This is a genomic window from Acinetobacter sp. V102_4 (assembly GCF_031799005.1).
In the GTDB taxonomy this organism is placed as follows: Bacteria; Pseudomonadota; Gammaproteobacteria; order Pseudomonadales; family Moraxellaceae; genus Acinetobacter; species Acinetobacter calcoaceticus.
The window spans coordinates 57,672-115,342 of sequence record NZ_JAVQNR010000051.1 but is presented as its reverse complement, the minus strand read 5'-3'; the positions used below and the strand labels follow the sequence as shown (position 1 = coordinate 115,342).

Genomic DNA, 57,671 nt, shown 5'->3' with positions numbered 1-57,671 from the left:
GCTCAGAAAGCACAAGAAAATGTGGAAAAAATCACTCGATCAACCATTGGTGTCGCGGAATGCCCGATCAGCAATTTACCGCATGATGGTTTAGAAAAAGAAGCATCTTAGTTAGTTTAGTGCAGGAGGTACTCGACATGACATTTGCCAGTGATCGCATCAGTGCCAATCAGGAAACCTTAGCTAAGCAACGCTATGATATGCAAAGCAAAGAACGTATTGCTCGTACTTCTCGTTTTAGTTTTAATCCTGATTTGGTCATGCAACATGTCCGTGACAGAATTATTGGCCAAGCTGAAGCATTGGAAGAAATCGAAAATATGTTGGTGACGATCAAAGCTGACTTCAACTCACCTAATCGTCCACTCTCAGTCACCTTAATGCTAGGACCAACTGGAGTTGGTAAAACAGAAACTGTCCGCTTGATTGCAGAAGCCATTCATGGCAAACCTGATGCATTTTGTCGAATTGATATGAATACTTTGGCACAAGAACACTATGCCGCGGCTTTAACTGGCGCCCCCCCAGGTTACGTGGGTTCCAAAGAAGGCAACACCTTATTTGACGAAGCACAAATTCAAGGTAGTTTTTCAAAACCAGGCATTGTGCTGTTTGATGAAATTGAAAAAGCGAGTACTGAAGTGATTCGCGGACTTTTAAATGTTTTAGAAACAGGCATCTTAAAACTCACTGCGGGCACCAAGGTTTTAGACTTTAAAAACTGTATGATTTTTATGACCAGTAATGTCGGTGCTAAAGATGCACAGACACGCCTACAACAGCTATCAAAACTACCTAAAGCTATTCAAAAACTAGCACGCTTCAGTAAACTCGATGACAGTGAAATTATCAACAAAGCCTTACATAAAAAGTTTGATCCTGAGTTTTTAAACCGAATTGAACGTATCTTACATTACCAAGCTGTAGAGGCATATTTTGCGAGCACATTGGTTAATTTAGAAGTCGACAAACTCAATCAACGTTTGCGTAAGCAAAGCCGTACAGTTGAGTTGACTGCATCTGCTAATACTTTTTTATCGACTGGCCATGATGTTCGTTTTGGCGCACGCGGCTTAGGTCATCGTTTCCGTATACTCGTCGAGCCAAAACTCGCAAAGTTTTTGATTCAAAATCCTGAAACCAGTCACATCATTATTGATTACAACAATCAAAGTCTAAATATCCGTTCCATGCTGTCTGAAACTAAGATCGAAGATCCAAAATCTCATTAATGAGTTTTGGATCTTCCGATTAGAAACTAGCTTTATTTGACCTCACATAGGGGATAAAACATGCAACATATCAAAATTAAACCTGGCGTTCCTTTAGCAGAACAATCTGAGATTGGACACAATCGCTGGCATCCAGACCTACCATTTTTAACATCTGTGAAGCCTGGGGAAGAAATATTAATTGAAAGTTTAGATTTTTTGGATGCCCAAATTAAGGATACTGATGATATTTCGGATGTTAAAAATGTCGATTTAACCCGTGCCCATCCTCTTACTGGCCCATTTTATGTTGAAGGCGCTGAACCAGGCGACTTGCTAGTGATTGATCTGCTTGATATTCAGCCAATTTCAGATGTCGGGTTCTCTGGAGTGTTTGCTAAAGAAAATGGCGGTGGTTTTCTTGCTGATTACTTCCCTGAAGCCGACAAAGCCATTTGGGACTTAAAAGGTTTATTTGCAACCTCTCGTCATATTCCAGGTGTACGTATCGCGGGCTTAAAGCACCCAGGTTTGATGGGTACGCTACCATCCCATGACTTACTTAAAGAATGGAATCGCCGTGAAGCATTGCTTGTACCTAAGGGACAAGCTAACCCACCTGATCCACGTACTGCTGTACTTCGTGGTGTAAGTGGGACTGAGTTTGACCGTATGGCAGCTGAAGCGGCACGTACTGTGCCACCGCGAGAGCATGGCGGTAATACAGATATTAAGGACCTCGCAGCAGGTAGTCGTATCTACTTCCCTGTTTATCAAAAAGGTGCGGGTTTCTCAATGGGTGACCTCCATTTCTCTCAAGGAGATGGTGAAATCGGTTTCTGCGGTGCGATTGAGATGGATGGGGTTACTCGTGTTGGCTTCGACCTCATTAAAGGTGGTATGGCTAAATATAATATTGACTCGCCAATCTTTGTTCCAAGTAATGTTAAACCAAACTATGATCAATGGTTAACTTTCGAAGGTATTAGCGTTGAAAATGATGTGAACTATTACCTTGATGCCACTGTGGCATATCGCCAAGCATGTTTAAAGGCGATTAAATACTTGGAAAACTTTGGTTTTACTGGTTCACAGGCTTATATGTTATTGACAGCGGCTCCTGTTGAAGGTCGCATCGGTGGTATTGTGGATATCCCAAATTGTGCATGTACTGTGTCATTACCAACCGCTATTTTTGAGCAGGATATATTGCCAAAAGGTGCACTCAACGATGATAAATTTTGGGGGAGAAAGCGTTAATTCCTAAGATTTAAGGATAAAGGAGTACAAAAATGCCATTATATGATTTTCGCTGTGAACATTGTGAGGGAATTTTTGAGCAGCGCGTACCCATTGCTCGTATTTCAACAGACACTATTGAATGCGATTATTGCCATCAACAGACCTCTGCAAAACCAATGATTACGGGTCATCAACAAATTAATATGAAAACCAAATGGCGCCCCAGCTCAGGCGCCGAGCAACTTGCAGGTCCCTTAGTCGAAGGACCTGGAACTAATAAAAATAGCGCACGCAGTTCAGTTTTACATAATTGCCGCGGCGTGAATTGTTCTTTATGCGATGTCTAATGAAATAGTAATTACGAAGTTCACCGCTAATTATTTTTCTAAATATAAATAAAAACCGTCTGCACGAGCAGGCGGTTTTTAAAATTTTTATAATTTATCTAATTAAAAAATCTAATATTATTTAAACAATAATATTGCATCACCATCTTCACGTTCACCAGTTTTATCAGAAGGCAGATTTTGAGGGATACCATTAATTGTCATCATTGTTGACCCACCACCATCTAACTTCATTGCGTCCACTGCACCAAGGTATTTCATTAATTGCGCAGTCTCTGGTACAGAAAGCCCCGCACTGTAGCGTGGAGCACGCCCATCGACAGTAACAAAGAGTAATGTGCCATCTTGTGTTTTTCCAACAATAGCGTGTGGATTTCTTCTTAAATACCAGTCATTAATGAAGTAGGAACGGTTTGCATTGTTATAGTTAGATGGAACTCCGATAAGACTCTCATAGCCCCACCCTTCACGTATGATTTGCTTACCATCAGGGTAAGTACCATTTATGAGTAGTGTCGGGCCACCATTTACTGCATATGTAGTTTCAGTAATAGGAATATCTTTTTGAGTATCTTGATTAATTAAACGAGAATCAAATTTTAAAACTTGCCCTATCTGAATATTTTTTAATACCCAATCTACACTTGCTCCAGTTGCCTGTAGTGTTATATTCCCTTGAGCTAGGTTCATACCACGTGTTTGATTGATTCGTTGAACAATACCTTTATCAGTGAGTAATACTTCAACACCAGCACCCGAATCTGTTTTAGTACCAAAATCCTCAGTAAAAATAATCATTTCATTTGGATCTGTACAAACAACATCATGAAGAGCAAATGATGTTTCAATATCAAAGGGGTTACCGCAGTTAAAGTTCTTGCCAGGCGTACGGTTTAGACCATCAATACGACGACTCTGTCCTTGAGCGGTTGTAATGGTTAATAGTGTAGAAATATTTGTTTCCAAATGTGATGCACGTTTGCCATTTTCTGTCTCAAAAAACATTGCTGGACGGCCTTCAACACCTTCACTAACAATTTTACCTTTCACAACTGCTAAACCAGCTAAGTCACCTGGTGTGCCCATTGTTTCATTAACAACAAAAAAACCAGCATTGATTGCTGCAAAAGCCCCTAAACGTTTGGATAAGGATGTAGTGGTTTCCTTACCTGGAATAATATCAGTTGCTAAGGCACTTTTAAGTTGACCGGTAAAACTGGGTCTAACAGCAAGAATATTGATAACCCAAGGGCCTGACGTATTTAAACCATCCTCCGCCGTATAACGTGTCTTTGCCTGTACAAATCCTTCTTTCTTGAATAAATTAACAATATCATCAGCTTGGTTTGCTGAAGAAAATCTTGAGTCTACACGTATCCAATAACCCATATTTTTTCCAGCTTGTGAGTTATTAGGTGGTATCACTTTCTTAGCTGAATAACCTAATTTTTGAATAGCGGCTTCAAATTTTAAAAATTCTTGTTCATCTTTAGCAAAACCTATTTCAGCTTCAAAACCGTCTTGTAAAGAGGCATAACCCCGAATAATACGGTATTGTTCAACGCCTTGGACCAAATCTATTTTTTGGCGATTCTCATATAAATTTTTTTTACCTATAGGCAATTGTGTTTGTGGTAATTGCCAATCATGTATTGTAGATAAATTAGATTCAGATTTTTCATCATTATTACAACCATTTAAAAACAGTACAGCCATACATGTACCGAGAAGAATATATTTATTCATAGTTAATATTTCTAAATAATTTAATTTAATAATTATTTATTTCAACATCATTAAAGTAGAATCTAACTCCAGTCACCCTATAAAAAAACTTAACAAAATTAGAGATAGGTAAATTCAATATCTCCAATTTAATCAAATAACTAGTTTTTTAAATAAAATATATGATGAGTAGTTAAAAAATATTCAAGTGATCTCTTCTGCTTATCTGGCTTGTTTAGGTCTAAAAACTGAAATCAGCCAGTTTCGATAATCAATTACAACCTAATACGCTTCGGGATGTGTTTCCACAATCCCTCTCATTTTCCAACTAGCTCAGGTTATAATAATGGACTCCCAAAATATTGTTGATCTATTATGAACGCCTCCAATGACCCTTTACACGGTAAAAAACTTGCTGACATTTTGGATGAATTATTGGATTACTACGGTGGATTTGAAGGCTTAAGTCGTAAAATTGAAATTAGATGTTTTTGCATAGATCCAAGTGTTAAATCATCATTACGTTTCTTACGTACTACACCATGGGCACGTGAAAAAGTAGAAAGCTTATATTTGTATGTCTTACGCCAAAAAGCCAAACAGAAATCATAGCGATCAAAATCCTAGCCTCAGCATTTTAATTAGTGGTGGACTACCACCACTCTCCTAGACAAATTTAGTCTATTCTTAAGACCTTTTTAGTAAGAAAAACTGGTTAACCCTATTTCTAGTCTTAGCCAGAATGATTCTCTAGACAGCGTTCTAACAATTAAGCCCTATAAGTTGAACATTTAAACTATTTACTTAAGAAACATATACATCCTTTTCATAAATTTTATTTTACCTTACTATAAATCCCGAAATTCAAGTGATCACACATGACCAAAAGAACAATAAATATCTATGGAGCCAGACAAAATAATCTTAAAAATATTTCGTTGAAGATCCCTAAACATGAAATCGTTGTTTTTACTGGAGTCTCTGGTTCAGGTAAATCTTCTTTAGTTTTTGAGACTATTGGCGCAGAGGCTCAAAGACAAATTAATGAAACTCAAGATAGCTTTGTTCGCAATCGTTTACAGCATTTTGGGGTCGCTGATGTTGATAAAATTGAGAATTTAAATGTACCTGTCATTATTAATCAAAAGCCTTTAACGGGTAACATTCGCTCAACCGTTGCAACTATTACTGATATTTATGCAAATCTTCGCTTATTATTTTCACGTATGGGTGAACCATTTGTTGGCTATTCGAATGTTTTTTCTTTTAATCATCCCAATGGCATGTGTCCACAATGCGAAGGTATTGGTTTAGAGCAAACAATTGATATTTATAAAATATTAGACTTAGATAAATCCTTAAATGAAGAAGGTGCTATCAATTTCCCTACCTATCAACCTACTGCATGGCGTTGGACGCGATATGCAGATTCAGGTTATTTCGATTTAGATAAAAAATTAAAAGATTATAGTGAAAAAGAATGGGACTTGTTTTTGCATGCCCCTCAGCACAAGCCTTTAAATCCAACAAGTAAATGGAGAAAAACGGCACTTTATGAAGGACTGATTACTCGATTTGAACGCAACTTTTTAAAAGGTGAAGCGCAGGAAAGAAATCGTTATCGAAATAAACTTGAGGAGATTATTACAACCAAGGAATGTTCTTTATGTAAGGGGCAACGACTTAATCAAAAATCTTTATCTTGTAAGATTAACGGTAAAAATATTGCTGAATGTACAGCCCTATCTGTATCAATGCTTTTAGAGTTTATAGAATCGATAAAAAGTGAAAAATTTGAAACTGTTCTGCATGAAATCATTAATAAGTTGAGCAACTTAAACTTGGTTGGTCTCAGTTATTTAAATCTTAATCGTGTGAGCAATACATTATCGGGTGGTGAGTCACAACGAATCAAGATGGTTAAACATTTGGGTAATAGTTTAGTTGATCTGCTTTACATCTTTGACGAGCCAAGTATTGGTCTTCACCCAAAAGATTTAGATAATATTATTAAAATCATTCAAAAGATTAGAGATAAAGGAAATAGTGTTTTACTGGTTGAACATGACCCTGATCTTATTAGAACAGCTGACCATGTCATTGATATGGGCCCTCTGTCTGGTATCCACGGCGGTCAAATTATTTACCAAGGGACCTTCGAAGAGTTAAAGAACTCATCAGGTTTAACAGGCCAGTTTTTTAGAAGACCAAACGTATATAAGAAAACACCACGCATTCGTTGTGAATGGATTTCAATTAAAAATGCCCATTTATTTAATCTAAAAAATATTGATGTCGATATTCCTAAAAATTGTCTAAGCGTTATTACAGGTGTCGCGGGCTCCGGAAAAAGTACGTTAATCAGTAAAGTCTTACCGCAACAATATCCTGAAACAAAAGTGATTGATCAATCTGCAATTACTGCAAGCATTCGGTCAAATTTACTGACCTATCTAGACCTTCTTGATCCGATTCGCCAACTATTTGCAAAAGCAAATAAAGTGAGTGCTAAGCTCTTTAGTTTTAACAGCGAAGGTGCTTGTCCTCAATGTAAAGGATCAGGTATAGAGAAAATTGAACTCGCATTTTTAGATGATGTCGAAATGACATGTGACCTTTGTCACGGCTCAGGATACGCCCCAGAAGTGCTGAAATATCACTATAAAGGTAAAAACATTGCTGAAATTCTAAAAATGACTGTTACAGAAGCCAGCCACTTTTTTGAAGATCGTAATTTACAACAGCAATTTAATTCATTGGTAAGCTTGGGCTTAGACTATATTGCAATCGGCCAACGCTTAAATACTTTTTCTGGTGGCGAGCGCCAAAGATTAAAACTCTCAAAAGAGCTCAATGAAACAGATAATATTTTTGTATTAGATGAGCCGAGTACAGGCTTACACCCTTCTGATACTGAAAAATTGATTAGTTTATTAAATAGCTTGGTTGAAAAAGGCAATACGATCATCGTTATTGAACATAATCTAGACATTATTAGCCAAGCAGATTGGATTATTGATATCGGTCCATTAGCTGGTGACAAAGGTGGTGAATTGGTGTTTACTGGAACTGTTACTAGTTTGCTCTCAGCAGAAAAATCATTCACAGGTCACTATTTGAAAAAATATCTAGAGCTGTAAAGATTTGATCGACTAGCTTGGCACAACAATGAATCAGATTTTGCTTGAAGCAGAGCGGCATGTATCAAGGAATAAATGGAGTAATTAAAATCAACTACTCCATTTAAATTTAAAACCGATATCCAAATTTTAGACCATAGGCGATTGCATGATTGTCTTTAAAATCTGCCTGTTCTGCGAATGGTTTAATTCCTTCTATTGGCAAGTAATAAGTTCCATCTTCGGTTTTTGTATCACCTAACCAATAATATTTTATGCCACCAGCTATAAAGTAGTTTTTAGCGGGGTTAAATTGGACACCTAAACCAAGCGACCATGAACCTTTGATTGGTCCCATTGTTGATGCAGGATCACCCGTACCAGAATCCCAACTTACATCTGTTGAAGCAGCCCATTTTTCTGTAAATTGATGTGCGAGACCGACAGTCGCACTATATTGATCGTTCTGATAAGAATCGAGCTTAAAGCCTTGGGTATAAGCTCCACCAGTTGCCTCTTTCATAATAATTTCAGATAGAGCGCCATATTGCGGAGGGCGTGTTTCAAACTCTTTCCAATTCACCCATCTTAAATTCATATAAATAAGTGATTGTTCAGAAATGCCTGTCTGAAAATCAATATTTAATGATGCTGGAGTCTCTAATTTGGTTTTCTCATTTTCAACGAGTTTTAGTGGTTCACCATAAATATCTTCATCTACTTGAAATTTATATTTGATTTTAGACCGATAGGTTATCGCTGCTTTTAATGCAAGATCGGGTAATTGATAACTTCCTCCTAACAACCAGCCGACTTCGCCTTCTTCCTTAAACTTAGCATTATAGCCATTAAAAGCCTGAGTATAGGCATTGCCCCGAAGACCTAGGTTTGCTTTTACGGTTTGATAAACTGGTCCACCGTAAATCTGAAAATGCTCAACTGGTGAATAACCCACAATCATACTTAAATTTTGAGTATCGGCTTTTACGAATGTACCTTGATGGCTAACGTCATTATCAAAATAACTATTATTAGAACGTGCCGGATATTTAATGTCAGCACTAAAGGGCTGATCGTATAGCACACCAAAACTTAAACGATCTGTAAGTTGTAACTTTAGAGCAGCTGTATAGAACTGCGTACTTTCTGCAATATCGCCTGTATCACGACTTTGGTGATCTCGTACAAGATCGGCTCTATCGTTGACTATGCCAGAAACAGATGAATCGACTGCAAATAAATTCGCTTCTGCATAATTACCCTTTTCTAGAAATGGCAAGATAGATTGGCCTGATTGTTCCAAGGCTGAAGCGTGACTAATGTTACTCACAAATACGCCAAGCATTCCTATTAAAATCGGATTTGTCCTATTAGTTGGCATTCCATTCATACCTATATCCTTTTTCGTTGTTATTTCCCAAAATCCTTAGGATAGTTTTTTATTTTTAGAGCCATATTTCACAACATGGCTCTAAAATTCTTTACATCTATTTTCGTAATAAACCCAAACCGAAAAGGCTTAGCCACACGACCTGTACTGGTAATAAGAACAGTTCAAGGAATAAGGCCGCTTTAGGAAAGCCTGAGAAAAGAAGTGCAGCAAACCCAACATATCCCAACCCAACCAAAACCAATGGGAAACCTAATGCAGATTTGTTTTTTCTCAGAAGTAGTCCGTTAACTATTGCCCAGAAACCGATTGTCGGTCCTTCCATTGGCCATAAGCCATTTTGTGAGCCTTGAGAAATGGTGGCCCACACAGTGCCCGCTGCCTGTTTAGCCATTTCATTTCCAGACATATATGTTTCAGCAAGTGGTCCTAACACAGCGGCCTGTAAAACAGCCCCTGCTATACCTAACATGGTTGAAATCACAAGGAATAAAATAGCGATATCGGACAACAACCCTCCCGAAGAGCGCAACTTTCTCCACAGATATACGCCCACAGCCAAAAAAGGAAGATAAAACCCAAAACAATCAGAAATCATTGAAGTTCTGAAAAGTGCTTGGTCTTTTGCCGACAAAGTTAATGCAAATTCAGGTTTAAATATTTGATGCAAATCAAAACCTGTAACTGCAAGAAAACAAAGTAAGCAAGTTGCAGCCATTACCGTACCGATTAGTGCAACCCACGCTGTAAATACGAGTCCATCATCATATTGTTTAATCGAGTCCAAGACGTCTTCTCCTAGAAAGTGCTGATACTCGTTCGTATTCGAAATAAGTACGTAGCGCAGCGATAAGACCCGGAATTAATGGGAAACGTTTAAATTTAGCGTGTCCTTTTTCTCCATTGGCAACAAACCAATGCTCGGTAAGCTCCGTTTTACGTTGCAATGCAAGATCAGCTAAAATTCGGCCATAATTTTGTGACATCATTACGCCCGCACCACTGTATCCATAGGCATAAGAAATACGACCATTATGAAGTGTGCCCACTTGAGACCTTACGTCAAAAGGAATAGAACAAGCGCCACTCCAACGTTGAGCAATTTTTAATTTCTGAAATGTAGGAAATACCTTTTTATACATTCGCTCAGCGGCATCATAAAACTGCACTTTCTGAGCTTCATCCATAGAGCGCCCTTCACCCACGTAGATATCACATAGGTTAAATTGCAATCTTCCATCTACAGTCGTTCTACAGGTTGGAGGACAATAGGTTGTTTTGTCATAAAACTGACCACGATGTTTCCAACCAAGCGCTTTCCAATCTTCATCAGTTAAAGGTTCAGTAATTAACTGATATACAAACATTGGAAGTTGTGCGCGTTTAAGCCCCAATTCTGGTTGCAATAAATGGGTAAAACCATTTGTTCCCAATACAATATGTTTAGCTCTAACCTCACCTTCTGGGGTTTTGAGAATAAAGAACTTTTCCTTATCTTCTATATCCAGTACTGGCGTTTGCTCAAAAATTTGTGCGCCCGCAGCTTCAGCTATTCGCTTGAGTTCTCGAGAATGCTTTACAGGGTTGACTTGTCCAGAATGTGGCATTCGGCAACCACCAGAAAATGCATCACTATTTAGAGCTTGGCTGACTGTAGCTCGATCCATATAGACACTGTCTTTTGAGCGAGGTTGATCGTGCCAATATTGAGTAAAATGCTCTAATCTTTTTTCATGGCCGCGAAGTGTCGTAAATGTCACACCGGGCATTTCAAAATCGCTATCCATATTTTCGCGTTTGATTAGGTCCTGCACATAGTCCAGACCATTCCATGCGAAATTTTGAAGCTCAGTTAATCTTTCTTTTCCATAAAGTACTTTTGCAGTGGTAGGGTCAAGTACTGGAACTGGCACAACCCAACCAGAAGTACGGCCTGAGGCACCAAATGCCACACATTCGCCTTCAAGAACAGCCACTGATGCAGCAGAGTCGGCTTTTTTTATGTGATAGGCGGTAGATAATCCAGTAAACCCTCCTCCAATAATCACCACATCTACATCGATAGTACCTTTAAGAGGTGGTGAAGGAATGTATTCGCCTGAGTGGGCTAACCAGAATGACTTATTTGCATGTGGAATATTATTCATCTAATGCTCCTTCCTTTGATATTTGATATTGCTCAGTCCACGTACCCATACTTTCGCCTATTCATTTTTTTTCAAAAAAAAGGCTTATCGCAAACTCAAGACATAATTTCTTCCCTGAAAAAATGTTGAGTGCTTTATCACAATGCGTACGAAATCGTAGAGCTGAATATATATTGCTCCAACAATTACACAGTGTCAATGACACTGTGTAATTAAAAATAAAAATTTAGCTTCTGATAAGAATGTTTAGAAAAAAGGAAAATGAGATTGAAAAAATAATTGAAAAAATTTTATTAAATATTAAACACATATATTTTTTAATTATAGAAATGAATGAACAATTCCTTTTGAACATTCATAAATTTATAGTTAATATTTTTTTAATTAGCACCATAAAGTGTCGATAACCAAATGTTTTGAAGTACCCTTATCGCTACCTTTGGATCAACTTCTGATGGACGTCCGAAAACTTCAGAAAGATATCTTTCTTCAAGCCAGATAAGTGCTTTTGCTGTTTCTTCTACATCTAAATTTTTCTTAATTCTACCAGCTTCTTGTTCTTCTTTAATATGTTGAGCAGCAGCGTTAATAAAGTCTTGCACTAAACTCCGATATGCATTGTCCACACGTTCATCGCCTCCTGCTGCTTCTCCGAAAGCTCGTAGTACACGCCCATGCTGCATGTAAACTTCTACCAAACCAACTAAAGTACGGCGCAAATCTTCTTGAGGACTATCACCTTGCAGCCACCTATCTGCAATAGTAAATAATTCTTTCCCAATATTTTCAACAAGGCGTAAGGCCAAGTCATGCTTATCTCGGAAATGTACATAAAATGCTGGACGTTTTAAGCCCGTTCGGCGCATGACCTCATCTACATTGAGTTCACGAAAAGGATGTTCACTTAAAAACTGTTCAGCAGCATTTAATATTTCATTTTCAGAAACTTTAGGGTCGTGTTTGGGTCTACGTCTTGTAGTTGTCATACTATCCAATTTCTCATTGACACGATGTCATTGTAGGTATTAATAAATTATTCGACAAGCATTAATGCACTATTGTGGAACAAATTCTTGGAAAAAAAATAAATAAGAAGATTTTTATACTTAATAACACAATCAGAATTATATATTTTTAAAATCAAACTTTTCAAATATTTAAATAATTATTTAGAAATGCTCAATAACAAAATAAGTATAATTACACTGTGTCATTGACATTGTGTAATTATTAAATTAATAATATTGAACAGCCCCTTTTTATGACGGGGACTTCTTAAATGAAAACATACTGAGCTTAAGTAAGGCGTTTGTTCATCAGTTCCATGGATCAGGGAAAATGAAGATTAATAAATTCATCATCTTAGAAAATCTAACTGATGCTCAATTTACTGAAATTTGTAGAGAGGAATAAGATATGAATACATCAGAACAAGTTACTACTACTGATGTTTTAATCATTGGCGCAGGGATTGCTGGTATTAGCGCAGCGTACCATTTAAAGAAATATCGTCCTAATTCAAGCTTTTTAATTCTAGAAGGCCGAGAAAAAATCGGTGGTACTTGGAGCCTATTCCGTTACCCTGGCATCCGCTCCGATTCAGATATGCAGTCTTTTGCATTTGGTTTTAAGCCTTGGACCGAAAAAAGGACTTTCGGTAGCGCGCAAATGATATGTGATTATTTGCAAGAAACCCTTACTGAAAATGGTATTGACCAACATATTCAATTTAACAGCTATGTAACGAGTGCCGAATTTTCATCAAGTGAAGGCATGTGGACTGTTAAAGTCAAACAAAAAGACCAAAAAAATTTAGTCACCTTACGTTCGCGCTTCCTGCTTATGGGCACAGGTTACTACGATTATAATAATGGTTATTCGCCTGAGTTTCAGGGAAGCGAAGACTTCAAAGGTCAAATCGTTCATCCTCAACACTGGCCAGAAAATCTCAACTATTCAGGCAAAAAAGTTGTCGTAATTGGCAGTGGAGCTACAGCGGTAACCTTAATCCCAGCTATGGCTAAAGATGTTGAACATATCACCATGCTTCAAAGATCACCTAGTTATGTGATTGCGATGCCAAGTGTCGACCCTATTGCACTGGCTTTAAATAAAGTTCTCTCGCCTCAACGTGCATATGAAATTATTCGCAAGAAAAATATTGCACTCAGCCGAGGAATGTATAAATTAAGCCGCCGTTTTCCAGATGTGATGCGCCGCCTACTGATTGCAGATGTAAAACGCAGACTGCCTAAAGGTTTTGATGTCGCAACTCATTTCTCGCCAAAATACAATCCATGGGATGAACGCTTATGTGTTGTACCAGATGGAGACATGTTTAAAGCAATTTCTTCGGGCAAAGCTTCTGTTGTGACCGATCATATTGACCGCTTTACTAAAGATGGAATCTTACTGAAGTCAGGTAAAACACTTGAAGCAGATATTATTATTACTGCAACGGGTTTAAACATGCTGGCATTCAGCAAGATTCAACTGACTGTCGATGGTAAGAAAATCGATTATCCAGATACCACCATTTATAAGTCTATGATGCTATCTGATATTCCAAATTTTGCCTTTGCATTTGGTTATACCAACATCGCATGGACCTTAAAAGTAGATCTAGTATGGCGATACTTCTGCCGTCTACTTGACTACATGGATGAGAATAAATACGGAACATTTACGCCAGTGATTGCTAATAAAGACATGAAGCGAGTTCCGTTTGTTGATTTGAGTCCGGGATATGTTCAACGTGGTTTAGCTCAGTTCCCTAAGGCAGGAACAGAAGGACCATGGGAATTTCAACATGATTATGAGTTTGATTTAGAAAGGCTCAACAAAGGTCCTGTTGTCGATAAAGCATTACATTTCACTGCTCTTTTACCTAAGAAAAAATTGGCAGTTGTTCCAGAGTCAAATTCAGATGAATTGAAGATCAAAGCTTAATACTACCCTCAAAATTAAGGTCTCTTATTTAAGTAAAACCTAAATAAGAGACTAAATATATTAGGTAAACATTATGGAAAATATTAAATTTACCAGTAAAGGAATTACATGTTCGGCTTGGTATATCCCGACCACATCCGATAAGTACAAAAGCTCTCGAGGGCGCCCCTGCATTATTATGGGAAATGGCTTCGGAGGTACAAAAGATACAGGGTTATTACATTTTGCAGAGCCATTTAGCAAAGCAGGCTTTGATACATTTATATTCGATTATCGTAGTTTTGGAGAATCTGATGGTTTTCCAAGACAGAATGTGTCCTATAAAAATCAACGTGAAGACTATCATGCAGCAATTGCAGCTGTGCGAAGCTTACCCAATGTAGATCGAAACCGTATCGCACTTTGGGGCACGTCTTATTCTGGTGGACACGTAATGGTCGTTGCAGCTCAAAATCCAAAAATCTCAGCTGTAATCTCTATGAATCCAGCTACAGATGGCCTAGCCGCCCTTACCCAGATCTTACGTTACGGCGGGCTTAAGCAGTTAACAGTTGCCGTGGCTCACGGTTTAAAAGACTTAGCCCGCTCACTGTTAGGTCAAGAAGCACATGTTATTCCAATTGTTGGGCAACCTGGCACGGCAGCCATGATTAGTACACCAGGGGCAGAAACTTCTTATAAATCGATGGCTGGACCAACATGGCGTAACGAAGTATGTGCCCGTACAGCTTTAGAAGTTGCAAGAAATCGACCAATTAATTTCGCTCGTCAAATAAAGTGTCCTTTACTGGTACAAGTTGGTTCAAATGATCAAGTTGCTCCACCTGAAGCTGCACGCAAGTCCGCTAATTTAGCAAGTGGTAAAGTTGAATTAGCGGAATACCCAATCGATCATTTTGATTTTTACAGCGGAACATGGCAAACAAAACTATTAGATGAACAAATCAACTTTTTAGCAAATGTTTTAAGCCATCCAAAGGCGAAATAAAATTTTATAGTCATCAATAAACATATGAAAATAAGCTGATTAGGAATCTATCTAATCAGCTTATTTGAAGCCATTATCCCCATAACTTTTATGTATATAGTTAACCTTATGATCGGTACTTGGCCTGAATCATCAGCATGATAATAACGAACGACGAAGGTATTGCCGCAATCACAAATAAATGGGTAATGACCAGAAATTGAGAAAGATAACCACCAAATAACGGCCCAATGACCGAACCCAAACGGGCAATCCCAATACTCCAGCCCACCCCAGTGGTACGAAGTGAAACTGGGTAATAACTCGCAGACAGCGCATTAATAGCAGGTTGCCCACCAACAATCGCAAAGCCAGCAATGAAAATGATGATAAATAATAAAACAATATGGCTAACAGCATAGCCAATTAAAGCAACACTAATTACTGCAACTAAAAAAACAGGAATTAATACTTTATAAAATCCAGTCTTATCGATTTTAAGACCCATCACAACACTACCGATCGTACCGCCTAATTGTAGAGTTGAGCCGATCATCAATGCCTGATTTAATGACAGCCCTGACTCTTTAGACAAAGTCGGTAGCCAGTTCGCCAGAAAATAGAGACTGATCATATTTAAAATACTGATGATCCAGATGGAATAGGTAAAAAACGCACGCTTATTTTTAAATAACTCAAGCGGTGACTTCTTAACCTGAACTTCAGTAGTATTAATGATTTTCATCCCTGAATTAAATGTTAATGCAGGATAAAACTTCTTTAACCAAAATAAAATTTTGGGCGTATTTTTACTATTTTCACTTAAAAAATATAAAGACTCTGGTAACTTAAAGAACGTGATAAAGAAAATAATTAAAGGAACAATACCGCCAAAATAGAAAATCGCCTGCCATCCTCCCCAAGGAACTAACAAGGCTGATATGCCTCCCCCCAACATTGCCCCGACCGTATAGCCACAAGAAATGACCATCATGGTGAAAATACGAGATTTATATGGAACAATTTCGGAGCTATAAGCCATGACATTTGGCATGATACCTCCTAAAAAATTCCTGTAACAAAGCGGATTGCAGTCAATTGCTCAATATTGCCAACATGTGGTGTTACCAGCATCAATATGGAGAACATAAAGGTTGAGATCAGTAATATGGGACGGCGGCCAAAACGATCAGAAAGTGAACTTAATAAAAATGATCCAACAAACAAACCAAATAAGCTGGCGCTAAACACAACGCCTAGCATAGTTTTATGAACACCCCATTCTTCAATAATCATGGGGGCTGCGTAAGCCATGGACTGAATATCATACCCATCCATAATCATCAGCAATAAACAGGTGAACAAAATAAATTTCTGATAGCGTCCAACTTTCTGCTGATTGATCAAATCACTTAATGCAACTTCTTTCATGGTCATCCCTTCTCCATGTTGCGCTTTAAATTATTCTCATTCTAATTACGTTATTCATAATTAATTTACGAATAACGTAAAACAAAATAACAATATTACCCCCCCAAAGTCAAAATTTTAATTTTTTAGAATATAAAAAAGGTTAGATCAAATTATTTGATCTAACCTTTTTAATGATCTTGACAGAATGTTGAGTGTAACTCTAACGGCTGTTCTACACTTGCATTGTCATTCAAAACTGAAGTTAACTGGCGTCTCACCTTACCGCACAGCGACTGTGGTCTGCTCATCTAATAAAAATCGCTTCAACACCTCCTTTATCAGTATGAAATGATCAACTCATATATTGTCCGCCATTGATATGAAGATTAGCTCCTGTCATATAACTAGCATCGTCATTACATAAATAAGCTACTAATTCTGCAATTTCTTTTGGATAACCAAGTCGTTTCATTGGAATAGAGGATATTATTTTATTACGAATTTCCTCAGGAACTGACATCACCATTTTGGTCTCTTGATAGCCTGGTGAAATACAATTAACAGTTACACCTTTCTCTGCCAACTCTAAGGCCAAGGCCTTTGAAAAACCAATCATTCCAGCTTTTGCTGCCGAATAATTAGTTTGACCGAATTGACCTTTAGATGCATTTACAGAAGCGATGTTAATGATACGCCCCCATCCTTTAGCGATCATTCCATCAATAAATTGATGTGTAATATTAAAAATAGAGTCAAGATTAGTTCTTAAGACTAAATTCCAATCCTCAACTGTCATTCTTTTAAAAGAAGCGTCTTTGGTAATTCCAGCATTGTTAATTAATATATCAACTGAATGACCTTCTTTTTCCAAATATTTAAACATTAGAGATGCAGAATCATAATCGGAAACATCAACTCCAACACAAATAAAATCATATCCTTCTTCTTTATGCTTAGCTTGCCATTCATTTACTTTTGAATTATGAGGAGAATGAGTAACAATTACATTAAATCCCCTATCATGAAGTTTTTTTGCAATTTCTTGACCTATACCACCCATACCACCAGTCACTAATGCAGTTTTTACTATATTACTCATTTATATTAATCTTTTATTTATTAAAAAATTATGTTTCGATTTCAGTAGAACTTTTCCATTTAACTATCGTAATAATCATACCCACCGTGATAATCAGTAAGCCAATTACAGACGAAATATGAGGAAGTTCATTTAAAGAAATTGCTGAGATAATTGTCGCTAAAGCTGGTACAAGTGCAGCAAATACCGATCCCACAGTAGAGCCCAATAAAAATACAGATTTACTATAAAAATAAAGAGCGACAATGGAAACAAAAAAGCCTTGATAAATAATTTGAGGTAAAAGTACTCCTATAGGTATAGAGAAAATATCCAATCCTTTTAAGTAAAAATAGATTGGTGAATAAAATAACATTGAAAAAAATGAAACTAATCCAGTAGCATATAAAGCTGAGTCACAATAATATCTAGATGCTACGGTATACATTGCCCACATAACGCCACCAAGTAAAAAAAGCAGGTAGGAATAAATACTTGATCCATTAAAGGCAAAGAAACCAACTAAGATAACACCTGCTATGATTATGGATATTCCAAGGTATTCATTATTGAGTATTTTATTCTTAAGGAAAATCACACTCAATATAAGAGAAAAAGCAATCATACTGGCTGGAGTTACAGCCGCAAATTGTTCTACTGGAGCAAATTTTAGGCCTTGAGCAATAACTAACATATAAGGAGCACCAAGACCAACAACCATAATTACTATCCCAATAATTGGAATTTTCTTTTGCTTGTGCTTAATAGAAGAATAAAATAAATATGGAGATAATAATAAGCCTGAAAAAATAAAACGGAGAAATGTCATATCCCATGCATCAAGATTTGATCTGGCTACTCCAAATCTTGTCATTACGGGAAAAGCTGCCCAAATAAAAGCAGCAATTAAACCGCATAATACACCTACCCAATATTTATTTTGATTCTTCATGGGAATTCCAATATGTAAGTTAATAAAGTTAAAATACTTACTCTGATTTTAGGTATTTTTTAAGTCCTTCAATTGTCTCAGAATTCAATGGCATTGCTTTACGAGTTTCAACATTAACTTGAACAATAACAGTCTCAGCTGAAGCACAAAGTTGCTTATTTTGAAAAATTCCTTGTTCAAAAATAAGTGAACTATTTCCAATTTTTTTTACAACTGTCCCTATTTCGACAGTACCTGGCCATAAAATTTCATGGATATATTTAATAGTTAAATTTGCGATAACAAACTCAGCATCATGGGGTTTAATGACAATAGTAGGGTTATAAATTAATTCAACACGACCGGTTTCAAGAAATGTTGAAAACAACGCATTATTTATATGACCTTGACGATCAGTATCTGAATATCTTAATTTATCACTTGTAACAATTGGATAATCTATTGACGTTATATCCATTTCTACCTCCAAGACTAAAAGATAGCTATTACAAAGAATATTGTAATAGCTAATTTTTATTATTTATGACCGATATTAACTGACTCAATAGGTGCTTTTTTTCTAAGATAAGCATATTCAAGATCATTCAGTAACATTTGGGCTCTATTTAAATCTCGAGAAGCATAATTAATACTTGTTAAGAAATGAGCGAGTTCTTCACTATTTTCAAAATTATTAAAAACGTCTACTCTCGATACATCTAAGTTTTTTCTTTCTTCTAGTTGTTTTAAATAATCTGCATCTATTACTCGAAATGCTGCACCTATGCTCAGACCTTTTGCATTAAGAACCTTATGCCATTCGAATGGGGGATTCACTAAGACATCACCCAACCGCACCGTTCTGAGGTTCACCATAATCTTGAGTACTATTTCCTAAAAACATATGCCCTGTAACTATCCAATTAGGAATATCAAACCAATTATTTTTAAAAATAGATTCACGAACTTTTTTAAATGCTAATTTCCCCCAAGGGAATGGATCATTGTAACCAGAAGAAATTGTTCCTAAGTGTGAATAGACATCCAATTGATCATCAAAAATATTTTTTAAGAATTCTTTTGCTGGACCAATCTTTCCGGTTACATAATTATAGTCTGATTCGCCATCCTTACTACGCATAGTAACGCCACTATTACCATTCTTTACTCGCCACTGTAGTTCTAAGTTCTCGTCAATTTCACCAAAAAATTGGCGAGACTTTAGTTCATCATCTATTAATGCCAAGTTTTTAAATAAGGCTGGTTTCGTAAAATCCTCAGTGTATTTGTTTAAATTTTCAGAGGTCATTTTTCCTCTATGTTCTTCTGGTTCAACAATATTAAGAAATTTATACTGACTATTTAGGGTACTCATTTTATACTTTCCTCTTCTTTTTTTGAAATCTTGTTCTGTAATTTTGATAATCCACAGTTATCTTTGACAGTGTTGTCAAATTTGACACCCCTGTCAAGTATAAGGAATGTAAATTGTCTGGTATTCGTCAGTTTGATGAGCAAATAGTCTTACCTATCGTGCTCGATATTTTTTGGAACAAAGGATGGCAAGCGACCTCTTTTGTTGAAATTGCCCAAGTTACAGGTGTTCAACGAGGTTCTCTTTATAATGCTTATGGAAGTAAAGAAGCTCTTTTTCTACATGCCTATAAAATCTATACAGATAATTTTATAAAAAATGTAAAAAAAGCAATGGTAGGTGATTCTCTACAAGATGTTTTGAGAGGTTTTTTCAAAACAGCACTAGAAAACATGACTAAAGGAACTCCATCGAGAGGCTGTTTAACAACAAAAATGTTGATTGAAATAGACGTAACTAGCGAGCAAATTCAACAAAGTATTAGAGACTTTATGAATGATTTAAAGCTTATTATGGTTGTGCGATTATCAGAGAAAAATTTAGAAAAATCGTTATCTATTACTGCGGAAGAAGCTGCAGAAGTCATATTAACATTTGTAAGAGGAATTGCAGTAATGGAAAGAATGCATAAAGATCCACAAAAATTAATGACGATTTACGAGGCATTTATTTGCTCATTTATAAACTAATTAATTACATTATTAGTTTATAAGTCCCCTCTCTTTAAAACACATTCATTAAGCCACTATTGAAGATTAGTTGGCTTAATGACTCCCCAAAACTAAATTCAATTGATGAACTTGCCTCATCGTAAGGCTCATGGTCTACTCATCACATCATATTTTTAGATTATTCTTTTTCATTCAAATGTTTGGTTTAAAAAACTGCTCTAACATCACATCCCTTTCTTCTAAACTGTTCGAAATTAGAAACTGCATCATCAAGCCATCGATTAGGTTTAACACCATGTTGGCATCGGGTTTTATTGTACAAGTTTCTAGAATAAAAATCAGATCAAAAATCTCATGAAGTAGCCATTTTCGATATTCAATCGCCATGCGGTAACCTTGCGAATAAACGAGTTTAATTTCAAATATGGCTTTGAGTAATAAGTGGTACAGGCTATTAGAACAGACATGTAAACGCACAATTTCTTTGAGTTTATCGCTTGAAGTGTAGTAACGGTTTGAGTAGATAATAGACAACACTTCTTCTTTAAGGAGTCTCTTTTGAAAGGCGATACACATTTCAATCAGGCGCTCTTTTGAGGCAAAGTAATTATAAAAAGTGGTTTTGGTTATTCCAGATTCTTTCACAATCAGGTCTATTCCCGCTGTGTGAAAACCATAGGTGGTAAATAAGCGTATCGCCGTGCGAATAACCTGTAATTTTTTGGAAGAGATTTCTAAATTTGACATAGTTTTACCGTTATAAATTCTTGTTGTTTCTAAAAGAGATACTTTTCTGGGAGAAAAAAGGCATAGCAAAGCCATAAAGACTGTGCTGGGCACATCTCAAGGTTTATTGTTGATATAAGTTTTTAGACGAAACGAATGAAAGCTTGAAAAGCCGAACGGCGATCAAACCTTTGTAAAAAGTTTAAGTTGTGTCGTTATAGTGAATTTTGGCAATGGTTGCCAATAAATAATGAATGTGCAAAGCCAACTCCTTTATATATGGAGTTCTGCCAGAGCATTATAAATTATGGTGGCAGAACGAAAGAGGGTTAGCAGACTGGTACGACAACCAGCACACCCGAGGGTGTCCCTCTCCCGTCCTACCGCTACGGGAGGGAACGAGGAGCTTACGCACAAAACTATTCCTCAGAAGAAATAATCCTGATGCGGTCGTATACGGTCTGCTAAAACCGTCTGGCAATGTAGGCCAGCCCGCAAATGTTAATCTTCAAAAATTAAGGTGTCAATGTGAAATTGGCTAGAAATTATTTAATTAATTATTGTTTTTCATTTAATTATACAATTAAGGAAAATCTTAAGTAAAGATTGATTAAAGCTTCAGAATAAGAGTAATTAAACTTAACTACTGCATTTAATTTTAGAACCGATAACCAAACTTTAAACCATCCCCATCTTTAAATATATTATTTATCTTTTGATCCCATATAGTTATTTCACCAATTGAATTACTTAGGAATTCAACTTACGATTACTAATTAAGTAAAAAATAAACTTATATGAATAGACTGGAATGTAATCGAATGTTTATTTCGATCATTGAACTAGGAAGTTTTGTTAAAGCTGCCGAAAATTTAAATACAAGCGTAGCACAAGCATCCAAGCTCATTTCAAAGTTAGAGAACGAATTGGGAGTACAGCTTCTAAAAAGATCAACTCGCTCATTGAAGCCCACAGAACTGGGATTAGCGTATTACCACCGAATTAAGCAACTCATGTCAGAGTTTGATGAAATTGAAATTAGTATTAAAAATCAATCTCGAGCCCCAGTCGGAAAACTAAAAATAAGTGCTCCTAATTCTTTTGGAACAGTACAACTAAGTAAAACACTGGTTAACTTTGCACAAAATTATAGTCAAATTGAATTAGATGTGAGTTTTACCGACCGCACGGTGAATGTCATTGAAGAAGGATTTGATATCGCCATTCGAATAGGCGAGCTTAAAGATAACAATTTAATTGCGACTCCTTTATCTCAAATTAGATTTTTATTAGTCGCATCTCCCCTTTATCTAGAAAAATTTGGCTATCCTCAAAGTCTTCAAGACCTAGAATCTCATTCCTGCATAATTGATACAAATTTTAAAGATCCATATGAATGGACTTTTTTTGAGAAATCACCTTCGAATGTATTACATACCATTAATGTGAATGGTCGGATTCATTTTGCGAATACAGAAGCCTGTTTAGCGGCAACCATAGCAGGACTTGGCATCGCCAGATTACCTATGTTTATTTTAAAAGATGCACTTATCGACAAAAAGATTATTCCTATTTTAGAAAACTATGAATTACCGCGAAGAGGTCTCTATGCGGTTTACCCTCCTGCAAAACATCTAGCCAACAAGGTGAGAACCCTGATTGATTACTTAAAAGAGCAATATGCGTACCCTGCCGAATGGGAAATTTACGAGTAATTATTTCCAAAATAGAAATAAATATTCAATTTCAGCCTACTTAATCACTTAAAAAATCAACAGTAGTATGTATTCATCAAGTTAATTCTCATCGAGATAGAAAATGAATACATCTAACACAGCTCCTTATGCGGCATTACTACTCCGTATAACCTTAGCGCTTTATTTCTTTGCCCATGCTGGTCTCAAACTATTTGTATTTACACCAGCAGGTACAGCACAATTTTTTCAATCTGTTGGAGTTCCGGGATGGATGGCATATGTAACTATTCTCTGGGAGATTTTAGGAGCAATATTATTATTGATTGGTTTTAAACCTCGAATTGTTGCGATTGCACTAATTCCAGTCTTATTGGGTGCAATATTTACTGTACATGGTGCTGCCGGTTTCTTTTTTACAAACCCTAATGGTGGTTGGGAATTCCCATTTATGTGGATTATTTCTTTAGTTACTCTGGCACTCATTGGTGATGGATCGTTTTCTTTAAGTAAATCTTTTAAAAACTAAGCTCGTTAATAGATGAGATGCCATCGTATGAATGGCATCTAAACACCAAATATTCAGCTCATTCAGGGTATTAAAATGAAAGATCTATTTATAATTTTATTACACGGCGTAGGTAGTAATGGTGAAGACTTAGAAGCAGTTGGAGAATTTTTTAAAGCCAATCATTCTAATTTAAATTTTGTCGCACCCAATGCTCCTTTTAGCTTTATGAACAGTAAAGAGGCCTATCAGTGGTTTAGTATCGCTGGGGTTGATGAGGAGAATCGATTTAGTCGGATTAAAGAAGCCAGACCTCATTTTGACCAAAAAATCCAAGAAATCATTACTCAAAACCAATTGGAAAACCACCTAGATAAAGTCGTTTTTTTAGGATTTTCTCAAGGTGCAATAATGGCTTTAGATGCGGTCGTTTCAGGGCGTTGGCCTATTGCTGGGCTGATTAGCATCGCTGGAAGATTAGCAAGTCCAATCAATAATGAAATTAATAAAAATACGAAAGTTTTATTAATTCATGGTGAGTCAGACGCCGTCATTCCTCCAACCGAAAGCCAAAGTGCATATCAACAAATGCATGCAGCCAACTTAAATGTTGAGTTGAATATTTTACCCGCTACGGGACATACCATTTCGCATTCAGCCCTTCAGATAAGTCTTTATTTTTTAAACACTATTTAATCCATCTGGCCTAAAAATCCAAATCTGAACTTAGATCTTCCTAAATCTAAGTTCCGTACTTTCTCGTCTCAAATTATTCTTCGGAGTTAAAAATGACTACATCAATCCGTGCAGAAGATATTATCAGCCCTATTACTGATACTATAAAAGCGAATACAAACTCACCAAAAGAAGCAAAAAATCTAGGTTTGTTTGCTTATGATAAACCAACCCCAGAGAATACCGTTTTATTACTTATTGATCATCAAGTTGGTTTAATGGCTAGCGTTCGTGATACTTCAAGCCTAGCTGAATTAAAAAGTAATGTTCTTGGTTTAGCACGTACGGCTAAAGCTCTTAATATTCCAACATTAATTACCTCATCAAATGCGCAATGGCAAAATGGCGACACTCTCCCAGAAATTAAGTCATTGTTCCCAAATAATTCAATTTATCGACGTACGGGGATCATTAATGCATATGAAGATCCGACTTTTCGTAAAGCACTTATTAATTTACTAGAAGCAACAGGTCGAACCCATATTATTATTGCAGGCGTAACCATTGGTACTTGCTGTACTTTCCCAACACTATCGCTATTAAATGATGGATATAAAGTATACCCAGTCATTGATGCATGTGGAACATGGAATCAATATGAGGTTCAGGCCGCTACATTACGCATGGCAAATGCTGGTGCAGAACCAGTAACGACCTTTAGTCTAGCTTGTGAATTACAAGCTGACTGGAAAAAGCCTTCCGCAGACCAAATGCTTGAGCCTTTCAAAGAAAACTTATCGGAGTATGGATTTGTACTACAAAACTTCTGGGATAATGTAGGCACCCCAGCGGTTGAAGATCCTTTCAAAATCAAATAATTGATTTTTCTTAAGCTTTGTATCTTTGATTTTTCGTTAAAATTATAGATACAAAGCTTTCTAGTTTATTACCGCTGATAAACTTTCTTTCCATTAAAAATGGTCCATACCACCTTTGTTTCAGCCAACTGTTCAGGCGAAACTTTAAAAATATCTCGATCCACTAAAATCATATCGGCTTTTTTGCCCGGTTCGAGCGTGCCGATGCTTTTATCTAAATAAAGTGCCTTAGCCGAATTAATCGTATAAGCCTTAAATACTGTATCTCGATCAATCGCTTCCGCTGGATTTAAAACATCTCCTTCAATTCCTTTTCTTGTAATTGCAGTAGCCATAGCAACAAAAGGATTGGCGGTTGAAACTGGTGCATCGCTTGCGCCTGCAATTGTCGCGCCGTTAACCAACAACGAATGTGCAGGATACATCCCCTTATAAGAAGCTGCATCAATATAAGGTTTTACCAGTTCTTTGTTAAAACTGTCTTCGTAGGCCCATGCTAGTTGCATAGAAGCAATCACATTATTTTGTTTAAAGCGCTTATAGTCTTTAGGGTCTACGAGCTGGAGATGAGTAATACTATGTGGGACATTGCTCTGACGTTTTGAACGAGCATATTCAATTGCATTTAAAGATTCCTGTACAGCTCTATCCCCAACAGCATGGATATGAACCAGCATATTTCGCTTGTCAGCTTCATCAACAACTAACTTAAAGGTATTTGGATCAAATAATAAAGTCCCTTGCTTGTTACTATTAGAATATCGGCCAAGTAGTGCAGCCGATTGGGCGGGAAACTCTAACACTCCATCCGCAAATACCTTTACACCAATTAAATTAAAGTTATCTATGTTTTTATATTTGCTATTGATTGACTCAATGATGTTAAAAACTTGAGGCGTACTTTTTGAGTTAATTACATGTAACCCAGAAACTCGCGCCGTTAACTCTCCTTTCTGAGATAATTCTTTATACATTGGAATCATCCCTAATGTTTCCTCTGTATTTTTAATATTGGTAATTCCCTTATTGGGACTGGCATTCGCAGCAATATCCATCCATGCCGTGAGACCCAAACTGTTATAGTATTTGACCGCTTCTTTAGAGCCTTTATAAAGCAGATCATGTGATACAGATGGAATTTTATCACTCACCATATCCCAGCCTGAATCGACCACAAATCCAGTTGGCTCAAATTTTTCATTATGTGCAATATTTTGCTGATCCTCTGGGGTTAATTGCTGAACGAAGTTTGCATCTATACCTGCTTTTTTTAAAAGTGCTTGATTTGCCCATGCCGTATGGTGGTCACTACCCACCAAGGCAATTGGGCGATCTTTCCATTCATTATTGTTAAATACATTGGAGAGTTGGTCAGCTAATTCCCAATATTCTGATGACAAACCATTTAAAAATAGAACATCTCCAGCAACACCTGTACCATCCAAACTTGACTGTCTAAGTTTTGCTTCCACCTTAGAAATATCTATGGTTGTATCGTCACTATCCATGGTTGCTAATACAGTCTCTACACCAGAAGCTAAAGCATGAATATGACTATCGATTAAACCTGGCATTAAAACCTTGTTATCAAGATCAAAAACTTGTGTATTGCTATCTGCAATTTTTTTAATTTCTTCGTTACTACCCACTTTTATAATTGTTCCATCATGGGCAACGGCGATGGCTTGCTGAAAAGAGTCTCTATCTTTAGCGGTATAAATTTTTCCATTAATATAAATACTTTCAGCACCATTGTTATCAGCACTATCATTATCTGTACATCCCAAGTTTATAAAGAGCAAACCTAGGCTGAGTGCTAAAAATCCTTTTTTAAATCTCATATTTAACTCCAAAAAATAATTTAAATTCTAATAATCGTTTTCCAATCTTCTTGTTGATATGTTTACATCCAGTCTTTGAGCACTTAGGTCTATCCATCGACTACGGTTTGCTTACCATTCATACCTTTAGATAGTTCAATGCGATGCTTTGCACTACTAGCTAGAATCTCTATTTCACTGTTTGGTAGCCCCTTTAGCCCTGAGCCTCTAATTGCAATTTTTGTTTTTAAGATTTCCATAAGTTAATCTCCATTAGGTAATGGATAAACTAATTTTTAAGTTTATTTAAGGATATAAAAAGAAGAGAGAAAATACCGCTTTATGAGATTTTTGTCCGTTAATCGGACAAAAAATATTCTAAAAATAATAATTATTAATGTAGTTTCCAATCACATTAATGATTATGACTGACTGTATTTTGTATTAGCGGTTTTCAATATCTAAGGAATATGGATACGTTATTATTAAAATATGATAAAAAAGACCTCGATTAAGGTCTTTTTGCATAGCCGCTTCATTTAATAATTTTATTTTGAAGAATTCCAATAATTGACGTAATTCAACTGTTGAATCCCTCGTTCGACAAACTCAGCATTTTGCCATTGTTTTACATCAACATCGCGTTTTATCAGCTTGGCCTTTAATGCAGTCTGTACACCTTCCTGTAGATGCCCTAGATAATATTCATCCAAAAGTGGTGAAAAAACTGTTTTTAAGGCTTTGTCTTGTAAACTCAATGCATAGAGTTCCGTTGGTAATCCTGCATTTTTAGTGACAAGTTGAATGGCATTGCCCCGGTTTTCAGACTGTGAGACCCAATGTGCTGATTGTAAAACCGTATTGACCAATGTTTGGACAATTTCAGGATGTTGCTTAATAAATTCACTACGACCCACCAGACCTGATTGAATTGTTCCAGCTCCATCCTGTCTCTGCCCAGTACTCAGAGGAACCTCTACAATTTTCTGCTGTTTGAGCGCTAGAATTGGCATCAAACCCCAGCTAGCATCAACTTGCTTAGCTGCAAGTGCTGCATTGGCCGCAGCAGGATCCAAATTAATAATGCGAAAATCTTTTTCAGTAAAGCCATATCGCTCGATATATTGATCAAACGACAATTGCATAGCAGTTCCTTGAAAAATCGCAATTCTTTTACCTTTTAACTGTTCTAAGCTGGTATATCCTTTATTTGGCAAAACACCCAAATAGGCATCTAACTGTCGTCCAGTCGCCACCAATAACGTGGTATCGATTTGGTTTGATTTACCAATAATTGCAGCTAAGTCACCCAAAAAAGCAAAGTCTAGTTGCTTATTGGCTAAGGCTTCATTAATTACAGGCCCTGCACCTTTAAAAAATTGCCATTCAATCTGAATATTGTTCTTTGCAAATGCTTTTTCGAGTAGCTGATTTAAATAAATATAATCGACCAGTGGTGTGCCGCTACTATGTCTTTCACTACTGCTTAAATCAGGTACTGCAATTCTAATTTTTACAATGTTTTCCGTCTGATTTATTGTTTTTGAAGGTGCTGATGAAGATGGTTTGAAAATAAACAGTAGCAAAGCGACAAAAATAAGTGCAGGAATAATCCAGATAAATCGATTACGTTTTGATAGTGTGGCCATATCGTTTTTCTCAACAACATATACAACGTCACTGCTTAACGACAGTGACGTTTTGCATGTTTAAAATAGTCTTTAGTTGGCATTTAAAACGGCGTGAAGCTTGGCTTTTTCGAGTTGTTCTGCTGATAAATCTTTGGGTAATGTGGTTTTACCCTTTAAGCCATGTACGCCAGTCGTTACTTCACCTGCAAGCGTAATTCGGCGGACAACGCGATGTTGATCTCCATAATCGTTAACCGCATAGTGCTGCGTAGAGCGATTATCCCAAATCACCACATCTCCTTCCTGCCATTGCCAGCGCACGGTATTTTCTGGTCGCGTTACTTTTTCTTGTAAAATATTAAATAAAAGCTGTGAATCACTTTGACTGAATCCCACAAGTCGTTTGAAAAAATGCCCCAGTAATAGACTTTTCTTGCCAGTTTCTGGATGTACCACAACTACTGGATGCTCTGTCTCGTATTTGGTAGATACAAAAATTTTCTTTAGTCTCTCTAGTTGTTCTGGCTCGACATTTTGTTTTGGTCCACCATAATCATATTCATTTGAATGTACAGCTACCAATTGCTCAGCAAATTGCTGTAAAAGCTCAGGAAGATCCTCATAAGCAGTTTCAGTATTTGCCCAAGTTGTATCACCACCTGTTTCAGGGATGATTAGGCTTCTCAAGATACTAATTTTAGGATAGGCATCCACAAAAGTTACATCAGTATGCCAAGAATTGGCGCGTGCACCTTTTTGTGAGTCAAGTTCAAAAATAAAATCTGTGCCATCCACTGCTGGTACTGTTGGATGTTTAACGGGTGATCCAAATAATTCTGCAAATTTTTCTTGTTCCGTGTCCCCCAAATGTTGCTGGCCACGAAAGAAGAGTACTTTATGCTCTAATAGCGCATCGTGTATAAACTGAACTGTGGATGAATCAAGCTCAGAGCTTAAATGAATGCCTGATATTTCAGCCCCAATTCGACCAGTTAATTTTTTAACCTGTAGTTGTTGTGCTGGTTTCTGAATAAATGTTGTCATCTTAATTTCCTGTCATAATATATGACTTAATTTTTATCAGAAACGGCGGCATATTCTGTTATTTCAGAGACAATCCATCACGTAAAAAAATATTTTGATATTTAAATAATTAATAACACGCACATATGAAAATTAAATATGAAATTATATTTTTTTGAAATTTGAATAAATTTTAACTCTGATAAGCTGTTTAAAATCTTAGTTTATATCTCTGATTTATCATGAAAGCATCATCAATTATCGAGTTCAGGAATCCTATCTCAAAATATCAGAATGATTTTGACGGCGGACAATCTTCTGATCATCAAATTATAACGAATGAATTTATTCATAAAAGTATCCGTATTTTAGAAAATTATCAGGTTATTCAATCTTTATCTAATACAGACAAATCTACGCTTATTCAGCATTTAAAAATAAGAAAGTATTATCATAATCAAACGATATACAATCAAAATGATCCGTGCACTGATATCAATATTTTGCTTGAAGGCGCGCTTAAACTTGGCTGGAGCACATCTCAAGGCAAATATCACACCGATATTTTTGTGCCATCAGGTACATTAATCAATATTGTTCCGATCGTAACGGGTCAACCCCTCCTTCACGATCACATTGCACAAGGTAGAACGGTAATTGCCAACCTTCCCGGTCAATTGTTTATGGATGTCATCAGAAATAACGCAGATGCTTTGTTTATGGTGTTGAAATTAATCTGTGTAAGAACACAGCTAAATCGTGAACAAAATTTCATTTATTCAACTGAAACATTGCAAACTCGTCTCGCTAAAAAACTAGTTTTTCTAGTGGATTATCATTCCTATCAGGACAAAGATAAAATTTTACTGAATCTCAAATTGAGTCAGGAAAATCTGGCAGAGCTTTTGCAGACTTCAAGACAAAGCATTAATAAAGAACTAGCAGCGCTTTCGAACCAAAACATCATTGAGGTTAAATACAATCAAATCTTTATTTTGGACTTTGCAAAGCTAAGCGATATTGCACAGACTCATCAGTTCAACAGTACCACTAAGTTTCTTTGATATATCTGCTTTTGTCATAATGATATGATTTTATTAGGAGATAACTGTCAGAATAGAAACAGAATAAAAATTTGTCATATTTACACTAAGCATTTTAGTCACTTTGTTGGATAAAACATGACAGATGTAAATATCAAAAACCAACCTAATATTTTATTGATTGTGGCAGATGATTTAGGCTTTTCAGATTTAGGTGCTTTTGGCGGAGAAATCAATACACCTCATTTGAATGAATTAGCATTAAACGGCTTAAGACTGACTAATTTTCATACGGCGTCAACCTGCTCCCCCACTCGTGCGATGTTACTTTCAGGTACTGACCATCATTTAGCTGGTTTAGGAACCATGGCAGAGGCCCTTACCCCAGAACTTGAAGGTAAAGAAGGCTACGAAGGTGTATTAAATAACAAAGTTGCCGCATTACCAGAATTATTAAAAGATGCGGGTTACTACACCATTATGTCTGGAAAATGGCATTTGGGTATAAAGCCAGAATATTTTCCAATTGAAAAAGGATTTGAACGTTCTTTTGCACTATTACCAGGTGCAGCTAATCATTATCTATTTGAAGCGGATATTCCAGAAGACCAAATTCCACGCTTACTTAAGTCAACAAAAGGACTCTATGCAGAAGATGATAAGTTTTCGGAAGAACTACCCCAAGGGTTTTATTCATCAGATTATTTTACCACTCGCCTTCTAGACTTTTTACAAGATGATGAAGCACGCCAAGGACGTCCTTTTTTTGCATACTTACCTTTCTCTGCACCGCACTGGCCCTTACAGGCACCTCAGGAAGATATTGATCGATATAAAGGTCGTTATGCGGATGGCCCCGTTAAATTGCGTGAACAGCGCCTTGAGAAACTCAAGCAACTTCAGTTGGTTGATGCGGAAACAACGATTCACCCTGTCCTCGCTAGAACTCCATTCTGGGAAAATCTTACTCAAGAGCAACGTGATAAGTCTTCAAGAATTATGGAAGTATATGCGGCCATGGTAGATCGTATGGATCAAAACGTTGGACGTGTAGTGGAATATCTCAAAGATCGAGGGGAATTAGACAATACCATTATTATTTTTTTATCAGACAATGGTGCAGAAGGCGCTCAACTTGAAGCTCTGCCCGTCTTTGGTGGCCAACTTAATGAAATTATCGAGCAATATTACGACAACAGTATTGATAATATTGGACGAGCAAACTCATATGTTTGGTACGGAGAACATTGGGCACAAGCAGCCACTGCTCCTGCTCGTCTATATAAAGCCCATACTAGCGAAGGTGGAATTAGAACAGTTTCTTTCATTCACTACGCAGGGTTTAAACGCCAAAATCAGATCAGTCACGAGTTCTTGACGGTCATGGATTTACTACCCACCCTACTGGATTATTTAAATATTCAGCATCCTGGTCAGTTGTATAAAGGTCGTCAATTGGTACCACTCCGTGGCCGTTCGATCTTACCTTATTTACAAGTACAACAAGATCATATTCACAGTGAAGATCATGTCACAGGCTGGGAGTTATTTGGTCAAAAGGCTCTGCGCAAAGGAGAATGGAAAGCGCTCTTCATCCCTGCGCCAAATGGCCCGAATCGCTGGCAGCTATATAACCTTAAAGATGATAAAGGCGAAACTCAGGATTTGGCAAAACAATATCCAGAAAAGCTCGATGAATTACTCAAAGAATGGGCAACTTATGTCAAAGAAAATGGTGTCATCGAAAATGTGCAACAACGAAGATTATTACAGAATGATCAGCTAGAACCGTTTGAAGCATAAAAATAACGAAGAGATTAGTCTTTAGATTGAACTAAGCCAGCACCTAATGCTGGCTTTTATATTTGCTGCCTGAACAGTATTTTAAAAGGCCTATGTTTTAAAAAAATTACTATTAGATATAAAGATAAGATCATCAAAATATAAACTTAAGTTTGTACTGATAATGACAGTGTTCAATTACATAAAAATTAAAATCATCACAAAGAAAACACAAAATGGAGTCATTAATGTCAGTTCAAAAGCACACCTTTCACTTCAAGAGAAAAAGATTAGTTTTAAATAAAATCACGCAAAGTCTGTTTATTTCACTTATAGGGTGTGCAGGATATTCATCTATCGTCTATGCCGAGGACACTTCCGCTACTTCAAGTGCAGCGGTAACAGAAGCCAGTACGTCAAATTCACAGTCAAACAATAAAGCAGATGATGTCATTCAGCTTGCTGATGTTATCGTGACGACACGAAGACGTGAAGAAAAAGCGCAAAATGTTCCAACACCAATTAGTATTTTAAGTGCAAAAACACTGGAAACACAAAAACTCAGTAAACTTGAAGATCTACAACAAGCCCTACCCAGCCTTAATGTTGCTTTTTTGAACCCACGTCAATCGAGTGTAGCGGTTCGGGGGTTGGGTAATAACCCAGCCAGTGATGGTTTGGAAGCTAGTGTTGGGGTCTATCTGGACAATGTTTACTTAGGTCGCCCCGGCATGGCTGTATTTGATTTATTAGATATTGCTCAACTCGAATTATTACGCGGGCCACAAGGGACATTATTTGGTAAAAATACCACGGCGGGCTTATTAAACATTAGCTCAAAACAGCCTACCTTCGACCCAGACCATTCTGCTGAAATTTCTTTTGGTTCACGCAATTATTTGCAGGCTAAAGGAACATTTTCAGATGCTCTATCCGAAACTGTAGCAGGCCGACTCTCTTTTTATAAAACAACTCAAGATGGTTTTATTCATAATACCTATAATGGTAAAGATTATAACAATACAGATCGCGAAGGTGTCCGCGGTCAAATTCTCTGGAAGCCGCAAGAGAATTTTAATTTACGTCTAATTGCAGATTACAACAAGCAAGATGATGATCAAGGCGCGATGGTCGTGTACTACGCTGGGCCAACGTTTAACAGTACCGTATATGGCAATAACTACAATCGTTACTTAGAAAATGCCACACAGTCAGGTGCCAAAAATCTTTATACCAACTGGAAAGATAAACAAATTCATTCAGATGCCCCACAACATATGTCTGTTGAGCAAGGTGGTGGATCGGCAGAAGCGAATTGGTCGCTAGATAGCGGAAAAAAAATTACGTCGATCAGTGCATACCGCTTTTGGAGCTTCACCCCTACCAACAGTGATTTTATTAGCTCAAATGCATTGACGAATGCCGGTGTTTCGGTTCGAGATAAACAGTATTCTCAAGAATTACGCCTAACCTCTGCTGGAAACCAAAAAGTGGATTGGGTAACGGGCCTATATTACTTTCAGCAACAGTTAGACAATACGACTTTCTCTTTATATGGAGATACGGCTGACGCATTCTATCTTTATAACGTACCGAGCGTGAGAAACTTAATTGCCAATGGTCAATCAAATATTTTGAATAATCGAGACTCATATTCTTATGGGACAACTGAGACAAAAAGCTCAGCACTATTTGGTCAAAGTACATGGCATGCGACACCGAAGTTAGACATCACCACAGGTGCACGAGTCACCTATGAAGATAAATCTGCCAGTATCTATAGAACCGACCCTATTGGGGGTACTCCAGTTTCGGGTTTAAGTGCGGCAGAGCGTAATTTACTAAATGCCCAGCTTGGCGCATACGACTCGGGTGAACTGAAGCAACATGGTTTAAGTTACTCTGGCTTACTGACTGGCAGCTATCGGGTAAATCCGAGCACACTGGCCTATGCAACGTATTCACACGGCGAGAAATCTGGTGGCTTTAACCTAAGCATTGGTTCTGCACCAGCAGCGGGTGCTAACTCGTTAAAGGTTGATCCTGAAAAAGCAGATAACTATGAAATTGGACTAAAACAAAATTTTCTTAATAATACCTTACAGCTCAATAGCAATATATTCTGGATTGATGTTTCTGACTACCAAACCACAAGCTATGAACAAGTGGGTAACTCTGTCGTGAGTGTATTGGCAAATGCAGGTAAAGTACGCAGCCGAGGGATTGAACTCGATGCAACCTATCAACCTATTCGTCGCCTTACACTTAATTTTAATGGCTCTCTTAACGATACCACCTATACAGAATATAAAAACGCGCCTGCTCCATCCAATATCAGCATTCCAACAGGTGTAAATACACAAGATCTGTCTGGAGAGCGTGTATATGGCGTACCGAAGTGGATTGCAAACTTCAATTTCCGTTATGACTTAGCTGAACACAATAACTGGCAGCCCTATGTTTCAGGAAGTTATGCTTGGCGAGATTGGTCATATGGCTCTTTAGATAATAACCCGTACAGTGTCATCAAAGCCTATGGATTAACAAATGCAAGTCTGGGTGCACGACATCGTATTGGTGAAAATGAACTGGATGTTGCGCTATGGGTGAAAAACCTCACCAATCAAACCTATGTGACCAATACATGGAACTCTTCTAATGGTATTGTTCTCGCTAGTTTAGGTCAGCCTCGTACCATAGGTGCAACTGTGAAACTTAGCTTTTAATAAATAAAATGCACAGAAATTGCAGCATTGGCTCCTTCAAAACCATGCTGCAAATTTTGTATAGAGTTATGGCGTATTTAGAATAGCGTCAATCTGAGTCAACTCATCTGCACTAAACGTCGTATTTTGCAATGCTTTTAAGTTTTCGATGATCTGCTCGGGACGACTAGCACCAATGATTGTCGATGTAATCCGTTCATCACGTAAAACCCATGATAATGACAATTGAGCCAGTGTTTGGTCTCGACGCTTTGCTATTTCATTTAACTGCTGTATTTGCTGTAGCTTCAATGAAACGAGATGCTCTGACTGTAAATAACGACTACCACGCCCAATACGTGAGTCTTCAGGCACACCATTCAGATATCGTCCAGCCAATAGGCCTTGGGCCAGTGGTGAGAACGTAATTACACCAAAACCCTCTTGTTTAGCGGTCTCTGTTAAACCTTGCTCAATCTGACGTTCAAAAAAATTGTAAATCGGTTGATGCAAAGTAAGTGGAACGTGATAAGCCTGAAGCAATTCTATCAACTGTAAAGTTAACTCTGGTGTATATCCAGAAGAAATCCCCACATAGAGTGCTTTACCTTGCTGCACAATATCGGCAAGTGTCTTGGCTGTTTCTTCAAGCGGTGTTTCTGGGTCATAACGATGTGAGTAAAAAATATCGACATAATCAAGCCCCAGTCGCTGTAAGCTTTGATCAAGACTAGCCATTAGGTATTTTCGGCTGCTACCACCTTGTCCATAAGGTCCAGGCCACATGTCCCAGCCTGCCTTTGTCGAAATAATGAGTTCGTCTCGATATGGCTTGAAGTCAGTTTTTAAAAAGTGCCCAATATTTTTCTCTGCACTTCCAAAAGGTGTTCCATAATTATTGGCCAGATCAAAATGATTAATTCCCTGATCAAACGCCGTGTAAAGTACCGATTTTTGTTGCTGAATTGGAGTGTCATCGCCAAAGTTATGCCAGCAACCAAGTGACAATGGTGGTAATACCAAACCACTATTTTTAATTTTTCGATATTGAAATGATTGATATCGTTCTGAATTTGCGAGATACATACTTTGTCCTTTTATTCGGCAGCAGCCAAGAGGCTGAGGTTTTGTCTTAATGTTTGACCTTCGTATTCTTTGCGGAATAAATTGCGCTGTTGAAGGATGGGAATAACCAGATCGACAAAGTCTCTAATTCCATTGGATATGACAGCAGGCATAATGTTAAATCCATCTGCTGCACCACTAACGAACCACTCTTCAAGCTGATCGGCGATATATTCTGGCGTTCCAACCAAACAAAAATGCCCCCGTCCTGATGCAATACGTTGATAGAGCTGTTTAATGGTTAGACCTTGCTCTTGCCCCAGTGCCTGAATCAATTGCTGGCGACTTTGCTGCCCCGTTTGCGTCTCGGATAAATCTAACGAAGCTAAAGGCTGATTTACATCAACACCGCTTAAATCAAAATTACCCAACATTCTGCCTAAAAGCCCAAGGCCAATGTCATCATCAACGAGTTCATCTAAAAGCTGTTGCTGCTTCTTAGCATCTTCATTCGTATGAGCAACAAGCACATATACACCGGGCATTACTACTAACTCATGCTCTTGGCGATCAAAGTCTTCAAGACGTTGCTTTACATCACTATAAAACTGCTGTGCAGCTGCCAAGTTGGATTGGGCAGTAAAAATGACATCTGCGGTACGAGCTGCGAGATTTTTACCTCGTTCGGAACTACCTGCCTGAACCACCACAGGGTGAGACTGTGGGCTTGGGCTAATATTGAGTGGACCTTTTACCTGAAAAATATCACCGCAATGATTGAGCGTATGTACCTTTTCTGGATTAAAGAAAATACCTTTGGCTTTATCATGAATAGCTGCATCCTCATCCCAACTACGCCAAAGTCCTTTTACCACATCATGAAATTCTTCAGCACGTGCATAGCGATCTTGATGTTTGACATGTTCCTTTGTACTGAAATTTTTCGCTTCAAGCGCAAAATCGGTGGTGACGAGGTTCCAACCTGCACGTCCAGCAGAAATCTGGTCTAAAGAGGCAAACTTTCTTGCGAGATGATAGGGCTCATTGTAAGTTGTCGTGGCTGTTCCAATGAGTCCAATATGATGTGTTTGAGTCGCAATTGCTGAAAGTAATGTGAGGGGTTCAATCTCGTTACCACGAATTTTTCCTGAGGTCGCAGTTGCTGGATCAACAGCCAAACTATCGGCAAAAAAAATGGCATCAAATTTCCCTTCTTCAGCTATTTTTGCTGCGCTTAAGTAGCGTTCATAGGGACTTAGGTTTAATTGACTCGCTGGATGCCTCCAACTGGCCAAATGATGGCCATAACCATCTAAAAATAAATTAAGGTGAAGCTTTCTTGTAGACGAATGTTGAACCTGAGATGACCTTACAGGTTTTAAAGGATTACTCATTTTAATCAGTCCAATTGATGGGTGTACACCTCGTAAAAAACGAGGCATACTAGACATACTTTTTAGAAATTTTTACGAAATGAAATACCAAAGTAGCGTTCATCATCTCTAGGGACTTGACGATTAATACGGCTACCATTTGTGCTCAGCAGAGTTGCGTATGATTTATCCGTTATATTCCGTACATTCAATGCCAATCGCCAGTCAGAGGCAGTATCAGCTAAAGCAATGCTCGCGTTCAAAAGCCCATATGCACCCTGAATGGTGTTTGGGTTCTGGTCGAGACTGAACTGTACTTTGCTCTGCCATGCATATTGGGTTGAAAGTTCAATTTGCTTGTTATTTGCCAGAGTAAAATAGCGATCGAGCTGGGTATTAAATTTCCAATCCGGAGAAAATGGCAACGGTTTACCATTTACATTTGGGCACGATGTATCGGCAGCTGGACATTTGAAGTCATCAATTCGTGCATGTGTATAGGCACCTGAAAAGTTTAATGCCCAATTTGGATTAATCTTATATACCGAATCAATTTCAGCCCCATAGGTAGAGACACTTCCTGCATTAACCAAGCGGGTTATTGGGAAACCATTTGGATCGAGGGTTCTAAAATTTGCCTGATAGTTATCATAATCCGTGTTAAATAACGCCACATTGACGCGCAGACGATTATTTAACCATTGAGATTTGAGCCCAAGTTCGTAGGAGTTAGCCGTTTCAGGATCAATGACAGGTGTATCATTTTGCTGCATATTAAAATAAACGTTATATGCAGGACCTTTATAACCTCTCGAATAGGTAAAATAGCCCAATATATTCGGTGTAAAGTCATATTGAGGTCCAATGCGGCCTGAAACTCCAGTTTCACTGGTCGATCCATCACTGCTAAATGAAGAACGAATCGCATTTCGGACACCTACACTGCTTGGAACAGTTGAAACTCGGCTGTGATCATAAGACAACTCATCTCGAGTAACACGTAAACCAGCAATCCATCTCAACCGATTTGTGAAATGAAAGGTACCTTCGCCAAATGCAGCATAGTTGGTGCTGTCTGTGTTATAGATTGCCTTACCAAAATCTACGACATAAGCATTAGAGGTATTGTTGTACCAAGTTGACTCACGTTGATAAGTCTCATCGTTTTTGTTTTTAGAAAAATATAGACCCGCGACATAATCAAAAAAACCATGATCGAGCGGTTTAATTCTAATTTCTTGAGAAAATTGCTTACTGTTAACATGGCCTAAATCGGCAATTCCGGCAAAATTTGGTGTCGGTGCTGCAAGCTGATCACTGTCACCAATTTGCGTGTTTTTCCATTGGCGAAAGGCCGTAATGGATGATAGTTGATGATTGGTTAATGTCCAGTCTGCGGTGAGCGCTACCCCCTGATTGGTATCCTCAGTCGAAGCTTGAGTATTTTCAACTGTACTTCGATTGGTTGGAGATGCTACAACAGGTGATAATGCCGCTGCATAATTGGCATCAGTATTTTTAACCACAATGCCTGTCGGGGCACTTCCTTTTTTATGCAGATAATCGGCAGTAAAGCCCAACACTAGACTATCGGTAGGCGTATATTCAAATTTGGTTCTAAAACCATAATTTTTATAGCCGTTGACATCTTCATTTGTTGTAAGGTTTTCTACATTGCCATCAAAATTACCTAATAGAGCCGAAACATTGGCAGTTAATTTTTCAGGAATTAATGTACCAGATGCTCCTAGTTTAATTCGTTGTTCACTATCGTTAGTGGCATAGGCATCAATATAACCAGAGGTTTCACTGGTTGGATTTTTGGTCACAATATTGACTACACCTGCCGATGCATTTTTACCAAAAAGTGTTCCTTGGGGACCACGTAGGACTTCAATACGATCCACATCTAACAAATCAAGTGTTGCTTGCCCAGGTCGGCTGTAAACAACGCCATCTATCACTGTTGAGACCGAAGGTTCGACACCCGGTGAAGTGGTAACAGTTCCAATACCGCGAACAAATAATGACGTATCTTTATTTGAGGCTCCAGCCCGAAAGTTAACACTTGGTACTTGTGTTACCAATGTTTCAAGTGAGTTGCGCTGTTGCTTATCGAGTTCCTTTCCACTAATGACCGAAACGGCAACAGGTACTTTTTGAAGTGATTCTTCACGGCGTGTTGCTGTCACAACAACGGTCTCTAACTGCGCCACATCCTCTGAAGAACGTGCAGAGTTTGAGACTGTTTCTGCGTGAGCTTGTCCCCAAACAGACAAGATACTTAGTGAAAGTAGACTTAAATTTAAAATTTTTTGTTTGGTTGCTGACGTGAACGGATCACGCGTTACACTTTTCGAATGTATCGACATTATTTACCCCATAATTAAGTTTTAAAAGACGGTGCTTATTTCACTGATTTCAAATATTCGTACTGCTGAGTTGGTTTCCAGTAAGTCTTTAAATTTGATTGTTCAAGTGCTTGATTTACAAATGACGGGTTAATCCAGCTTTTGACGTCAATATTTTTGCGTATCAGCCCTTGTTGCGTAGCCAAAGTAATTTTTTGCTGCAATTGTTGGGTGTAATAGCCATCAAATAACGGTGAATATAAAAACTTCAAATTTACCCCATTGAGTTCTTGAGCATATATAGATGCTGGATAGCCCGATTGGGTAAAAAATAGCGCAACTTGTGGTACTCGGTTTTTCTCATTTGAGAGCCAATTCAGACCTTTTACAACCTGAGTCACCACCTGTTGTGTTTCATTTGAATATTGTCGAATAAACGATTGACGACCTAAGAACACCCCTTGGGTAGATCCTGCACCATTTAACTGACGACTACTTATAGGCAAGTTAACGATGTGTTTGTCACGTAACGCAAAAAATCGAGAAGGTCCCCATGACGCATCAATTTTTTTTGCGGCCAAAGCTGCGTTGACGGCGTTAAAGTCTAAATTGACCACTCGCACATCGCTGAGCTTTAAACCTTGGCTGTTCAATGCACTCACAAATGACAATTCATCTGCTGTGCCACGTAACAAACCAACCCGTTTTCCTTTTAATTCAGCAAAATTTTTGATCAAGAGATCAGATCTTACCGCCAGATAATTGGTAATCCCACGTGCCGTTGGAACAAGTAATTGGGTATCTAATCCATTGGCTTTACCAATGATCGGAGGTAAATCACCTAAAAAGGCGAAATCCAGTTGATTGTTGGCCAATGCTTCATTAATGGCTGGCCCAGCACCTTTAAAGAAATGCCATTCCACTTTGACATTTTTTTTTGCAAGTTCTTGCTCGAGCCATTTTTTGTTGTAAAGCACATCAACAACTCCTCCACCCGCGTGTTTCTGACCGGCGGTCAAATCGGGAGAACCAATTCGGATTGTTTTAAGGCTTTCAGCATAACTGGCATGTCCATAAGCCAATAAGCTCAGCAAGATCAATTTTTTAAAAATTGATTGTTTCATTATATCTTCCACATTTTTATTAATAAATCGGCGTCGTATTATTTAGACACTTATGAAGTAGATGGCTTAATTTGCTTACTCGCTTTACCGTCGATATCAACAGGAACATCGCCTGCTAACGTAACGCGTCGCATAATACGCAAAGCATTACCATAATCATTGACGGCTAAATGCTGCGTGGCACGGTTGTCCCAAATAGCGACATCTCCGTCCTTCCACGTCCAGCGAATCGTGTTTTCTGGTTTGGTAATACGATCTTGAAAAATTTCAAACAGCTTGTTGGACTCTTTAGCAGTCAGACCCACAAATCGTTTAAAAAATTGGCCTAAAATTAAAGTTCGTTTACCTGTTTCAGGGTGTACTCTGACCAATGGGTGTTCCGCCTCATAGACAGTTGAAGCAAAGATTTTTTGATGGCGTTTTACGACTTCATCACTTGCAGAAGGCCGAAAACCACCATAATCAAAATCATTGGTGTGAATTGCACGGAGCTGATTGGCAAGGAGCTTTAGCGGCTCTGGCAATTCATCATAGGCTGCTTCTGTGTTTGCCCATGTAGTATCGCCTCCTCGGTTGGGGGTAGTTACCGCTCTTAAAATGCTGATTTTTGGATAATTTGAAACAAAGGTGACATCGGTATGCCAAACGTCTGCACGACCGTCATGACGGGAATCAAGCTCAAATATATAAGTCGAACCCTCTGCCACTGGAACAGTAGGATGAGAAATAGGTTGCCCAAGCAATTCTGCAAACTTTTCCTGTTCGTGATCGGTTAAATGTTCCTGATTACGGAAAAAAATAACTTTATGTTCAAGCAATGATTGCCTGATTTGATTCAAAACCTCAGCATTAAGTCTTGAAGATAATTCAATACCATTAATTTGTGCACCGATACGACCTGTTAAAGGGATCACATCGATTAACTCATTCACTGGTTTTTTTATTAATAAATCTGCCATATCATCGTTCTCATCATTGATGATATGAGTTTAGAAATTACCCCTTTTAAATTCTGCAACAAAAATTACATAGCATTTCTTCATTTATGAAAAATTATTCATAATTCGTCATAATCTATTTACCGCAGTAAGGCTTTTAATTTGTCGATGTCTTTGACAGAGATATGATTGTATTTTGTTTCTATAATGCCTTCTTCAACAAACCACTGAATTTCCTTTCTTATACTTTGTCTCGATATTTTTAAAAGTTCAGCCAAATTTTCTTGCGAGAGCTTTAATAAAACTTCGATGCCTTTTTGAGTTTGAGTAGAAAAAAATTCGATTAAATAAATGAGCTGTCGGGCAATTTGTACTTTTAAAGGTTGCGTAGAAGTGTGATAGATATCATTGTCTAAAAGACGTGTTCTTTGGCATACCAGTTTTAAAACCTGATATAGCATGCGCGAATTGTGCTGTATGGTGTGCTTAAAGATATGTTCAGGAATGGTTGCTATCACAGTTGCTTCATGTGCAATATATTCATGCTCTAGGGCAGATTCAGAAATAAGATAGACAATATTTAATAGTGCACCTGTCGGAATAAAACGATGAATAAGATATTTTCCATCGTATGAATTCCAACCTAACTTGAGTACACCACTTAAAACAATGATCAGTTCACGACAGTTTTGATTTCTCGAATATAGCACTTGCCCTTGATAAAGATGCTTTATCTTAATTTCATTAAATAACTTCTGCTTTTCTTCAAACGAACATGCATCCATAAACTCACATTCTGACAGCATTTGTTCTGCCAGTTTTTTATATTCAAAGGTAATGTTGAAATCTTGATAACGATTAACATGAGTTTGATCTAATAAATCTAAAAAATGCTCATAGTTATTTCTTTTTGTCTCGTTATAAACAAGTGTTGTCATTCGCCATCTCACCATCAAATTGAAGCTCTAAAATAGACCATACAACTTCATCGTGAAATTCAAGTTTAATATAAATTTAGATTAAACAATTATATGAAAATCAAGATCTCAAATTTGGATCTTGATTTTCTTTCTTCCTATTTCTTTTAATAGAACTTAAGACTTAGGCGATGTAATGACTGATAGTTTATCAACGCCTACTCGTTCTATGCTGGCCAGTAACTTGGCAACCGTACCATAAGGAACCATCTCATCTGCATTCAGGTTCAGAGCCAGTTTAGGATTGGCCGCCTTACGCGTTTGAATGGCTTGTTCAAAGTGTTCAAGAGTGACTTTATCTTTATCCAGATAAATTTCCCCTTTTGGATTAACGCTGATGACCACCGCCTTAGTTTGCTCTGTCACCTGCGTCGGCGCAGCTTTTGGTAAGTTTACCTTAACAGTGTTTGTCAATAAGGGCGCCGTGACGATAAATACAATCAACAGAACCAACATCACATCCACTAAAGGGGTAATGTTGATCTCGCTGACCACATCATCTTGTTCCGATGTTGAAATTGCCATTATGCATATACCTTTTCTTTATTGTGGGTATGGCTTAACTCGCTGGCTGGAGTGCTCGTATTTGTTGTTTTTGCCTTAACACTCTTAAGCTGGAAACCTGATTTCTGGTTTAGACTCACAAAGTCGGTTGCAAAGTCATCCAGTTCTGCACCAATAGTTTTTACTTTACGCACAAAATAGTTATATGCCAGTACCGCTGGAACAGCCACTGCAATCCCGATGCCTGTTGCAACTAGCGCTTCACCAATCGGCCCTGCAACGACATCCATACTGGCATTACCCGAATGTGCAATCGCCTGTAAAGCATGGATAATCCCAAAGACGGTACCAAATAGCCCAATGAAAGGTGCATTATTACCAATTGATGCGAGCAAGGCCGAGCCTTTTTCTAGCTGGCGACGTTCTGATAAAATTTGTTTGCGTAAATGGCGCTCGAGTAAATCTTGACGACTCCAGCTATGTTGTAAATCTTGATGAGTATCGTCATCTGCATCGGCAAGTGTTTTAAAACCGGTATGTGCAATGCGTGCCACAGGTCCTTGTCCTGCTTCCGATTTTTGAATGGCATCTTGAAGATTTTTGGCACTCCAGAATTCTTCTGCAAAGGCTTTGTTCTGGCGGTCGGCTTTTTGGGTTTGAACCAGTTTAATTACAATCAAACCCCACGTCACAATTGAAAAAGCAACCAATAACCAGATAGTCCCATCGTGGATCAGGGAGTTGATATCACTCATGTTAAAATTCCTTATAGATCAATATTAAGTTAAAAAATTATTTCGGGAGTTGATAGTGAATTGGAACATCGACCCAACCTTCAACTGGTGTTTTTCCTTTTAAGGCGGGTGAGAATTTCCATTGTTTTACGGTTCTAATCGCCGCACTATCGAGTATTTTTTTGCCACTGCTCTGTTTGACTGTCACGCTATCGGGACTACCATTTGGCAAGACTTTTACCCTCAAGATAACTGAGCCTTCCCAACCTCGATCGAGAGCCTGTTCAGGATATTCAGGTGCTGGATTACTCAAATAACCTGCATAGCCCTTTGCTTCTGTAACAGGTAAGTTGTCATCAGCAGCTTTTGCTGGTGCTTCAGCGGGTTTTGAAACTGGTTGCTGAACAGGAGCCGCCACCACATTTTTACTTAAGGGTTCTGCTACAGGTCGCGGTTGCTCTGCTGCCTTATGCGGTTCAACAGGTTTCGGCTGTTCAACGTGTTTCTGTATTGGTTTGGGTGGCTCTATCTGCTTTTGTACAGGCTGAGGTGTCTGGCTAACAGGCGGTATCTTTGGCTTTTGCACCACTGGAGGGATTTTAGGTTCAATCACTTTGGGTGGCTCAGGTGGTTTGACAATCTCTATCACCACAGGATCATGTGTTTTAACGTCAAGCTGAGGCGTAGGAAGTTGTTTGGCGATATACCAGATTCCCAAATGTGCCGCAGCAACAGCCACAATCGCGATTGCCAAAGCATTCTTTTTTGGCCCAGCAGGATCATTTCTAACATCTACGTTATGTCTAAAAGGATCATTAACCGTCGTTGTATGGATGACTTGATTGGATAATTGCTCAAATAAAAATGCTTTTTTGATCGAGCCTTGACTAAATTCACTCATCAATAACTCCTATTAACCAATTTTGTCTTCGGTCAAGATCCGAAAAATCTGTTCTTTTAGTTGATGCAATTCAAAACTTGAACGATTTCGAGGACGCGGTAAGTTGATGGGAATAATCTGTTCAACACGACCAGGTTTGGGTTTTAAAATCACCACACGATCTGCCAAAGTGACAGCCTCTTCCACATCATGCGTAATAAAAACAGTGGTCATTTTTTGTTGAGATTGAATGCGTAGCAATTCATTTTGCATTTGATGCCGTGTTAACGCGTCCAAGGCACCAAACGGTTCGTCTAACAGAAAAATACGCGGCTGCACAACAAGACTACGTGCAATGGCTACACGTTGAGACATCCCACCAGATAGTTGATGTGGATATGCCTTTTCAAAGCCATTTAATCCAATCAATTCAATTGCTTTCTGGACCAGAATATCTTTATCACGTGCAGTTAATGCTTCATTTAATAAACCCAGCTCAATGTTTTGCTCAACGGTAAGCCAAGGAAATAAGCGATGTTCTTGAAAGACTACCGCTCGATCGCCGCCAATCCCGCTTACATCGGCACCATCAATTAAAATCCGACCATCAAAATCTTGATCAAGTCCAGCCAAAAGACGTAAGAGCGTAGATTTACCGCAACCACTGCTACCCACAATCGCAATAAACTCTCCCTCTTTAATTTCTAGATTAAAGTCATGAATGACTTTGACAGGTTGTTGATTAACAACAAAAGACTTATGAACATGGTGAAATGCCACACGTGTTTGAGCATTAGATTGAAATGAATGGTGATGTTTTTCGGTATTTGTATTAAGGGTAATCGTCATGGTCTGACCTCAATTTTTTCGCCAAGATGTTGCGTAGTTTTCAGTTATTTTGCCCAGCCATGCCAGAATCGCGCCCAAACCAGCGACTAAAACGGTTGCTGCTATTACACGCTCCATTTCAAAGTTTTGCTGTGCTGCCATCATATAGCTACCTATGCCAATTCCAGAGCCCATCAAGTATTCAGCTCCAAAAGATGCCATCCACGAATAAAGTAATGCCAGTCGAAACCCAGCGAACATTGAAGGTGCAATGCTAGGTAAAATCAAAAGCGTTAAGCGTTGAAGCAATGTCATTCTTAAGGTGCTTGAGACTTCAACGAGCTGCATTGGAATGCTGGACATGCCTTTCCATGTCGCAATAAACATAGGAAAAAATGTCGCTATTGAAATGAAAACAATTTTTGATAAATCTTCGAGTCCGAACCAAGCTGTCAGTAGTGGAATCCAAGCAAAAATAGCGATTAGACGTAATGTGTTGAGTGTGGGTGCCAATAGATTTTCAATCTGTTTAAATAGCCCCACCACAATTCCTACTGAAGCACCAATTAACCCACCAATAAGTAATCCCAAGATTGCGCGATAAAGGCTGTAATACATGGCAGTGGTGAGTGAAAAATCTTGAATGCCTAACCACAGTGCCTTTAATACTGCCCATGGCGCAGGTAAAATTTGACTCGAAATTAAGTCAAACCCACTGCTCATTGCCCAAAGCGCTATTAAACTCAAAGGCAAAACCCATGACTTGAAAACATCGGTGCGGCTTTTTTTGTGAAAAGCATGAGCACTTAAAGCAGCATGTGGCCAGAACACAAACTTACGTTCAATTCGATGTAGGATGAAATCGAAAATAATTCCCACAGACGCGATCACAAAAATCGTGACAAAGACGATATCGAGCTGAAATAGCTGACGGCCTGTCACCATCAAATATCCAATACCTTCCGATGAAGCCAACAACTCAACAGCAATCAGGCTTGTCCAACCTGCTGCAACAGCTAGTCTTAAACCCGTAAAGAAATATGGAAGTGTTGCTGGCAGTACAAGTTTTGTGAGTAGCGTTAGACGATTAAACTGTAAAATTGCTGCCATTTCTTTGAGCTTGGGTTGAATATCACGTACCCCTGCCTGAGTATGTAAGGCAATCGGCACCATCGTAGCTTTGAAGATTATGAAAATTTTTAAACTATTTTCGATGCCCAGCCAGATCATTAGCAGAGGCAACCAAGCCAATGTTGGGATAATCACCAACGCATAAAACGTTGCCGATAGGTATTGTTCTGCAATACGGCTATAGCCAAGTAAAACACCCAGAAATACGCCGCCTAGCACGCCTGAAAATAAACCAAGACCAAAGCGCTCAAGACTGATCGCAAGCTGTGACCATAGATCTTGAGATGAGATTTCAACAAAAGAATTCCACGTGTCTTTTGGGGTAGGTAAAATTTGAGCAGGCATCCATTGTTCGTTTGACGCGATCCACCAAAGTAAGAATAAACAAAGAGGTACAATCCAATAGATCGCAAGCGAGTTAAAATACCCAACAGAAATGAACCATTGTTTCTTGGTATGCTTCCAGACAATGCCGGATGAGTTTTTTTGCGAAATTATTTCTTTCATATCTCGATACATATCCATACATTCTGCTTTTATTGAACTCTCAGAATGTTTAACTAAACGTATGCCTGATGATCATCTGTTCACGGCATTCAGTTCTGATGTGAGACGTGTTGTGATCACCTGTGGTGTTATGCTCTGGATGAGTGTAAAGAGAGATGTTTTGTTTAACTGTCTACACAGGTACAAAGATCAGAAAATATTTTTATTTATAAATATGAGATAAAGATAAGGATGTTTGTATAGAAAGTAGATATAAGACTTTTTAAAGATTTAAGCCTTTCGGATTTAGATAAAAATATCTTCCTCAACAAAGGCTGTCTTCTGACTTTTTCCCTTAAAAATTTTTATTGAAATGTCATATCTAATCTAACCAAGCTTTATAAAATAAATTTTATAATTGAAATAATGGATAACTAAATATGGATCGTTTTAAAATTATTTTATTTATTACAAGTACATGTTTAACAACAACTCTTTATGCAAAACAACAAGTCGTCTGTGTTTTTGACCCAATTGGTAAGTCGGGAGATGCTTTCGCTTTAGCCAAAGATTATGCACTTGAGGCCAAAAATTGGGGAGCTGATATATCTTTAAAAGCATATGTTGATGAACGAGTTGCGGCTGAAGATTTAAAAGTTGGAAAATGTGATGGCGCTATTATTAGTGGCTTACGTGGGCGTCAGTTTAATAAATATACAGGATCTTTAGATGCTGTTGGCGCATTAACAAATATGAAAACGGCAATTAATGCCTATAAGCTGTTGTCCTCACCAATGGCCGCAAAAAACATGGTTGTAGGTCCTTACGAAATTGCAGGTTTAGGCACAATTGGCCCTGCATATTTATTTGTAAATGATAGAAGTATCAATACACTCGCTAAAGCTGCCGGTAAAAAAATTGGGGTATTTAAATATGATGAAGCCCAACCAAAGCTTGTTCAACATGTTGGTGGTCAGGCTGTATCGGTAGACGTCACCAATGCGGGTGCGAAATTTAATAACCATGAAATTGATATTGTGCCCGCTCCTATTGTTGCATTTAAACCTTTTGAGCTACACAAAGGTCTAGGTGAGAAAGGAGCTATCATTCGTTTCCCTTTAACTCAAATTTCGGCAAACTTCATTATTCGTAAAGACCAGTTTCCAGCAGGTTTTGGGCAAAAGTCGCGGACTTGGGTAGCCAGCCAACTAAATAGAACCTTTGGCATTATTGCAAAATATGAAAGTGATATTCCCGCAAAATATTGGATGGATATTCCTAAAAATGAACAATTAAACTATATGAAAATGATGCGCGAGGCACGAATACAGCTAACCAAGGCAGGTATCTATGACCCTAAAATGATGAATTTTCTAAAAAAAGTGAGATGTAAAGAAAATCCAAGTAATTTTGAATGTGCATTAAACGACGAATAAACACTCAAACAAAAACATATACGCATCTTGTTTTGAGGTATTTAAGTTCGTTATTAAAAGCAAATGGGCTACATGGTTCGTAGCCCATTTCAGCGATATGTCAGATTTATCTAAATTGAGCACATATTACAAAACTAAAGCTTAAAAGCATTAGTTAGATTGAATAACTTGCGAATCACTAAGTTCTTTGATTTTTGCTTGGTCATAACCTAAAGAAGTAAGAACCTCTATAGTATCTTCACCAACTTCCGGCACGTTTTCACGGACACCGAAACGTTGACCATCCATCGTAAATGGTAGTAAAGGAACCTTTACTTGCTTACCATTTTCTAGCACTACTTTCCCCATACCCCCTGACTCATTTAAGTGAATATCTTCAAATAAATCTTCTGGACGTTGGATCGGAGAGAAAGGTAAACCAGCTTGTTCACATAGTTCCATTACTTTTGTTTTGTCTAATTGGCTAAGAGTTTCGCGAATAATTGGATGGATTTGCTCACGTGCTTTTACACGTTGGTTATTTTGAGCAAAATCCGGATTATTTTTTAGTACTTCTAAGCCAAAAGCATCACAGAATGCGATCCACTGCGAGTCCGTAACTACGCCAATAAATACTTGTTCATTATTTTTAGTGTTGAAAACATCATATACTGCCCAAGCTGAAACACGATTTGGCATTGGAGCTACAGGCTTATCTGTAACTGCTCTTTGCATCATGTGCTGTGCAACCAAAAATGCAGAGTTTTCGAATAAACCAGTTTCAACAAGTTGACCTTGGCCAGTTAATTGACGTTGATATAAAGCGGCAACGATTGAGTAAGCACAGAACATTCCGCCCATCACATCATTAACAGATGCTCCAGCACGTAATGGACGTCCCACAGGACCAGTCATATACGCAAGCCCAGTCATCATTTGTACGACTTCATCTAGGGCTGTCCGATGTTCATAAGGACCCGGTAAAAAACCTTTCATTGAACCATAAATAATATCGGGCTTAATTGATTTAACCCCTTCATAATCGAGTCCTAGTTTTTTCATCGCTCCGGGTCTAAAGTTTTCGATCACAACATCCGCAGTTTTGATTAAGTCCTTAACAAGTGACATTCCTTTTTCACTTTTAATATCAACTGACAAACTTTTTTTATTGCGATTATAGGTCATCCAGTAACCCGCACCCGACCCCATAAGTCTGCGAGTGTTGTCACCTTGAGGTAATGGTTCAATCTTGATGACTTCAGCACCTAAATCTGCGAGAAGTAAACCACATGCAGGCCCCATAACCATATGTACGAATTCTAGAACTCGGATTCCAGCCAGTGGGAGTTTCTTTTCATCTTTCATGTTATTGGTCCTTTGCATATTTGAAATTTTTACCTACGCCTGCATCTGGAATAAATCCGTAGAGTGGCTCTCCTGGTATCCCTTGCTTTAACCATTCGCGAGCTTCAATAAGTCGATCGATATCAATACCAGTACGTAATCCCATACTTTCTAACAGGTAAACTAAATCTTCAGTGACAATATTGCCTGATGCACCGGGAGCATATGGACAACCGCCAATACCACCTTGCGAGGCATCAAATGTAGTCACACCCACTTCAATTGCGGCTAAAACATTCGCCAGACCTTGCCCACGCGTATTATGGAAATGTGCGCTACCTGCTAAATTTCCGACTTCCTGTTTTAATTTTTTAAATAGACTGCGGACTTGGACAGGATTTGCATATCCAACCGTATCTGCTAGGCCAATCTCATCTACACCTAATTGGGCCATTCGTTGAGCCATCGTTAGGACTTCACTTTCAGTAACTACACCTTGAATCGTGCAGCCAAAAACTGTTGATAGACCTGCTTCTATTAATATTTCTGGATATTTTTCATTTCTCAGCTGAACAATTGAATTCACTTCTTCATAAACTTCAGCATGAGTTTTACGAATATTTGAAAGTGAATGAGGTTCACTCACTGAGACAGGGATCGTAATTTTTTGAACCCCTGTTTTAAATGCATTTTCGGCACCCTTTAGGTTTGGGACTAAAGCTGTAACGAATACATCTTTTAAAGTCAAAGTGTGTTCAACCAGCTCTCCGCAATCCGCCATTTGTGGCAGCAATTTTGGAGATACAAAAGATCCAACTTCTATTTCAGTTAATCCTGCTTGAGCTAAAGCTGAAATCCATTTTTTCTTCATATCGGTTGGCATGGTTTGTTTAATACTTTGCAAACCATCGCGAGGTCCAACCTCACTCACCAATATATCGATGTCCTTTGAATGGCTCATATGCTTACATTTCCTATTGCACAAGAATATTTTTTACATACAACGCAGAAGCGTTCTATCTAATAGAACATAGTTCTATTTTTAATGCAAATTAAAAATTTTATCCGCCCATGACAAATTCAATTAATTTTAAAAAGACTTGACATGACTCTAAATTAGCTAAAAAATAATAATTAATAGAACACTGTTCTGTACAGCAGAACCACAAGGATGCATGTATGAATCTTTTTGTTTCCCTAAAAGAGTTACACACTAAAGATGGAAATTTGTTTGATAGAGATATCTCATCGAGTCGAATTTTTATTGCTGATTATAGAAATGGAATCATGCCATTAAAAAATTTTGGTAAGCCGATGTTTTTTCAACACTAATTTCTACTTAAAATTTATTTCTTAAGTAAATCAAGGATTGATTTATGTTAGTCTTTTTAAGTTACAGCATGATCGCTGTATTTATGTATGCGGTAATGTCGAAACGCTTATCCGCACTTACAGCTTTAGTACTTATTCCAGTAATTTTTGCTCTTCTGACTGGTCATGTAGCAGACATGAGTAGCATGATGATTGATGGGATTAAGTTACTTGCTCCCACTGGCATCATGATTACCTTTGCAATTTTGTATTTTTGCATGATGACAGATGCTGGTCTCTTTAATCCTCTCATTCAATTCATCATTAAAATCGTTAAAGGCGATCCGCTAAAGATTGTTGTGGGCACAGGTATTCTTGGAATTTGTGTCGGGTTAGATGGTGATGGTGCAACGACTTATATTATTGTCGCAACAGCATTATTGCCTTTGTACAAAAAAGTTGGAATCCGACCACAAGTCATGGCAACTGTTTTATTACTTTCAATTGGGGTAATGAATATTTTACCTTGGGCTGGCCCATTTTCTAGAGCTGCGAGCGCACTTAAAGTCGATCCGACTGGACTCTTTTTACAAATGTTGCCAGTGATGTGTGCTGGTCTTATTTGGGTGATATTTGTCGCTTTTTATCTTGGCTTAAAAGAAAGAAAGCGCTTAGGTATTCATGAGATTACATCAGATGACGACCTTATACATGAAGAACCAAATACGAAAAGCTGGAAATCATGGTTTAACCTGATACTTACTATTCTTCTCGTTTTCTCAATGATTAAAGGTTATTTACCTTTAGCTCCTCTGTTTATTTTGGCATTCTGTATCGGTTTAGTGGTTAACTTCCCTGAATTATCTGAACAGAAAAAATTAGTCGCAAAATATGCCGATAGTGTTTTAGCAGTGTCTTCTCTGATCTTTGCTGCTGGTATTTTTGTAGGAATCATGACAGGTACAGGCATGATTGAAGCTATTGCTCAGCATCTCATTTCAGTTATTCCTGAAACGTCTGGATCTTATCTGTCATCGATTACTGCTTTTATCAGTATGCCATTTACCTACATTTTGACGAATGATGCTTTCTATTTTGGAATTTTACCTATTCTTGCTGAAACAGCTTCACATTATGGTATTAGTGCGAATGAGATGGCTATCGCAAGTTTAATCGGACAACCTATTCATTTGTTAAGCCCAATGGTTGCCTCTACTTATCTATTATGTTCTTTAACCAATGTAGATTATGGTGAAAATCAAAAGGCATCCATACTCTGGTGTACTGGAACCTGCATAGTGATGTATCTTGCTGCTCTAGTTATCGGTCTTATATAAATTGATAAAAGTGCTTTCAATATTTGAAGGCACTTTTATATTCTTCTATGTTTTATCTCACTGCATACTGACATTCACTAAAAAATCTATTTCATCTTTTAAATTACAGCTATACTTATTTATTCCTAAAACACTTAAATTTAATTGAGTTTTTATATTTTTGTATGACGAAATCAACACAAGATCCTGATAGCCAAATGGATAAGCAAAATTCAGGTGTAGCTGCCGTAGATAGAGCATTACTTATTTTAGATGCTTTTGATATAGATAGCCCTGTCTTATCTCTCGCAGAAATTTCACGCCGTACAAAGCTATATAAAAGTACTATTCTTAGATTACTGAGTTCATTAGAACGTCATGGTTATGTCGTCAGAAATGAGGATGGTCAATTTTCTTTAGGTATAACTCCTTTAAAACTATCAAGAATTTATCAAAATTCTTTTAATATTAAAGATGTTCTTTACCCCATATTAGAAAGAATTACAAAAGAAACTGGTGAAACTTCTTCATTTTATATTTTAGATAAAGATAAGCGCGTAGTTCTGTTTCGTATTGAACCAGCTCGATCTGTAAAAGTTTCAATCTCTGAAGGAGATACTTTTCCAGTGAATGTTGGAGCTTCAGGTAAAATTCTTCGTGCATTTTCTCAAAATAAAGTAGATGAAAATCTAGAGCAAATCCAAAACCAATTTTGGGCAAGTTCATTTGGAGAACGTGACCCAGAGACTTCTTCGTTATCTGTACCTGTATTTAGCAATGGTAGACAGTTACAAGGGGCACTTACCATTTCAGGGCCTTCGGAACGTTTAACACAAGAAAAAATTGCCGAAAATATTTCACTTTTACTTGAGTGCAGCATCCAAGTGTCAAAGTATTTGGCAGGAAGTATTTATGGTTTAGAAGATGCTATTAAACTTTTAAAAGTTTCTCATTAAGCATTTTCGTATTTCATGGCGGTTCTTTTTTAATAAAGTAACTGCCTATTTTTTTCCAAAAGCTAATTTTAAACAAGCCTTTTATAATAAATCTCTGTGCCGTCATAGTTCCCATTTGGACTTCATATAAAGCCTGAGACCTTCTCCAATCGGGTACATTCAATTTAGCCACAAACAATTAAGAAATTAATATATTGATTTTCAATTTCAATAGATAGAAAATCACGCATACTTATAAATAACTACAATATAGTTCTATATGCTTCCTAAGAAGAAAAAGAGGGAGCTTTCACTCCCTTTTACTTATGCAGCCTTTATTTCTGAAGCAATGCCACCCTCAAAACATTTAATAGCTAATCGCACCATAGAAGCATATTCTTGCTTATTTGAAGCTTCATTCTGAATTAAATCTTGATAAATAGCTTGTCGTGCCTTGATAGGTAGACCTGAATTATTTAACTCTTTTATTATTAATGTAATTTTATCTAAACGTTCTTGTCTCCTTTCGACTAAAGCAGTTCTATTTAGATCTAACAATATTCTAGTTGACTCTCCTTTATTATCTGCTCCCTTAGCTAGAACACCAAAAAAGATTAGGCTAACCTCAGGAGAGTCAGTATATGGATTTAAAATATTATTCAAATTAGGATCCATATTTGATTTATTCTGATTACATACCTCACAAGCAAGTGTTAGGTTCTCCCACTCATAACGTTTTGACTCATCTAATGATTTAGGGAAAATATGCTCCACATCTCCATGATGAATATGTAATAATTTACTTTCACAATAAGCACATTTACCATGTGTTTCTTCAATTAGTCTTTTCTTAATTTCTGGGTCACTATACCTTGATAGAAGATATTGAGTTGGAGTTTTATCCTCAGTAAGAATCTTTAATAATCTAGTTTTCCACTTGTAAGCATTTTTTACTAATACAGTAGGTTCATTAAGTTTATTTATCTTAATCATAGTTTTTGACCTTCCACAATATTATTTAGTGCTTCTGGATAAAACTCTCCTAACCCAGCTTGATTTAATTCATTTCTTAATCTTCTTAATCCGTCCACTGTAATATCTTCTACTGTGAACATTGAACAAATTTTCTGTAGGTCCTCATCAGCCCACTTAGGAAGGGTAACAGGAACCCCTAAAACATCACGCAAAATCTCATTTGCAGTAGCAGCTTTTTGATCAAGATCTAATTTTTGAGACACAACTTTTTTTATAACTTTATTTACATCATCATCCTTAAAATTTTCGTATTTTAATGCGTATACATTAGAATCGCGAATGGATGAAACTATAAATGGACTATGCGTTACAACAATAAATTGTGCTCTAGGGAATGCCTTAACAAAATCATTGAGTAGTGAACGCTGCATAGATGGATGTAAATGATTTTCAGGTTCATCAATGGTTACAACAAACTCTTCTTTATCATGTGAATAGAGAAATATTTGCCATGCCAAATCAATAATAGACATTATACCTCCTGAAGAGGCATCTAATAAGAAATCACCAGAATCAGTTTCTAAAACAATATCTGGCATTCTTATACTTAAATCCTTAAAACCTAACTCAATAGGTAAAATATGTTTTAGTATTTCCTTAAAGGCATAAAACTGTTTTTCAATTTTTTCATTTTTTTGAACAAATTGGTTTCCAGGGCCAAATGCAGCCATTGAAACTATCGCTTCTTTCATTCTATAAGTAGGAGAATGCTGTGTATAACTGTTATTAAATAAATTAAAAGTCTCTCTAAGATAACTATCAAAAGCTTGTGACGCATCCATTGGATTTGTAGGGATATTTTGCAATCGTTCATATCTAGGTACAGGCCGATGCGAATTAATGTGTACCCCATTAATTTGTAGCTGATCTGTTATATTTAGATTGAATTGAACTTCTGACTGTATTTGTTGATTAATACAAATATCTGCTACAGCATTGTTTGAATAAATAATTTTCCCGAGTGAATCACCATAATAATTATAACCTTCATTATTTTTAGTTAATGGTGTAAATATAGACTTGTATTGAACAACACCTTGCTCTTTAGAAAAAAAAGGAGTACCTAAAAATGGATGATGCCATCCAAAATGCTTGGACAATAATTTTAATATTGTAGATTTACCTGCACCGTTTGCACCAGTAATGATAGTCACATTAGGATGAAACTCAATCTCTATTTTAGAAAATTGTCGCCATTCAGTAAGGGTAATTTTTTCAAATTTCATTTTAAAGCTCTTATAAAATTTAGTTTATTAACTATATGAATATATTTATATTACATTAAATAATGCTTTTGATCCTATCTTGAGTAAGCATTTCAAAATTTAATTTCTTGATATCCATTTTATGGCATTTGTCTCTCTCAAGCACTCTCCTAAATATCACAACAACTGTATTAAAAAATACTCAAGCAATCTCTTCCGCTAATCTGGTTTGTTTGAGTCTAAAAGCTGAATTATGCAATCAAACAAGCCTTTTATAATAAATCGCTGTGCCATCATAGTTCCCATTTGAGCTTAATGCGAAATCTGGAATTACACCCACACGAACAAATCCAATTTTGCTATATAACAGCTCGGACACATCGCCTTCACGTGTATCTAAGACAAGTAAGTGCAGACCTTTTTCTCTTGAAAACTTTTCTAGTTCATTCAGTAGAAAAGTTGCTATTCCTTGTTTTCTTGCTGTTGTCAGAACCATGAGTTTTTCAACTTCAGCTCTGTGAATTCCGTTCTTTTTACTCACCAAGGACAATTGAACACTACCTACAATTTTTCCTTCTTGAATAGCAATCCATAAACGGCTATTACCCTGTGCTAATTTACTGTTAACCTCACGCCAATAATTTAAGACCTCGTTCTTTTCTACGGGCGCCAAAAAACCTATTGAAGCTCCGCTATTGATAGAATCTTCTAACAATAACGATAGGCCTTCTTCATAATCGCCAATTTCATTTATCTCTAAAATTTCAATGTCTTTCATCTTTTTTTCAAATAGGCTAATTCAGCTTTTAGTCAAATGCATATGTGGCGCAAAAATAAAGTGTCGAGGTTCCTGTTGTTGCATAATTAATGAACGTAGTTCGGTAATAAATGCTTCTGCTTCTTCTTTGTTAAGATTAATACCAAATGAACAACCATCATCATAACCAATTACATGAATAGTTCCTTGGCTGCAATCAGGTAAAAACGGCGGATTTAAACCACCATTCCAAGGTCTGTAAACAATCTCAATAATCTTCTGAGTATTAATATCCTTTGTTAACAATTTTTCCCCAAGGCATTCTTTGGAAATGCGAAGATTGTTTTTAGAAATAAAAAAGGTTTCCTCAGCATTCTTAGCCCATCGTTTATTTTTTCTATATTCATTATGTAGATAAAAAAGAAATGGTAGAAATAAGAATATTAAAATAAGTGTTAGGGCACCATCATTTTCTGCATACACGTCATAAACACCATATATAAATACAATGTCAAAAAAAGTTAGCATTAGAAAGTCCAAAGCTATTAGATTTTCTATAAGCTCACCATTCATCTTTAAGTGAATCGTAGTTCCCGTATCTGAAGTATGCGTTTCAAATTGATTTGGCATCCAGTACTCAATTTTCTATGTTTATAGTCTATAAAAACCGCTGTACCTGTTAAATCTTACTTATTAGCACGGCGCTTAAACTTTCGTTATTGCTGTGTATTATAAAATCACCAAGCAGAATTTTATAGCGGTTTAAGACGACATGTGTCTCTCAATTACCCTCCCAAATATCACAACAACTGTAATAAAAAATACTCAAGCAATCTCTTTCGTTCATCTGGTTTGTTTGGATCTAAAAGCTGAACCATTGCTCCATCAATCACAAACAAAAACATGTGAGCA

At 37.5% G+C, this 57,671-nt stretch carries 53 protein-coding genes and 1 pseudogene (2 of these 54 cut by a window edge); 20 read left to right on the top strand and 34 right to left on the bottom strand.

Translation table 11 applies throughout. The annotated features are described in order from the left end of the window. The 4 genes in view from RMB13_RS16385 to RMB13_RS16370 are tightly spaced (at most 60 nt apart) and all read left to right on the top strand, a layout consistent with a single transcriptional unit that may run on beyond the window. A protein-coding gene (locus RMB13_RS16385) for an aliphatic amidase (RefSeq protein ID WP_192454423.1) crosses the window boundary here: on the top strand, positions 1-111 show its final stretch. It extends 933 nt beyond the left edge of the window; the window shows 111 of its 1,044 coding nt (coding positions 934-1,044); its start codon lies beyond the left edge, outside the window; its stop codon occupies positions 109-111. Positions 112-137: 26 nt separating this feature from the next. Continuing rightward, entirely contained in the window at positions 138-1,232 is a 1,095-nt protein-coding gene (locus tag RMB13_RS16380; protein ID WP_192454424.1) for an AAA family ATPase, read from the top strand. Positions 1,233-1,292: 60 nt separating this feature from the next. After that, positions 1,293-2,471, top strand: a complete 1,179-nt coding sequence (fmdA, locus tag RMB13_RS16375; protein ID WP_192454425.1) for a formamidase — start codon at positions 1,293-1,295, stop codon at positions 2,469-2,471. A 32-nt stretch (positions 2,472-2,503) separates the two neighbouring features. Next, positions 2,504-2,800 (top strand): FmdB family zinc ribbon protein, encoded by a 297-nt coding sequence (locus tag RMB13_RS16370; RefSeq protein ID WP_198308354.1) that lies wholly within the window; start codon positions 2,504-2,506, stop codon positions 2,798-2,800. Positions 2,801-2,917: 117 nt separating this feature from the next. On the opposite strand, the gene RMB13_RS16365 is transcribed toward RMB13_RS16370, so the two are convergent. Further along, positions 2,918-4,546 carry a phosphodiester glycosidase family protein gene (locus RMB13_RS16365; RefSeq protein WP_311085803.1) on the bottom strand — a complete coding sequence of 543 codons (1,629 nt, stop codon included), beginning with the start codon at positions 4,544-4,546 and terminating at the stop codon, positions 2,918-2,920. 354 nt (positions 4,547-4,900) lie between these two features. Here RMB13_RS16365 and RMB13_RS16360 point away from each other — a divergent pair, with 354 nt between their 5' ends. Continuing rightward, complete coding sequence (locus tag RMB13_RS16360; RefSeq protein WP_003651786.1) at positions 4,901-5,137, top strand: VF530 family DNA-binding protein; 237 nt, start codon at positions 4,901-4,903, stop codon at positions 5,135-5,137. A 266-nt stretch (positions 5,138-5,403) separates the two neighbouring features. Beyond that, positions 5,404-7,665, top strand: a complete 2,262-nt coding sequence (locus RMB13_RS16355; protein ID WP_311085802.1) for an excinuclease ABC subunit UvrA — start codon at positions 5,404-5,406, stop codon at positions 7,663-7,665. Between the two features lie 109 nt (positions 7,666-7,774). Here the strand turns inward: RMB13_RS16355 and RMB13_RS16350 are convergent, their stop codons facing one another. The 4 genes from RMB13_RS16350 to RMB13_RS16335 all read right to left on the bottom strand — a co-directional run bounded on the left by RMB13_RS16350 (position 7,775) and on the right by RMB13_RS16335 (position 12,167). Continuing rightward, positions 7,775-9,034 (bottom strand): outer membrane protein transport protein, encoded by a 1,260-nt coding sequence (locus tag RMB13_RS16350; protein WP_311085801.1) that lies wholly within the window; start codon positions 9,032-9,034, stop codon positions 7,775-7,777. 97 nt (positions 9,035-9,131) lie between these two features. After that, positions 9,132-9,821, bottom strand: a complete 690-nt coding sequence (locus tag RMB13_RS16345) for a DUF4386 domain-containing protein (RefSeq protein WP_311085800.1) — start codon at positions 9,819-9,821, stop codon at positions 9,132-9,134. Further along, positions 9,808-11,181 (bottom strand): FAD-binding oxidoreductase, encoded by a 1,374-nt coding sequence (locus RMB13_RS16340; RefSeq protein ID WP_311076836.1) that lies wholly within the window; start codon positions 11,179-11,181, stop codon positions 9,808-9,810. Before RMB13_RS16340 ends, RMB13_RS16345 begins: the two co-directional genes overlap by 14 nt. A 380-nt stretch (positions 11,182-11,561) precedes the next feature. Further along, on the bottom strand, positions 11,562-12,167 hold the full coding sequence (locus RMB13_RS16335; RefSeq protein ID WP_005040635.1) for a TetR/AcrR family transcriptional regulator: 606 nt from the start codon (positions 12,165-12,167) through the stop codon (positions 11,562-11,564). 430 nt (positions 12,168-12,597) lie between these two features. Here RMB13_RS16335 and RMB13_RS16330 point away from each other — a divergent pair, with 430 nt between their 5' ends. Together RMB13_RS16330 and RMB13_RS16325 are read left to right on the top strand one after the other, a co-directional pair. Continuing rightward, the gene (locus tag RMB13_RS16330; RefSeq protein WP_311085799.1) at positions 12,598-14,130 is read left to right on the top strand and encodes an NAD(P)/FAD-dependent oxidoreductase; all 1,533 of its coding nucleotides are present in this window, start codon (positions 12,598-12,600) and stop codon (positions 14,128-14,130) included. Between the two features lie 73 nt (positions 14,131-14,203). Continuing rightward, positions 14,204-15,118 (top strand): alpha/beta fold hydrolase, encoded by a 915-nt coding sequence (locus RMB13_RS16325; RefSeq protein WP_311085798.1) that lies wholly within the window; start codon positions 14,204-14,206, stop codon positions 15,116-15,118. Positions 15,119-15,224: 106 nt separating this feature from the next. Here RMB13_RS16325 and RMB13_RS16320 read toward each other — a convergent pair. The 6 genes and pseudogenes from RMB13_RS16320 to RMB13_RS16295 form a co-directional block, all read right to left on the bottom strand. Further along, positions 15,225-16,528: pseudogene (locus RMB13_RS16320) on the bottom strand (MFS transporter). A gap of 334 nt (positions 16,529-16,862) precedes the next feature. Continuing rightward, a complete protein-coding gene (phbB, locus tag RMB13_RS16315) occupies positions 16,863-17,609 on the bottom strand; it encodes an acetoacetyl-CoA reductase (RefSeq protein ID WP_311076834.1) in 747 nt (248 codons plus the stop codon). Positions 17,610-17,637: 28 nt separating this feature from the next. Continuing rightward, entirely contained in the window at positions 17,638-18,540 is a 903-nt protein-coding gene (locus RMB13_RS16310) for a DMT family transporter (RefSeq protein ID WP_311076833.1), read from the bottom strand. A gap of 37 nt (positions 18,541-18,577) precedes the next feature. Next, positions 18,578-18,997 (bottom strand): thioesterase family protein, encoded by a 420-nt coding sequence (locus RMB13_RS16305; protein ID WP_311076832.1) that lies wholly within the window; start codon positions 18,995-18,997, stop codon positions 18,578-18,580. A gap of 59 nt (positions 18,998-19,056) precedes the next feature. Further along, entirely contained in the window at positions 19,057-19,356 is a 300-nt protein-coding gene (locus tag RMB13_RS16300; protein ID WP_311076831.1) for a hypothetical protein, read from the bottom strand. 7 nt (positions 19,357-19,363) lie between these two features. Further along, a complete protein-coding gene (locus RMB13_RS16295) occupies positions 19,364-19,894 on the bottom strand; it encodes a hypothetical protein (protein WP_281834001.1) in 531 nt (176 codons plus the stop codon). A gap of 113 nt (positions 19,895-20,007) precedes the next feature. Between RMB13_RS16295 and RMB13_RS16290 the strand changes: the two genes are divergently transcribed. Next, positions 20,008-20,583, top strand: a complete 576-nt coding sequence (locus tag RMB13_RS16290; protein WP_311076830.1) for a TetR/AcrR family transcriptional regulator — start codon at positions 20,008-20,010, stop codon at positions 20,581-20,583. A 174-nt stretch (positions 20,584-20,757) separates the two neighbouring features. On the opposite strand, the gene RMB13_RS16285 is transcribed toward RMB13_RS16290, so the two are convergent. Continuing rightward, on the bottom strand, positions 20,758-21,312 hold the full coding sequence (locus tag RMB13_RS16285; RefSeq protein ID WP_311085797.1) for a TetR/AcrR family transcriptional regulator: 555 nt from the start codon (positions 21,310-21,312) through the stop codon (positions 20,758-20,760). 800 nt (positions 21,313-22,112) lie between these two features. On the opposite strand from RMB13_RS16285, the gene RMB13_RS16280 reads away from it, so the two are divergent. The 4 genes from RMB13_RS16280 (at position 22,113) to RMB13_RS16265 (ending at position 25,046) form a co-directional block, all read left to right on the top strand. After that, positions 22,113-23,006, top strand: a complete 894-nt coding sequence (locus tag RMB13_RS16280; protein WP_045432059.1) for a LysR family transcriptional regulator — start codon at positions 22,113-22,115, stop codon at positions 23,004-23,006. A gap of 103 nt (positions 23,007-23,109) precedes the next feature. Beyond that, a complete protein-coding gene (locus RMB13_RS16275; protein WP_281834009.1) occupies positions 23,110-23,514 on the top strand; it encodes a DoxX family protein in 405 nt (134 codons plus the stop codon). A gap of 75 nt (positions 23,515-23,589) precedes the next feature. Beyond that, positions 23,590-24,189, top strand: a complete 600-nt coding sequence (locus RMB13_RS16270; protein WP_311085796.1) for a dienelactone hydrolase family protein — start codon at positions 23,590-23,592, stop codon at positions 24,187-24,189. A 92-nt stretch (positions 24,190-24,281) separates the two neighbouring features. Then, positions 24,282-25,046 carry an isochorismatase family protein gene (locus tag RMB13_RS16265; RefSeq protein ID WP_311085795.1) on the top strand — a complete coding sequence of 255 codons (765 nt, stop codon included), beginning with the start codon at positions 24,282-24,284 and terminating at the stop codon, positions 25,044-25,046. A 68-nt stretch (positions 25,047-25,114) separates the two neighbouring features. On the opposite strand, the gene RMB13_RS16260 is transcribed toward RMB13_RS16265, so the two are convergent. From RMB13_RS16260 to RMB13_RS16245, 4 genes are all read right to left on the bottom strand, one after another. Continuing rightward, positions 25,115-26,887: an amidohydrolase gene (locus tag RMB13_RS16260; protein WP_311085794.1), complete on the bottom strand. Its 1,773-nt coding sequence runs from the start codon at positions 26,885-26,887 to the stop codon at positions 25,115-25,117. Between the two features lie 89 nt (positions 26,888-26,976). Next, entirely contained in the window at positions 26,977-27,126 is a 150-nt protein-coding gene (locus RMB13_RS16255; RefSeq protein WP_311085793.1) for a hypothetical protein, read from the bottom strand. Between the two features lie 288 nt (positions 27,127-27,414). Further along, positions 27,415-28,515: an ABC transporter substrate-binding protein gene (locus tag RMB13_RS16250; protein ID WP_311085792.1), complete on the bottom strand. Its 1,101-nt coding sequence runs from the start codon at positions 28,513-28,515 to the stop codon at positions 27,415-27,417. Positions 28,516-28,587: 72 nt separating this feature from the next. Beyond that, the gene (locus tag RMB13_RS16245; protein ID WP_004701542.1) at positions 28,588-29,541 is read right to left on the bottom strand and encodes a TauD/TfdA family dioxygenase; all 954 of its coding nucleotides are present in this window, start codon (positions 29,539-29,541) and stop codon (positions 28,588-28,590) included. A gap of 221 nt (positions 29,542-29,762) precedes the next feature. Between RMB13_RS16245 and RMB13_RS16240 the strand changes: the two genes are divergently transcribed. From RMB13_RS16240 to RMB13_RS16230, 3 genes are all read left to right on the top strand, one after another. Beyond that, the gene (locus RMB13_RS16240; protein WP_311085790.1) at positions 29,763-30,584 is read left to right on the top strand and encodes a Crp/Fnr family transcriptional regulator; all 822 of its coding nucleotides are present in this window, start codon (positions 29,763-29,765) and stop codon (positions 30,582-30,584) included. 117 nt (positions 30,585-30,701) lie between these two features. Beyond that, complete coding sequence (locus RMB13_RS16235; protein ID WP_311085789.1) at positions 30,702-32,366, top strand: arylsulfatase; 1,665 nt, start codon at positions 30,702-30,704, stop codon at positions 32,364-32,366. A 215-nt stretch (positions 32,367-32,581) separates the two neighbouring features. Then, positions 32,582-35,071, top strand: coding sequence for a TonB-dependent receptor (locus RMB13_RS16230; protein WP_311085788.1), 2,490 nt, complete (start codon positions 32,582-32,584; stop codon positions 35,069-35,071). Between the two features lie 66 nt (positions 35,072-35,137). Here RMB13_RS16230 and mgrA read toward each other — a convergent pair whose 3' ends face one another. The 11 genes from mgrA to RMB13_RS16175 form a co-directional block, all read right to left on the bottom strand. Beyond that, positions 35,138-36,136, bottom strand: coding sequence for an L-glyceraldehyde 3-phosphate reductase (gene mgrA / locus RMB13_RS16225; RefSeq protein ID WP_311085787.1), 999 nt, complete (start codon positions 36,134-36,136; stop codon positions 35,138-35,140). An 11-nt stretch (positions 36,137-36,147) separates the two neighbouring features. Next, the gene (locus RMB13_RS16220; protein ID WP_311086021.1) at positions 36,148-37,509 is read right to left on the bottom strand and encodes an LLM class flavin-dependent oxidoreductase; all 1,362 of its coding nucleotides are present in this window, start codon (positions 37,507-37,509) and stop codon (positions 36,148-36,150) included. Positions 37,510-37,571: 62 nt separating this feature from the next. Then, positions 37,572-39,767 carry a TonB-dependent receptor gene (locus RMB13_RS16215; protein WP_311086020.1) on the bottom strand — a complete coding sequence of 732 codons (2,196 nt, stop codon included), beginning with the start codon at positions 39,765-39,767 and terminating at the stop codon, positions 37,572-37,574. 128 nt (positions 39,768-39,895) lie between these two features. After that, positions 39,896-40,963 (bottom strand): ABC transporter substrate-binding protein, encoded by a 1,068-nt coding sequence (locus tag RMB13_RS16210; RefSeq protein ID WP_311085785.1) that lies wholly within the window; start codon positions 40,961-40,963, stop codon positions 39,896-39,898. 50 nt (positions 40,964-41,013) lie between these two features. Then, positions 41,014-41,922: a TauD/TfdA family dioxygenase gene (locus tag RMB13_RS16205; RefSeq protein WP_311085784.1), complete on the bottom strand. Its 909-nt coding sequence runs from the start codon at positions 41,920-41,922 to the stop codon at positions 41,014-41,016. A 119-nt stretch (positions 41,923-42,041) separates the two neighbouring features. Beyond that, positions 42,042-42,839 (bottom strand): Crp/Fnr family transcriptional regulator, encoded by a 798-nt coding sequence (locus RMB13_RS16200; RefSeq protein WP_311085783.1) that lies wholly within the window; start codon positions 42,837-42,839, stop codon positions 42,042-42,044. Positions 42,840-42,995: 156 nt separating this feature from the next. After that, positions 42,996-43,403, bottom strand: coding sequence for a biopolymer transporter ExbD (locus RMB13_RS16195; protein WP_311085782.1), 408 nt, complete (start codon positions 43,401-43,403; stop codon positions 42,996-42,998). Next, positions 43,403-44,137, bottom strand: coding sequence for a MotA/TolQ/ExbB proton channel family protein (locus tag RMB13_RS16190; RefSeq protein WP_311085781.1), 735 nt, complete (start codon positions 44,135-44,137; stop codon positions 43,403-43,405). Before RMB13_RS16190 ends, RMB13_RS16195 begins: the two co-directional genes overlap by 1 nt. Positions 44,138-44,174: 37 nt before the next feature. After that, positions 44,175-45,017, bottom strand: a complete 843-nt coding sequence (locus RMB13_RS16185; protein ID WP_311085780.1) for an energy transducer TonB — start codon at positions 45,015-45,017, stop codon at positions 44,175-44,177. Between the two features lie 12 nt (positions 45,018-45,029). Next, positions 45,030-45,845 carry an ABC transporter ATP-binding protein gene (locus RMB13_RS16180; protein ID WP_270902474.1) on the bottom strand — a complete coding sequence of 272 codons (816 nt, stop codon included), beginning with the start codon at positions 45,843-45,845 and terminating at the stop codon, positions 45,030-45,032. A gap of 9 nt (positions 45,846-45,854) precedes the next feature. Further along, the gene (locus RMB13_RS16175; protein ID WP_311085779.1) at positions 45,855-47,480 is read right to left on the bottom strand and encodes an ABC transporter permease; all 1,626 of its coding nucleotides are present in this window, start codon (positions 47,478-47,480) and stop codon (positions 45,855-45,857) included. Positions 47,481-47,881: 401 nt separating this feature from the next. On the opposite strand from RMB13_RS16175, the gene adeT1 reads away from it, so the two are divergent. Then, positions 47,882-48,877: a putative multidrug efflux protein AdeT1 gene (gene adeT1 / locus RMB13_RS16170; RefSeq protein ID WP_311085778.1), complete on the top strand. Its 996-nt coding sequence runs from the start codon at positions 47,882-47,884 to the stop codon at positions 48,875-48,877. Between the two features lie 150 nt (positions 48,878-49,027). Here the strand turns inward: adeT1 and RMB13_RS16165 are convergent, their stop codons facing one another. Next, positions 49,028-50,221: a CaiB/BaiF CoA-transferase family protein gene (locus RMB13_RS16165; protein WP_311085777.1), complete on the bottom strand. Its 1,194-nt coding sequence runs from the start codon at positions 50,219-50,221 to the stop codon at positions 49,028-49,030. Between the two features lies 1 nt (position 50,222). Continuing rightward, entirely contained in the window at positions 50,223-51,161 is a 939-nt protein-coding gene (locus RMB13_RS16160; protein WP_311085776.1) for a hydroxymethylglutaryl-CoA lyase, read from the bottom strand. A gap of 218 nt (positions 51,162-51,379) precedes the next feature. Here RMB13_RS16160 and RMB13_RS16155 point away from each other — a divergent pair, with 218 nt between their 5' ends. The 3 genes from RMB13_RS16155 (at position 51,380) to RMB13_RS16145 (ending at position 53,783) form a co-directional block, all read left to right on the top strand. Next, positions 51,380-51,532: a hypothetical protein gene (locus tag RMB13_RS16155; RefSeq protein ID WP_311085775.1), complete on the top strand. Its 153-nt coding sequence runs from the start codon at positions 51,380-51,382 to the stop codon at positions 51,530-51,532. A 44-nt stretch (positions 51,533-51,576) separates the two neighbouring features. Beyond that, positions 51,577-52,848 (top strand): citrate:proton symporter, encoded by a 1,272-nt coding sequence (locus tag RMB13_RS16150; RefSeq protein ID WP_311085774.1) that lies wholly within the window; start codon positions 51,577-51,579, stop codon positions 52,846-52,848. A 164-nt stretch (positions 52,849-53,012) separates the two neighbouring features. Beyond that, positions 53,013-53,783 carry an IclR family transcriptional regulator gene (locus tag RMB13_RS16145; protein WP_311085773.1) on the top strand — a complete coding sequence of 257 codons (771 nt, stop codon included), beginning with the start codon at positions 53,013-53,015 and terminating at the stop codon, positions 53,781-53,783. 303 nt (positions 53,784-54,086) lie between these two features. On the opposite strand, the gene RMB13_RS16140 is transcribed toward RMB13_RS16145, so the two are convergent. The 5 genes from RMB13_RS16140 to RMB13_RS16120 all read right to left on the bottom strand — a co-directional run. Next, complete coding sequence (locus tag RMB13_RS16140) at positions 54,087-54,755, bottom strand: HNH endonuclease (RefSeq protein WP_311085771.1); 669 nt, start codon at positions 54,753-54,755, stop codon at positions 54,087-54,089. Continuing rightward, complete coding sequence (locus RMB13_RS16135; protein ID WP_311085770.1) at positions 54,752-56,023, bottom strand: AAA family ATPase; 1,272 nt, start codon at positions 56,021-56,023, stop codon at positions 54,752-54,754. Before RMB13_RS16135 ends, RMB13_RS16140 begins: the two co-directional genes overlap by 4 nt. A gap of 238 nt (positions 56,024-56,261) precedes the next feature. After that, a complete protein-coding gene (locus RMB13_RS16130) occupies positions 56,262-56,780 on the bottom strand; it encodes a GNAT family N-acetyltransferase (RefSeq protein ID WP_311085769.1) in 519 nt (172 codons plus the stop codon). A 21-nt stretch (positions 56,781-56,801) separates the two neighbouring features. Continuing rightward, positions 56,802-57,389: a hypothetical protein gene (locus RMB13_RS16125; RefSeq protein WP_311085768.1), complete on the bottom strand. Its 588-nt coding sequence runs from the start codon at positions 57,387-57,389 to the stop codon at positions 56,802-56,804. 170 nt (positions 57,390-57,559) lie between these two features. Further along, positions 57,560-57,671, bottom strand: the 3' end of a protein-coding gene (locus RMB13_RS16120) for a TetR/AcrR family transcriptional regulator (RefSeq protein ID WP_311085767.1). It continues 443 nt past the right edge of the window; only the last 112 of its 555 coding nucleotides appear in the window; the start codon falls outside the window, past its right edge — the gene reads right to left on this strand; it ends in the stop codon at positions 57,560-57,562.

What these genes read in the sequence shown, in the direction of transcription:
- phbB (WP_311076834.1), bottom strand. Translation starts at nt 17,609, where the DNA reads ATGAGTAATATAGTAAAAACTGCATTAGTGACTGGTGGTATGGGTGGT.
- RMB13_RS16330 (WP_311085799.1), top strand. Translation starts at nt 12,598, where the DNA reads ATGAATACATCAGAACAAGTTACTACTACTGATGTTTTAATCATTGGC.
- RMB13_RS16210 (WP_311085785.1), bottom strand. Translation starts at nt 40,963, where the DNA reads ATGAAACAATCAATTTTTAAAAAATTGATCTTGCTGAGCTTATTGGCT.
- RMB13_RS16160 (WP_311085776.1), bottom strand. Translation starts at nt 51,161, where the DNA reads ATGAGCCATTCAAAGGACATCGATATATTGGTGAGTGAGGTTGGACCT.
- RMB13_RS16190 (WP_311085781.1), bottom strand. Translation starts at nt 44,137, where the DNA reads ATGAGTGATATCAACTCCCTGATCCACGATGGGACTATCTGGTTATTG.
- RMB13_RS16235 (WP_311085789.1), top strand. Translation starts at nt 30,702, where the DNA reads ATGACAGATGTAAATATCAAAAACCAACCTAATATTTTATTGATTGTG.
- RMB13_RS16380 (WP_192454424.1), top strand. Translation starts at nt 138, where the DNA reads ATGACATTTGCCAGTGATCGCATCAGTGCCAATCAGGAAACCTTAGCT.
- RMB13_RS16325 (WP_311085798.1), top strand. Translation starts at nt 14,204, where the DNA reads ATGGAAAATATTAAATTTACCAGTAAAGGAATTACATGTTCGGCTTGG.
- RMB13_RS16145 (WP_311085773.1), top strand. Translation starts at nt 53,013, where the DNA reads ATGACGAAATCAACACAAGATCCTGATAGCCAAATGGATAAGCAAAAT.
- RMB13_RS16335 (WP_005040635.1), bottom strand. Translation starts at nt 12,167, where the DNA reads ATGACAACTACAAGACGTAGACCCAAACACGACCCTAAAGTTTCTGAA.
- RMB13_RS16285 (WP_311085797.1), bottom strand. Translation starts at nt 21,312, where the DNA reads ATGTCAAATTTAGAAATCTCTTCCAAAAAATTACAGGTTATTCGCACG.
- mgrA (WP_311085787.1), bottom strand. Translation starts at nt 36,136, where the DNA reads ATGTATCTCGCAAATTCAGAACGATATCAATCATTTCAATATCGAAAA.
- fmdA (WP_192454425.1), top strand. Translation starts at nt 1,293, where the DNA reads ATGCAACATATCAAAATTAAACCTGGCGTTCCTTTAGCAGAACAATCT.
- RMB13_RS16340 (WP_311076836.1), bottom strand. Translation starts at nt 11,181, where the DNA reads ATGAATAATATTCCACATGCAAATAAGTCATTCTGGTTAGCCCACTCA.
- RMB13_RS16140 (WP_311085771.1), bottom strand. Translation starts at nt 54,755, where the DNA reads ATGATTAAGATAAATAAACTTAATGAACCTACTGTATTAGTAAAAAAT.
- RMB13_RS16265 (WP_311085795.1), top strand. Translation starts at nt 24,282, where the DNA reads ATGACTACATCAATCCGTGCAGAAGATATTATCAGCCCTATTACTGAT.
- RMB13_RS16360 (WP_003651786.1), top strand. Translation starts at nt 4,901, where the DNA reads ATGAACGCCTCCAATGACCCTTTACACGGTAAAAAACTTGCTGACATT.
- RMB13_RS16350 (WP_311085801.1), bottom strand. Translation starts at nt 9,034, where the DNA reads ATGAATGGAATGCCAACTAATAGGACAAATCCGATTTTAATAGGAATG.
- RMB13_RS16280 (WP_045432059.1), top strand. Translation starts at nt 22,113, where the DNA reads ATGTTTATTTCGATCATTGAACTAGGAAGTTTTGTTAAAGCTGCCGAA.
- RMB13_RS16130 (WP_311085769.1), bottom strand. Translation starts at nt 56,780, where the DNA reads ATGAAAGACATTGAAATTTTAGAGATAAATGAAATTGGCGATTATGAA.
- RMB13_RS16195 (WP_311085782.1), bottom strand. Translation starts at nt 43,403, where the DNA reads ATGGCAATTTCAACATCGGAACAAGATGATGTGGTCAGCGAGATCAAC.
- RMB13_RS16310 (WP_311076833.1), bottom strand. Translation starts at nt 18,540, where the DNA reads ATGAAGAATCAAAATAAATATTGGGTAGGTGTATTATGCGGTTTAATT.
- RMB13_RS16220 (WP_311086021.1), bottom strand. Translation starts at nt 37,509, where the DNA reads ATGAGTAATCCTTTAAAACCTGTAAGGTCATCTCAGGTTCAACATTCG.
- RMB13_RS16250 (WP_311085792.1), bottom strand. Translation starts at nt 28,515, where the DNA reads ATGGCCACACTATCAAAACGTAATCGATTTATCTGGATTATTCCTGCA.
- RMB13_RS16365 (WP_311085803.1), bottom strand. Translation starts at nt 4,546, where the DNA reads ATGAATAAATATATTCTTCTCGGTACATGTATGGCTGTACTGTTTTTA.
- RMB13_RS16205 (WP_311085784.1), bottom strand. Translation starts at nt 41,922, where the DNA reads ATGGCAGATTTATTAATAAAAAAACCAGTGAATGAGTTAATCGATGTG.
- RMB13_RS16255 (WP_311085793.1), bottom strand. Translation starts at nt 27,126, where the DNA reads ATGGAAATCTTAAAAACAAAAATTGCAATTAGAGGCTCAGGGCTAAAG.
- RMB13_RS16230 (WP_311085788.1), top strand. Translation starts at nt 32,582, where the DNA reads ATGGAGTCATTAATGTCAGTTCAAAAGCACACCTTTCACTTCAAGAGA.
- RMB13_RS16125 (WP_311085768.1), bottom strand. Translation starts at nt 57,389, where the DNA reads ATGCCAAATCAATTTGAAACGCATACTTCAGATACGGGAACTACGATT.
- RMB13_RS16305 (WP_311076832.1), bottom strand. Translation starts at nt 18,997, where the DNA reads ATGGATATAACGTCAATAGATTATCCAATTGTTACAAGTGATAAATTA.
- RMB13_RS16245 (WP_004701542.1), bottom strand. Translation starts at nt 29,541, where the DNA reads ATGACAACATTTATTCAGAAACCAGCACAACAACTACAGGTTAAAAAA.
- RMB13_RS16200 (WP_311085783.1), bottom strand. Translation starts at nt 42,839, where the DNA reads ATGACAACACTTGTTTATAACGAGACAAAAAGAAATAACTATGAGCAT.
- RMB13_RS16185 (WP_311085780.1), bottom strand. Translation starts at nt 45,017, where the DNA reads ATGAGTGAATTTAGTCAAGGCTCGATCAAAAAAGCATTTTTATTTGAG.
- RMB13_RS16270 (WP_311085796.1), top strand. Translation starts at nt 23,590, where the DNA reads ATGAAAGATCTATTTATAATTTTATTACACGGCGTAGGTAGTAATGGT.
- RMB13_RS16370 (WP_198308354.1), top strand. Translation starts at nt 2,504, where the DNA reads ATGCCATTATATGATTTTCGCTGTGAACATTGTGAGGGAATTTTTGAG.
- RMB13_RS16240 (WP_311085790.1), top strand. Translation starts at nt 29,763, where the DNA reads ATGAAAGCATCATCAATTATCGAGTTCAGGAATCCTATCTCAAAATAT.
- RMB13_RS16260 (WP_311085794.1), bottom strand. Translation starts at nt 26,887, where the DNA reads ATGAGATTTAAAAAAGGATTTTTAGCACTCAGCCTAGGTTTGCTCTTT.
- RMB13_RS16155 (WP_311085775.1), top strand. Translation starts at nt 51,380, where the DNA reads ATGAATCTTTTTGTTTCCCTAAAAGAGTTACACACTAAAGATGGAAAT.
- RMB13_RS16180 (WP_270902474.1), bottom strand. Translation starts at nt 45,845, where the DNA reads ATGACGATTACCCTTAATACAAATACCGAAAAACATCACCATTCATTT.
- RMB13_RS16175 (WP_311085779.1), bottom strand. Translation starts at nt 47,480, where the DNA reads ATGGATATGTATCGAGATATGAAAGAAATAATTTCGCAAAAAAACTCA.
- RMB13_RS16295 (WP_281834001.1), bottom strand. Translation starts at nt 19,894, where the DNA reads ATGAGTACCCTAAATAGTCAGTATAAATTTCTTAATATTGTTGAACCA.
- adeT1 (WP_311085778.1), top strand. Translation starts at nt 47,882, where the DNA reads ATGGATCGTTTTAAAATTATTTTATTTATTACAAGTACATGTTTAACA.
- RMB13_RS16165 (WP_311085777.1), bottom strand. Translation starts at nt 50,221, where the DNA reads ATGAAAGATGAAAAGAAACTCCCACTGGCTGGAATCCGAGTTCTAGAA.
- RMB13_RS16275 (WP_281834009.1), top strand. Translation starts at nt 23,110, where the DNA reads ATGAATACATCTAACACAGCTCCTTATGCGGCATTACTACTCCGTATA.
- RMB13_RS16150 (WP_311085774.1), top strand. Translation starts at nt 51,577, where the DNA reads ATGTTAGTCTTTTTAAGTTACAGCATGATCGCTGTATTTATGTATGCG.
- RMB13_RS16135 (WP_311085770.1), bottom strand. Translation starts at nt 56,023, where the DNA reads ATGAAATTTGAAAAAATTACCCTTACTGAATGGCGACAATTTTCTAAA.
- RMB13_RS16355 (WP_311085802.1), top strand. Translation starts at nt 5,404, where the DNA reads ATGACCAAAAGAACAATAAATATCTATGGAGCCAGACAAAATAATCTT.